Source organism: Armatimonadota bacterium (genome assembly GCA_037138755.1).
GTDB lineage: Bacteria > Armatimonadota > Fimbriimonadia > Fimbriimonadales > Fimbriimonadaceae > Fimbriimonas.
Window position 1 is genome coordinate 1,029,443 of the sequence record JBAXHT010000001.1, and the last position, 57,671, is coordinate 1,087,113.

Annotated in this window: 51 protein-coding genes (2 of these 51 running past the window's edge); 21 read left to right on the forward strand and 30 right to left on the reverse strand. The window is 55.2% G+C overall.

Annotated elements, in window-relative coordinates:
• Positions 1-848, forward strand: partial view of a glycerate kinase gene (locus WCK51_04945; GenBank protein ID MEI7576218.1) — the 3' portion only. The gene continues 199 nt to the left of window position 1, outside the view; 848 of the gene's 1,047 nt are visible here — the last part of the coding sequence; its start codon lies beyond the left edge, outside the window; its stop codon occupies positions 846-848.
• On the opposite strand, the gene WCK51_04950 is transcribed toward WCK51_04945, so the two are convergent.
• From WCK51_04950 to WCK51_04960, 3 genes are all read right to left on the reverse strand, one after another.
• Positions 828-2,048, reverse strand: coding sequence for an MFS transporter (locus tag WCK51_04950; GenBank protein ID MEI7576219.1), 1,221 nt, complete (start codon positions 2,046-2,048; stop codon positions 828-830). The genes WCK51_04945 and WCK51_04950 overlap by 21 nt on opposite strands.
• 15 nt (positions 2,049-2,063) lie before the next feature.
• Complete coding sequence (locus WCK51_04955) at positions 2,064-4,541, reverse strand: hypothetical protein (protein ID MEI7576220.1); 2,478 nt, start codon at positions 4,539-4,541, stop codon at positions 2,064-2,066.
• Between the two features lie 98 nt (positions 4,542-4,639).
• Positions 4,640-6,259: an aldehyde dehydrogenase family protein gene (locus WCK51_04960; GenBank protein MEI7576221.1), complete on the reverse strand. Its 1,620-nt coding sequence runs from the start codon at positions 6,257-6,259 to the stop codon at positions 4,640-4,642.
• A gap of 82 nt (positions 6,260-6,341) precedes the next feature.
• On the opposite strand from WCK51_04960, the gene WCK51_04965 reads away from it, so the two are divergent.
• The 3 genes from WCK51_04965 to WCK51_04975 all read left to right on the forward strand — a co-directional run bounded on the left by WCK51_04965 (position 6,342) and on the right by WCK51_04975 (position 8,624).
• Positions 6,342-7,418, forward strand: a complete 1,077-nt coding sequence (locus tag WCK51_04965; protein MEI7576222.1) for a hypothetical protein — start codon at positions 6,342-6,344, stop codon at positions 7,416-7,418.
• Positions 7,419-7,435: 17 nt separating this feature from the next.
• Entirely contained in the window at positions 7,436-7,999 is a 564-nt protein-coding gene (locus WCK51_04970; protein MEI7576223.1) for a GNAT family N-acetyltransferase, read from the forward strand.
• 166 nt (positions 8,000-8,165) lie between these two features.
• Positions 8,166-8,624: a hypothetical protein gene (locus tag WCK51_04975; protein ID MEI7576224.1), complete on the forward strand. Its 459-nt coding sequence runs from the start codon at positions 8,166-8,168 to the stop codon at positions 8,622-8,624.
• Between the two features lie 350 nt (positions 8,625-8,974).
• On the opposite strand, the gene WCK51_04980 is transcribed toward WCK51_04975, so the two are convergent.
• From WCK51_04980 to WCK51_04990, 3 genes are all read right to left on the reverse strand, one after another.
• Positions 8,975-9,307, reverse strand: coding sequence for a hypothetical protein (locus WCK51_04980; GenBank protein ID MEI7576225.1), 333 nt, complete (start codon positions 9,305-9,307; stop codon positions 8,975-8,977).
• A 137-nt stretch (positions 9,308-9,444) separates the two neighbouring features.
• Positions 9,445-9,942, reverse strand: a complete 498-nt coding sequence (locus tag WCK51_04985; protein ID MEI7576226.1) for a hypothetical protein — start codon at positions 9,940-9,942, stop codon at positions 9,445-9,447.
• Positions 9,939-10,418 (reverse strand): hypothetical protein, encoded by a 480-nt coding sequence (locus WCK51_04990; protein MEI7576227.1) that lies wholly within the window; start codon positions 10,416-10,418, stop codon positions 9,939-9,941. Before WCK51_04990 ends, WCK51_04985 begins: the two co-directional genes overlap by 4 nt.
• Positions 10,419-10,644: 226 nt before the next feature.
• Here WCK51_04990 and rsgA point away from each other — a divergent pair, with 226 nt between their 5' ends.
• Positions 10,645-11,781, forward strand: coding sequence for a ribosome small subunit-dependent GTPase A (rsgA, locus tag WCK51_04995; GenBank protein MEI7576228.1), 1,137 nt, complete (start codon positions 10,645-10,647; stop codon positions 11,779-11,781).
• 45 nt (positions 11,782-11,826) lie between these two features.
• Here rsgA and WCK51_05000 read toward each other — a convergent pair whose 3' ends face one another.
• Complete coding sequence (locus tag WCK51_05000) at positions 11,827-12,192, reverse strand: hypothetical protein (protein ID MEI7576229.1); 366 nt, start codon at positions 12,190-12,192, stop codon at positions 11,827-11,829.
• A 101-nt stretch (positions 12,193-12,293) separates the two neighbouring features.
• On the opposite strand from WCK51_05000, the gene sdhA reads away from it, so the two are divergent.
• Entirely contained in the window at positions 12,294-14,204 is a 1,911-nt protein-coding gene (gene sdhA, locus WCK51_05005; protein MEI7576230.1) for a succinate dehydrogenase flavoprotein subunit, read from the forward strand.
• 68 nt (positions 14,205-14,272) lie between these two features.
• On the opposite strand, the gene WCK51_05010 is transcribed toward sdhA, so the two are convergent.
• Complete coding sequence (locus tag WCK51_05010; protein MEI7576231.1) at positions 14,273-14,935, reverse strand: ThuA domain-containing protein; 663 nt, start codon at positions 14,933-14,935, stop codon at positions 14,273-14,275.
• A gap of 134 nt (positions 14,936-15,069) precedes the next feature.
• Between WCK51_05010 and WCK51_05015 the strand changes: the two genes are divergently transcribed.
• Positions 15,070-18,261 carry a S41 family peptidase gene (locus WCK51_05015; protein MEI7576232.1) on the forward strand — a complete coding sequence of 1,064 codons (3,192 nt, stop codon included), beginning with the start codon at positions 15,070-15,072 and terminating at the stop codon, positions 18,259-18,261.
• Between the two features lie 3 nt (positions 18,262-18,264).
• On the opposite strand, the gene WCK51_05020 is transcribed toward WCK51_05015, so the two are convergent.
• Complete coding sequence (locus tag WCK51_05020; protein MEI7576233.1) at positions 18,265-19,041, reverse strand: HAD-IIA family hydrolase; 777 nt, start codon at positions 19,039-19,041, stop codon at positions 18,265-18,267.
• Between the two features lie 101 nt (positions 19,042-19,142).
• On the opposite strand from WCK51_05020, the gene WCK51_05025 reads away from it, so the two are divergent.
• Positions 19,143-19,868 (forward strand): ubiquinone/menaquinone biosynthesis methyltransferase, encoded by a 726-nt coding sequence (locus WCK51_05025; GenBank protein MEI7576234.1) that lies wholly within the window; start codon positions 19,143-19,145, stop codon positions 19,866-19,868.
• Positions 19,865-20,878 carry a polyprenyl synthetase family protein gene (locus WCK51_05030; protein MEI7576235.1) on the forward strand — a complete coding sequence of 338 codons (1,014 nt, stop codon included), beginning with the start codon at positions 19,865-19,867 and terminating at the stop codon, positions 20,876-20,878. Before WCK51_05025 ends, WCK51_05030 begins: the two co-directional genes overlap by 4 nt.
• Here WCK51_05030 and WCK51_05035 read toward each other — a convergent pair.
• Together WCK51_05035 and WCK51_05040 are read right to left on the reverse strand one after the other, a co-directional pair.
• Positions 20,875-21,633: a GNAT family N-acetyltransferase gene (locus WCK51_05035; protein MEI7576236.1), complete on the reverse strand. Its 759-nt coding sequence runs from the start codon at positions 21,631-21,633 to the stop codon at positions 20,875-20,877. The genes WCK51_05030 and WCK51_05035 overlap by 4 nt on opposite strands.
• Positions 21,615-22,802 (reverse strand): hypothetical protein, encoded by a 1,188-nt coding sequence (locus WCK51_05040; protein ID MEI7576237.1) that lies wholly within the window; start codon positions 22,800-22,802, stop codon positions 21,615-21,617. Before WCK51_05040 ends, WCK51_05035 begins: the two co-directional genes overlap by 19 nt.
• A gap of 91 nt (positions 22,803-22,893) precedes the next feature.
• Between WCK51_05040 and WCK51_05045 the strand changes: the two genes are divergently transcribed.
• Together WCK51_05045 and WCK51_05050 are read left to right on the forward strand one after the other, a co-directional pair.
• Positions 22,894-25,365: an ATP-binding protein gene (locus tag WCK51_05045; protein MEI7576238.1), complete on the forward strand. Its 2,472-nt coding sequence runs from the start codon at positions 22,894-22,896 to the stop codon at positions 25,363-25,365.
• A gap of 2 nt (positions 25,366-25,367) precedes the next feature.
• Positions 25,368-26,426, forward strand: coding sequence for an HD domain-containing phosphohydrolase (locus WCK51_05050; protein MEI7576239.1), 1,059 nt, complete (start codon positions 25,368-25,370; stop codon positions 26,424-26,426).
• Positions 26,427-26,456: 30 nt separating this feature from the next.
• Here the strand turns inward: WCK51_05050 and WCK51_05055 are convergent, their stop codons facing one another.
• From WCK51_05055 to WCK51_05090, 8 genes are all read right to left on the reverse strand, one after another.
• The gene (locus WCK51_05055; protein MEI7576240.1) at positions 26,457-28,775 is read right to left on the reverse strand and encodes an aldehyde dehydrogenase family protein; all 2,319 of its coding nucleotides are present in this window, start codon (positions 28,773-28,775) and stop codon (positions 26,457-26,459) included.
• A 125-nt stretch (positions 28,776-28,900) separates the two neighbouring features.
• Positions 28,901-29,872, reverse strand: coding sequence for a deoxyribose-phosphate aldolase (deoC, locus tag WCK51_05060; protein ID MEI7576241.1), 972 nt, complete (start codon positions 29,870-29,872; stop codon positions 28,901-28,903).
• A gap of 148 nt (positions 29,873-30,020) precedes the next feature.
• Positions 30,021-31,031, reverse strand: coding sequence for a hypothetical protein (locus tag WCK51_05065; protein MEI7576242.1), 1,011 nt, complete (start codon positions 31,029-31,031; stop codon positions 30,021-30,023).
• Positions 31,018-31,560: an RNA polymerase sigma factor gene (locus tag WCK51_05070; protein ID MEI7576243.1), complete on the reverse strand. Its 543-nt coding sequence runs from the start codon at positions 31,558-31,560 to the stop codon at positions 31,018-31,020. The genes WCK51_05065 and WCK51_05070 overlap by 14 nt, the downstream gene beginning before the upstream one ends.
• A gap of 128 nt (positions 31,561-31,688) precedes the next feature.
• The gene (locus WCK51_05075) at positions 31,689-32,210 is read right to left on the reverse strand and encodes a fasciclin domain-containing protein (protein MEI7576244.1); all 522 of its coding nucleotides are present in this window, start codon (positions 32,208-32,210) and stop codon (positions 31,689-31,691) included.
• 271 nt (positions 32,211-32,481) lie between these two features.
• Positions 32,482-35,541 carry an SEC-C metal-binding domain-containing protein gene (locus WCK51_05080; protein ID MEI7576245.1) on the reverse strand — a complete coding sequence of 1,020 codons (3,060 nt, stop codon included), beginning with the start codon at positions 35,539-35,541 and terminating at the stop codon, positions 32,482-32,484.
• A gap of 79 nt (positions 35,542-35,620) precedes the next feature.
• Complete coding sequence (locus WCK51_05085) at positions 35,621-35,905, reverse strand: hypothetical protein (GenBank protein MEI7576246.1); 285 nt, start codon at positions 35,903-35,905, stop codon at positions 35,621-35,623.
• Positions 35,906-36,040: 135 nt separating this feature from the next.
• Positions 36,041-36,379, reverse strand: coding sequence for an HNH endonuclease (locus WCK51_05090; GenBank protein MEI7576247.1), 339 nt, complete (start codon positions 36,377-36,379; stop codon positions 36,041-36,043).
• On the opposite strand from WCK51_05090, the gene WCK51_05095 reads away from it, so the two are divergent.
• Together WCK51_05095 and WCK51_05100 are read left to right on the forward strand one after the other, a co-directional pair.
• Complete coding sequence (locus tag WCK51_05095; GenBank protein ID MEI7576248.1) at positions 36,285-36,518, forward strand: hypothetical protein; 234 nt, start codon at positions 36,285-36,287, stop codon at positions 36,516-36,518. The two genes, WCK51_05090 and WCK51_05095, sit on opposite strands and share 95 nt — an antisense overlap.
• 428 nt (positions 36,519-36,946) lie before the next feature.
• Entirely contained in the window at positions 36,947-37,159 is a 213-nt protein-coding gene (locus tag WCK51_05100) for a hypothetical protein (protein MEI7576249.1), read from the forward strand.
• Positions 37,160-37,512: 353 nt separating this feature from the next.
• On the opposite strand, the gene WCK51_05105 is transcribed toward WCK51_05100, so the two are convergent.
• The 4 genes from WCK51_05105 to WCK51_05120 form a co-directional block, all read right to left on the reverse strand.
• Entirely contained in the window at positions 37,513-39,906 is a 2,394-nt protein-coding gene (locus WCK51_05105) for a dockerin type I domain-containing protein (protein ID MEI7576250.1), read from the reverse strand.
• A complete protein-coding gene (locus WCK51_05110; protein MEI7576251.1) occupies positions 39,903-40,586 on the reverse strand; it encodes a PEP-CTERM sorting domain-containing protein in 684 nt (227 codons plus the stop codon). Before WCK51_05110 ends, WCK51_05105 begins: the two co-directional genes overlap by 4 nt.
• Before the next feature lie 118 nt (positions 40,587-40,704).
• A complete protein-coding gene (locus WCK51_05115) occupies positions 40,705-41,046 on the reverse strand; it encodes a hypothetical protein (GenBank protein ID MEI7576252.1) in 342 nt (113 codons plus the stop codon).
• A gap of 15 nt (positions 41,047-41,061) precedes the next feature.
• Positions 41,062-42,339, reverse strand: coding sequence for an MFS transporter (locus tag WCK51_05120; protein MEI7576253.1), 1,278 nt, complete (start codon positions 42,337-42,339; stop codon positions 41,062-41,064).
• A gap of 102 nt (positions 42,340-42,441) precedes the next feature.
• On the opposite strand from WCK51_05120, the gene WCK51_05125 reads away from it, so the two are divergent.
• On the forward strand, positions 42,442-44,868 hold the full coding sequence (locus WCK51_05125; protein ID MEI7576254.1) for an extracellular solute-binding protein: 2,427 nt from the start codon (positions 42,442-42,444) through the stop codon (positions 44,866-44,868).
• Positions 44,868-46,604 (forward strand): carbohydrate ABC transporter permease, encoded by a 1,737-nt coding sequence (locus WCK51_05130; protein ID MEI7576255.1) that lies wholly within the window; start codon positions 44,868-44,870, stop codon positions 46,602-46,604. Before WCK51_05125 ends, WCK51_05130 begins: the two co-directional genes overlap by 1 nt.
• On the opposite strand, the gene WCK51_05135 is transcribed toward WCK51_05130, so the two are convergent.
• Both WCK51_05135 and WCK51_05140 read right to left on the reverse strand, forming a co-directional pair.
• A complete protein-coding gene (locus WCK51_05135) occupies positions 46,601-47,350 on the reverse strand; it encodes a DUF429 domain-containing protein (GenBank protein ID MEI7576256.1) in 750 nt (249 codons plus the stop codon). The two genes, WCK51_05130 and WCK51_05135, sit on opposite strands and share 4 nt — an antisense overlap.
• Before the next feature lie 39 nt (positions 47,351-47,389).
• Complete coding sequence (locus WCK51_05140; protein ID MEI7576257.1) at positions 47,390-48,499, reverse strand: hypothetical protein; 1,110 nt, start codon at positions 48,497-48,499, stop codon at positions 47,390-47,392.
• A gap of 251 nt (positions 48,500-48,750) precedes the next feature.
• Between WCK51_05140 and WCK51_05145 the strand changes: the two genes are divergently transcribed.
• Both WCK51_05145 and WCK51_05150 read left to right on the forward strand, forming a co-directional pair.
• Entirely contained in the window at positions 48,751-49,431 is a 681-nt protein-coding gene (locus WCK51_05145) for a prepilin-type N-terminal cleavage/methylation domain-containing protein (GenBank protein MEI7576258.1), read from the forward strand.
• Between the two features lie 85 nt (positions 49,432-49,516).
• Positions 49,517-50,140, forward strand: a complete 624-nt coding sequence (locus WCK51_05150) for a hypothetical protein (GenBank protein ID MEI7576259.1) — start codon at positions 49,517-49,519, stop codon at positions 50,138-50,140.
• Here the strand turns inward: WCK51_05150 and WCK51_05155 are convergent.
• Complete coding sequence (locus WCK51_05155) at positions 50,133-51,491, reverse strand: aminoacetone oxidase family FAD-binding enzyme (protein MEI7576260.1); 1,359 nt, start codon at positions 51,489-51,491, stop codon at positions 50,133-50,135. The two genes, WCK51_05150 and WCK51_05155, sit on opposite strands and share 8 nt — an antisense overlap.
• Before the next feature lie 115 nt (positions 51,492-51,606).
• On the opposite strand from WCK51_05155, the gene WCK51_05160 reads away from it, so the two are divergent.
• Both WCK51_05160 and WCK51_05165 read left to right on the forward strand, forming a co-directional pair.
• Positions 51,607-52,011 carry a hypothetical protein gene (locus WCK51_05160; GenBank protein ID MEI7576261.1) on the forward strand — a complete coding sequence of 135 codons (405 nt, stop codon included), beginning with the start codon at positions 51,607-51,609 and terminating at the stop codon, positions 52,009-52,011.
• Positions 52,012-52,059: 48 nt separating this feature from the next.
• Positions 52,060-52,533, forward strand: a complete 474-nt coding sequence (locus WCK51_05165; GenBank protein ID MEI7576262.1) for a hypothetical protein — start codon at positions 52,060-52,062, stop codon at positions 52,531-52,533.
• On the opposite strand, the gene WCK51_05170 is transcribed toward WCK51_05165, so the two are convergent.
• From WCK51_05170 to WCK51_05180, 3 genes are all read right to left on the reverse strand, one after another.
• On the reverse strand, positions 52,530-53,747 hold the full coding sequence (locus WCK51_05170) for an agmatine deiminase family protein (protein ID MEI7576263.1): 1,218 nt from the start codon (positions 53,745-53,747) through the stop codon (positions 52,530-52,532). The two genes, WCK51_05165 and WCK51_05170, sit on opposite strands and share 4 nt — an antisense overlap.
• Before the next feature lie 74 nt (positions 53,748-53,821).
• Entirely contained in the window at positions 53,822-54,751 is a 930-nt protein-coding gene (locus WCK51_05175) for a fused MFS/spermidine synthase (protein ID MEI7576264.1), read from the reverse strand.
• Positions 54,752-54,908: 157 nt separating this feature from the next.
• Complete coding sequence (locus WCK51_05180; protein ID MEI7576265.1) at positions 54,909-55,673, reverse strand: SDR family oxidoreductase; 765 nt, start codon at positions 55,671-55,673, stop codon at positions 54,909-54,911.
• Between the two features lie 47 nt (positions 55,674-55,720).
• On the opposite strand from WCK51_05180, the gene WCK51_05185 reads away from it, so the two are divergent.
• Together WCK51_05185 and WCK51_05190 are read left to right on the forward strand one after the other, a co-directional pair.
• Complete coding sequence (locus WCK51_05185; protein ID MEI7576266.1) at positions 55,721-56,803, forward strand: aromatic ring-hydroxylating dioxygenase subunit alpha; 1,083 nt, start codon at positions 55,721-55,723, stop codon at positions 56,801-56,803.
• Positions 56,804-56,832: 29 nt separating this feature from the next.
• On the forward strand, positions 56,833-57,327 hold the full coding sequence (locus tag WCK51_05190; GenBank protein ID MEI7576267.1) for a GNAT family N-acetyltransferase: 495 nt from the start codon (positions 56,833-56,835) through the stop codon (positions 57,325-57,327).
• 115 nt (positions 57,328-57,442) lie between these two features.
• Here WCK51_05190 and WCK51_05195 read toward each other — a convergent pair whose 3' ends face one another.
• A protein-coding gene (locus WCK51_05195) for a hypothetical protein (GenBank protein MEI7576268.1) crosses the window boundary here: on the reverse strand, positions 57,443-57,671 show its 3' portion. Its footprint extends 167 nt past the window's final position; only the last 229 of its 396 coding nucleotides appear in the window; its start codon lies beyond the right edge, outside the window; it ends in the stop codon at positions 57,443-57,445.

The window sequence follows — 57,671 nt, forward strand, 5'->3', positions numbered from 1 at the left end:
ACCCCGAACAGCGCGTCAACGCCGACTGGCTCTGGGACGCCAGCAACAACATCGCCTACATCGAAGTCGCCCAAGCCTGCGGCCTCACCCGCGCCACCCAGCCGCTCAGGCCACTCGAAGCAACGAGCTACGGTGTCGGCGAGCTAATCCTCGCCGCCCAAAGTGCTGGAGCCGTAGACATCTACCTCGGTCTCGGCGGAACCGCCTCAACCGACGCCGGCACCGGAGCCCTCCGCGCCCTCGGCTGGAACTTCGTCAACGAAGCTGGCCATGACATCGGCCATGACCTGACCAGCCTCAACCGAATGATCGTAGGCGGATCAAAGCCGCCCGAGCTAAACCTAATGACCGACGTCACCAACCCGCTCCTCGGCGATCAGGGCGCGGCCATCATCTTTGCTCCTCAAAAAGGAGCGAACCCGCAGGAGGTCCAACGACTGGAAGCCCGCCTCGCCGCCTTCTGGCTCATCGCGCGAGACCAGTTCAACATGAACCTCTCCTTCCCCGGCAGCGGTGCAGCGGGCGGACTCGCCGCTGGACTTTCGCTCACCGGCCAAGCCCACCTCGGCTCCGGCTTCGACCTCATCGCCGACCTCGGTGATTTGGAAGCCAAGATGCGCTGGGCGGACTTGGTCGTCACTGGTGAAGGTGCCTTCGACTCGCAGTCAATGATGGGAAAAGCTACCGGCCGAGTCATCTCTCTGGCTCAGAGCCAGAGAAAGAGAACAGCAGTCATCGCCGGAAGCATCGCGCCCGGCTCGCTTCCGCTGGTCGACTTTTCCGTCAGCCTCACGGGCCAATCAATTCGCGATGGCGCAGTCGAGCTGTCAAGCCAACTCGGACTCTGACGGTGTTCGCTTCGCTTTCGCTAGGAAAGGAAGCGTTGGCAACAGAAGCAAGGCCGCGACGAAAATCGCGTCCTTCGCCGTTCGCAGCTTGCCGATCGTACCGACCATCGGTCCCCCAGCGATCTCGCCGAGGCTGTGGGCCTGGCCTCCGAAGCTGAGCAAAGTCGCCCGATTCTCGCTAGGGGCATTGAGGTTGATCCAGGTTTTGATAAGCGGTTCGATACCTCGACGCAGTGCGCGGCTGACGACGAAGAGAGCTGCGCCGATCCAGATGGACTGAGACAGGGCGAAGCCGGCGATGGTGCAAATCAGGACGACAGTCATGGCCGTCAGTGCGCTTGCAATTGACGAGGAGTTGTCCGTTTTGACGCGAAGTTGAACTTGCTTGTTGACGAACATGCCTCCCAAAATCGCTGCGGTCGAGAACACCGGCCACCAGAAGTCGGTACCAAACGAGCCGACTGCTGGCAGTTGATTGAGGTCCATGATCGCCTTGTTCCAGAGGCGGTCAAACCCTTCGGATGCCAGGCCATAGAAGACCGAAACCGCAAGAATCAGAAGCAGAATCTTGGACTTCTGAACCAACTTGTACCCTTCTCGGAATGTCGCCCAAAAGTGCCTCTGCTCGTCCGATTTGTGAAAGCCTTTCTCGCTCATCGTGGCAAAAGCGACGAATGCAAAGCACATGAAACCGAGTCCGCTCGCCATCATCACGGCGGGTAGAGAGACGAGAGTGAACAGGACGGCGATCCAGGCTCCGATGATTCTTCCGATAAATGAAGACTGCTGGCCCTTCAGGAAAGCGGTTCCCGAATCGACCCCTGGATCAGAATGGGGTAGCTCGTCCGCTACCCAGGCGTCATGCGCCCCTGACACAAACGTCTCGCCGAACCCAAGAAGAAGTTGGGCGCAGATCACGACCCAAGCAACCGGGAAGAGCCCTTCGACAAAGAAGCCCAGCCCAAGAATGAACCAACCAACCGAGGCACTCAGCCGTCGGCTCACCAGGTCGGCGACCACACCTGTTGGCACCTCGAAGCACATGATCGAGACCTCATAGAGCGTGCCCATAAACACGACCATAAAGTTGTCGAATCCTACCGTTTTGATATGAAAAACCACATGCATCGTCCAGGCCATGCTGAATAGCAGGCCTTCGACGAAGCAATTACGTTGATAGGTGTTAAGCGCGGATCGGATTTGGCTAGGCTACCTCTACTCCAGCGGCGACCGCGTCATCTGCGTTCCATGCTGCCCAGCGAGCGACCTTGCCTCGAAGTAGGCGATTGGTCCGCCGACTCGGAAGTAATAGACCCCTGGTTCGGTGATCGTTACGAAGTTATCGTCGAATACCCCGGTGTCTCCATCGACCGAAAGCATGAGATCGACCACCGGATGGTCGATACGGATCGCGAAGTAGGTTCCCTCGCCAACTTCGTCTTTGGCGATGTTGTTCGAGCCGACGATCGTTTGTGGATTCGCCAAACGTGCCTCTTTCGGCTCCGACAGCAGGTGCCAGGTGGGAGCCGCGAAGTTGCCTTCGAGCCAGAGAATGGTCTCTGGAACCGAGCATCCCGTCAGGTCGATTTCTCCTGCGACGCCACGCTGGCCAGGTTCGGAGTCAAACTCGATTTCTCCACTTCGAACAATGTCACCAGTAAGCAAATTGATCAGTCGATACTCGACGAAGAACGGCGGTAGCTCGTCGTAGTCGTCTTCGTTTCGGTCGTCAACAAAGTGAACCTTGACTGTCTCCTTGACTCGTTCGACAGAAAACAGAGTCTCCCCGTAAAGCCGGCGCAGTTCTTGGGCCGCGGCCTTGTAGCGTCCACTCGAATCAATAACTGCCCAGCTCTGGACGGGCCAAATGTCGTTCAACTGCCAGATCAATGATCCTCGACAGAACGCGTTCCGGCGGAAGTGCTCCACGCCCATGCGGAGTGCATCGCGCTGGTTGAGCTGAGAGTAGTAGGTCCAGTCTTCTAGCGATTGGCTCTTTGGATAGTGAAGCTCGACGTAGCCGACGAAGGTCGAATACCCCTTACGAGTCTTGTCATGCCATCGCACGGCTGGACTCTGGTAGTCCCAATCCTCGTCGCTAATCGTGTCTTCCCACAGAGCGAGCGAGCAAGATGAAGCGAATCCGTATTCCGAGCTAAAACGGGCCTCGGAATCCAGGTAGTATTTCCAATCTCCGCGGCCGTGCCAAGCGTCCCAGTAGTGCGAGTCGCCGATTTTTCCGCCGTTGGCGTCGGGTTCGGAGTCGCCACACGGTGAGGTATGGATATAACTCGTTTCCGGGTTCAGGGCGGACACGACGGAAGGGAACAGCTTATCGTAAAGGTTTTCGCCGTAGAATCGCGGCGGGTGTTGACCGCCCTTCCAGGTCCACTTCTGCTGCCACATCTGTAGGTTCTCGTTGTTCCCGCACCAAAGCGCGAGCGAGGCGTGGTGTCGGAGGCGCTTGACGTTGAATTCGGCTTCTGGACGAATCTGTTCTTGCCACTCCTGAGTGTCTGGGTAATAGGCACAGGCCTGCGGGAAGTCCTGCCAGACCATGATTCCGAGCTCGTCGCAGATCTCGTAAAACTCGTCCATCTCATACATTCCGCCGCCCCAAATGCGGAGCATGTTGGAACCGAGATCGAGTGCTTGGTAGAGCCGCTCCTCGTACCTCTCGCGCGTGATTGCGGATGGGAAGGAATAGTCCGGAATCCAGTTGAAGCCCTTGGCGTAAATCTTTCGACCGTTGACTTCGAACTCGAACGACTCGCCAATCTCATCCTTCTGCCGAAGCAACTTGATGTTCCGGAATCCGACCTTGATCGTCTTGATGTCCAAATAGACATTCTCGTTGTCCCCTTCGGGCACGCCTGCGCTGAGTTCGAATAGCGGCTGCTCGCCTGCTCCGATCGGCCACCAAAGCTCGGGCTGTTCGATTCGGAAAATGCCGTCCGCAGATTCGTACGTCACATCGTCGATCTCGAGCCAATAATGGATCGTCGCCGGACCTTCGGTCTCGCCGTGCGCTGTCAAGGTGACCGAGCCGTCCTCGTGCCACTCTTGTGTGGCACTCAAATGACTCACACGCGAGGCAAACTCGACAAGGCGAATCGGCCGCCAGACGCCGCAACTGACGAGTCTCGGACCCCAATCCCAGCCGTACATGCACTGAATCTTGCGAACGAATGAGCGCTCCTCAAACCTCTCGACGTACTCGGGAAGCCCTTCCTTTTTGAAGAACTCAGCTTGGCGCTCCAGCCCGACTCGGATTGCCGAAGCGAAATCGATTCGCAACTCATTATCGCCTTCGATCAGATGGTCGGTGACGTCTACCTCAAGAGCGACAAACATATTGTCATGTGAGGCGATCTCTTTGCCGTTAAGAGAAACTTTGCAGATGGTGTCTAGGCCTTCGAAGACCAGCTTTCGCGAAGGCGATCCTTCTTTAGGCTCCCAGTAGAACGTTGTTCTGTAGCTCCAATCAGTCTCGTCAACCCACTGAACGCCGTACTCGTTCATGCGCTCGTGAGGGTGAGGAATGATGCCGTGCTGCATCAAATCGAGGTGAACATGCCCCGGAACGACCGCTTCGAGCCACTCAGGATTGCTGTATCCCAGCGTCGAACCAGGTACATCGTGCTTGGTTTCAATAAATTCCCAGCCTTCGTGGAGATAAGTCTCAAAGAGCATTGAATAGAAGTGTACCGAGTGATGTAAGGGTATATTGGTTCACCTAAACAAAAAGAATCCCGCTTTCAGTTAACTTGCCTGGAAGCGGGATTTGTTGGTCAGAACAAGAAGTCGGTCGTCAAGAAGTTGCTGCTTCTTGCGGCGAGAATCTCGTTGATGAGGGCCCGATTGGCCTCGGAGTAATCGGTTGCCACTAGCGTGCGAATCGAGAATCGCTTCAGCGCGTCGGCAACCGACAGGGTTCCTTCGGCTGAGGCCTTTCGCCCGGTGAACGGGAAGGTATCTGGCCCCCGTTGGCACTGAACGTTGATGTTCACCCTTGAAACCTGGTTCACCATCGCATCGATAAGCGGCCCAAGCACCTTGGGATCGTTCCCGAAGAGCGAAACTTGCTGACCGAACTGCGTTTCGACCGCGTACTGCATGACTTCGGAGATGTCCTCATAAGCTCGAATCGGGATGATTGGACCGAATTGCTCGACTTCGTGCAGTCGCATCTCTGGAGTAACCGGATACACAATTGCGGGCTTCATGAAGTTCTCGATGACCTCACCGCCGCCGTCGTTGACGATTTTCGCGCCCATCGAAATGGCCTCATCGAGAAGTCCGCGTAACCAGGTGGTCGCATTGATGTCGGCAAGCGGCGTCAGCATTGCACCGGGCTTCCAGGGATGCCCTGCAGGCATTGCGTTGACGGCGGTCGAAAGCTCCGAGATCACTTCATCGACTCGCGATTTGTGAACGAAGAGGATCTTCAAAGCGGTACATCTTTGGCCGTTAAAGCCAAGCGTCCCGGCAACGAGTTGCGGGATTGTCACCTTCATGTCCGCATCGGGCAGAACGACGGCGAGGTTCTTTGCGTCCAAGGAAAGGATCGACTTCAGCCGGTGGGGCTTAGGATGATAGGTTTTGAGTTGGTCGGCCGTCTTGCTACTGCCGATGAACGCCAATAGCTCGACGCCACCATCCTGAAGAAGCGGTGGAATGATCTCGTTGCCCTTTCCGTTGATGATGTTCACGACACCTGCTGGGAAGGAGTCTCGGAATGCCTCGAGAAGAGGTGTATTCAAAAGCTGTCCGTAACGCGGCAGCTTCGAGATCACGGGGTTGCCCATGATGATCGCCGGAATTAGCGTAGTAAACGTCTCGTTAAGCGGATAGTTGTACGGACCCATGCAAAGCGTCGGACCAAAAGGTGAGCGACGAATTTGTGCCAAGAAGCCTTTCTCGACGCTGAATCCACTGTTCTTGCGATCCAACTCTTTGAGTGATTCGATCGTATCCTCGATGTACTGGACGGTTCGATCGAACTCCTTCGCGGCGTCCGGAAGGGTCTTGCCGATTTCCCACATGATCAACTCGACCACGGTCTCACGAACGGCTTTCATCCGAACCACGAAATCCTGCACCGCCGAGATTCGCTCAGAGACGGTCATGGTCGGCCATTCGCCCTGCCCATTGTCCCAAGCCGATTGGGCGGCTTTCAGCGCGTCGAGGGCTTCGTTGGCATCCAGCACCGGTGCTGCGCCGAGGGTCGGGCGGACAATGCCGCTGTTCCAATTGAAGAAAAGGCAGGACTGAACTTCGTTGGTCTGCCCTGACCACTCGCGGATTTCGCCATTGATGAGGTAGCGGTTGCCACCCTTCACCTCAGGCACCGGTCGGCCATCGGACTGCCAGTTCTGAGGATCAACGGACGAAACGTGTTGGGTCGTCATCTTCTACAGTTTGACCGATATTTCTATGAGGGATTCTTAATACTTACCGCTCAGAATCATATTTAACGATAGAATTCGATTTGTGGCAGTCGTCGTTCATTTTGAACCTGAGTTCTCAGTTTATCGAGATAAGGTTCGCCTGCCCGACCTTCCTACCGCAAAATCTCGCGAACTGCTAACTTTTTTGGTTCACCATCGGGGCCAAAGGTTTGAGCGGAGAATCCTAGAAGAACGCTTCTGGCCCGGGGCCGAGCGGCAGCGCGCGCAATCTTCCCTCAGACAAGCTGTGTTCTCTATTCGCCAGATCCTTGGCGAGGATGGGCCAATCACCGCAAATCGTCGCCACGTCTTCTGCCGCGCAAGTCAGGTCTCGGTCACCCAAAGAACCACGATTCGGCCGGAAGGCGGGGTACCCGAGGAGTACGAAGCCCAGCTTCTTGCTTCTTTCCGCACTTTACCGCTTGACCAAACGGTTATCAAAATACAAACCGAACTCGAGCAGCCAGGTTGGTCGAGCGAAATCCGGTGCCGACTCAGATTTCTGCTCGCCTTCGCCTATCATGAACTTGGGCGATCCCAGTTGGGTCTGGAAATGGTTCGAGAGCTAGTTCGTGACGCACGAACTGATGGGGAAATGATGATCGCTAAGCATGCTCTTGGGGGCCTCCTTTGGCACAAAGGGAATTTCAAGGAGGGGATCGAAACGCTCTGGGAAGCCGCCTCTCTAGCTGAGGATCGGCCTATGGAGCAAGTTCACATTCTCTCGAACATCGCCATCGGAGCGTATGAGGCCAAGAGCGGTGAGGAACTTCGATACTCAGAATCGCTTGCAAGTCAAAACCTCCGGTTGATTGCCGAGTCCGCGCATCAGATTGTCCTCGACTACGTCCGCGGGCTCGCACTCATGAGTGAGTATCGCTACTCCGAAGCGTCTCTACTCTTCGAAGCGACACTGATCCAAAGTGCTGCGACTTCCCACCGAATCAGCGTCTATCTGCTAGAAGCCAATGCTCACGCAAAGCAAAAGCTCGGGCTGGACGACGAAGCGAAGGGACTTCTGGATCAAGCGAAAGCGATGCGGAAGGCGTTCAAGATGCATCCGTCAACTGTAGAACTGCGCAGACTCCAGAAGCTTCGCGCCACCTTGCGCGAATCTTAGCGTGAGTAAAATCGAGCATGGCTCCGACTCTCGAAACTCATCGCCTGATCTTGCGCCCTGTGCAGATGTCGGATGCGGAGCGCATCCAAGCGCTCTTTGCCTGTTTTGATGTGATCGAGTATTTGGACGGGAGCGTCATTCCCTGGCCCTATCCTGAGAGCGGCGCGGTAGAGTTTTTGAAATTCATCATTCCCAAAATGGAAGCTGGCGAAACCATAGTTTGGGCTCTGGAGCCGAAGGGTTCTGACGAGATGATCGGGATTCTGCACCTCAACCAGTTCTCAGAAACAGACCATCGGGGTTTCTGGTTGGGGCGAGATTACTGGGGTCAAGGTTATATGAGTGAGGCGGTGGCAGCTTCGCAGGACTACTGCTTCGAAGTGCTAGGGATGTCCCGCTTGTTGCTTTCCAACGCCGAACCTAACACGGGCTCGGCCCGCATCAAAGAGAAGTCAGGTGCAAGGTTGCTCGGATACGAGGAGGCGAAATATTACGCTGGCGGTGGAACTTATCGAACGATGAGATGGGAGCTTTCGGCGGAGGCATGGCGAGAGAATCGATCGAAGTTTGGCGAGATCTGAAGTTTGAGATGAAGCACACTTTGCCCTTTCATTGAGCAAAGTTAGGGCTACTGTCTCTTGCGGGCCAATTCCAGCGGATCGAGGTGATATCGCGAACGGGACCAAACGGAAAGGCGCAGCCATCCATTAAAAAGGTTGATATAATTGCAATAGAGGGCGTCCGAAAGTGAATGTATCGAGAGTATCTTGGAGCCTGGTCGATGAATGGCAACGTTCCAGCGACGCTCGCCGTGCCGCGATTTTGCGACTTGGCTACACCCTCCTGTTCTTCGCGACGCTTCCGTACTGGGTAGGAGCTTTTCCTGAGTTGCGCCCGATCATTCGCCAATTCTTCACTCCAGTGGGGCTGGTGCTCTTCCAATCGAGCGTTGTTCCGCTCATTGCAAACAATTTGTCCGCGCAAGCCCAACCCTCCAAAGAAAGTGGATCCCCTAATGGCCGTTACATCAGAACGTTCTTAACGAGTATCTACAGGTGGAAGGATGACCAGAACTGGAAACGACCTTTCTATCGATTCTGCATTTACTTTATCGTCGCCGTTGGTTGGATTTTCGGCACCTTTCTGGCCGTCTTCTTCGCACCGCTACTCGCATTGGAGTGCATCATCTGGATTCGTGAGCAGTGAACGGGGATGACTGCCATCACCTTCGTCCCTATAGGTAGGTTGCGACCGTTACGGTTGTCAGCATTCTTACTGGTCTGCCTGAATCGGAAATCATTGGGATGGCGTACAGCACTTGTTTCGGTTGCACACCCGTTCACGCTCCAGCTGAAGACCGGATATCGCGGTAAAGTAGCCAATAGGCTTGCCTAATACAGCTACCGAGTTGATCGCTCTATCGGAAACGGAATTGGTCGGTCGGCACTTGACGCAGGAGGGCTACAGTTGGGATTATTCGCCATCACCAGCATGCAAACCAAGATTCCCACAAAAATCGAAACCACAATCCTCCCAATTCGATGTGCGGGCTCATCTCAATGCCACGAGAATTCAGATCGACCAGCGTCGCCTCGGGCGCCCAATTCTAAAAGTCGCTTCTGTTCGTTCCAGCTGAGGTCGGGAACATAGTCACCCGCACCAGAGTCACTAAGCAACTTGTTGAAATCGATGGGCCTGAATTCCTCGGGAACGTAGTTTACTGGGGGAACGTTTTGACCGATTCTAGGGGGTGATTCGCCCCGCCGTACCTCCAATTCCCTTAGCCGAGCTTCGAATCCATCCATCCGACCCTTTAGCTCCGCGACCTCGTCCGGACCTCGCATCTGGCTCAGAATCCGTCCGATCAACAATGGCGACGCGTCCGTCACCTCCGCAACATCTCGAATCGTCGGGACCGGCTCTGCGAACAGCGCATCCTTCGTCGCGAGCCTTTACAAAAGCTCCTGCAACTCATCTGCTTGATCTTGCTCGTTAAGCCGCTCCGACTGATCGAGTCGAGAGTGCATCATCTTTGCCCACTCAAAAACCCTAAGATGATCGTTGCAAGGAGTATGACGCCAATCGCACTGATGATCACTCGCTGCCCGAACAGCCATAGATTTTCCTCCTGAGTAGGTTGCTGGGAGGCTTCTAAGGCTAAGTAGCGGCGATAGCTCCCCTCATAATCGAAAGCCCCTATCTGGTCATAACGGCGCACAATTTCAAACCGCGTATTGCTGCCTTGTTGTGCGACCTTTTGTTCCAAACTCGAAAGTCGAGCACGGAAATCGTCGATCTCGCGGATGAGACGAGCCGCATCGACATCTTTTCTCAACTCTGAAAGAATCCGCCCGATCAACAACGGCGAGGCGTCCGTTGCCTCAGCTACATCTCGAATCGTCGGAACTGGCTCCGCAAACAGCGTGTCCGTCGCCGCCAACCGAGCCAAAAGCTCCTGCAACTCATCCGGATGAACCTGCTCGTTGAGCAAGTCAGCCTGATCGAGGCGAGAGCCGGAGTTCAAGGGCGTCCGGTCATCCCCAGAAGCGACATCACCCACCCAGCAAGCGGAACCAGGACGAGGAGCGCCGTCGGAAGCAGGATCAGAATTGGGAAGTAGGGCATCAGTTTGTGGTTTTCGTCCACGTACCACATGTCTCCGGGGCGGTACACCCCGAGCGGGTCGTTGTTTCGCCAAAACTTATCCATCAACCGGCGATCGCCGGAGACGACCTCGGCGGACAGTCGTGCCGACCCCAACTTTTTAATCAAGAAATCGTTCCGCTTGATCGCAGCCGTGAGTTCTCTGTCCGACTCACCTCTTAAATCTGAGATTGCGCGCGCGACCATCAGAGGCTTTAACCCTAGCTCCGAAGCTAACGAACCAATCGTCACCACTTCTCTCGGCGTAAACGCGGCCAAGAAGCGCGTTGCAACCGTCCCTGCCTCGGCATGCGAGACCGGCGCCGAGAGAATTTCGTCACTCACCAACGAATCCATGATCTCCCTATTGTACGAAAATTCGACAAAACGGGATGCTTGTGATACAATTAACCGACGCCCGAAAGGCGAAATTTCAGGAGGCCGAATATCAGATGACTGTCAACACCACGATCCACCACGCCTCCCGAGCCGCATAAACGGCATCTTTCTATTCGGTTCGAGGGGCCCCGTTTCCCCCAAGCGCACCCACTGTGCGCCCGACCGAACTTAGGAAAAACCAGAATTGGATCAAAAACAGAAAGACTTTGTCAATCGCACCATGGCGGCGATGGACGCAAACGAGCGAAAGAAGGTGCGAGACCGCGCCATCAAGGCTCGAAAACTCGCCTTGTCTCGAATGACCTCTCGTCCCGTATTGGACGTGGAGGAGGACGAAGACGACGACACGCCGATTCCCATCCGCAAGCCGACTCTTCCGTTGGAAGAGTTCATTCTTCGTATCCTGACCGAAGAGGTTGTGGTACCGCAAAAGCCCGTCGAAACCCAAGTCGGAACCGTTATCGCTCTGCATCGAAAACGGTGCGAAGTAGTCCTCCCAACTCAGAGGATCGATTGCAATCTCACGCCTGATCAGGCCAAGTGGCAGCAATCCCAGTTCGCAGTTGGCGATTTGGTGAATGTCTACCGCGAGGAAGAAATTTGGCGCATCAGGGATGTCCAGCCAAGAAAGACCAAACTCTCCCGACCCGACCCCGGCTCTGCCGAGCGCGAACGGGTGATTGTCGCCAATATCGACGTCATCGTCGTGGTCGTCAGCGTCAAAGCACCTCCTCTTCATCCCAGAGTGATTGACCGCTACCTCATCGCCATCCAACGCGGTGGGGCCGAGGCGGTGATCGCGGTGAACAAATCGGACCTTCTCGCTCCAGACGACGATGAGTTCAATCTCCTCGACCCCTACCGCTGCCTCGCTCCGATCATCCGTGTCTCGGCTGCCGCCAAAAATGGCCTCGATGAACTCAAAACTCATTTGGCAGGGAAGCGATCCGCATTCGTTGGTCATAGTGGAGTTGGCAAAAGCTCCCTGCTCAACGCGCTGAAGCCTGATCTTGAGCTTGATACTGGAGCGGTCAGCGAAGGCTATGGCCGAGGAACTCACACCACTACCAGTAGCCACCTATGGGATCTCGGCGACGGCACCGAGATCATCGACACTCCAGGGGTTCGGGCGTTTGGCCTCTTCAAGCTAGACAGGGATGAACTCATTGATTACTTCCCAGAATTCGAGGGGTTATCCTGTCGCTTTCGAGATTGCTCGCACACTGTCGAGCCAGGTTGCGGAATTCGAGCCGCCGCCGAAGAAGGGCTGATCAATTCGGCGAGGTTTGATACTTATCAGAGAATTCTGGCCTCGCTTTAGCCACACGGGGGGAGTGACTTCCCCCAAGAGCTCCTGGCTCCGAACTTATTTAGACGTTCTCCCGAGTGATCCATGCCGTTTTGCAAAGATCTTGATAACGATCGTTAACCCAAATACGCCGATGGCGGCTATCCATGTGAATACTCGAACTAGAAGCGCATAAAGTGCGTACTCTCTCGGGATCATTTCTACTCCCCAATGCATTCCCACACTCAGCTTGTCATCTATCTGCCTGTATCGCCTTCTCGATTCTTCGTCCTTAAACTTTGCGTTTTCGGCGATCTCATCGAACCCTCGGGCTACCTCACCCATAACCTGGTGCCCCCTCTTTCCTCTTTCGATAAGTCCCCGGGCTGTTACTTCGCCACCAACGATCAAGATCACCCCAACGGCAAGCGCCCAGATCTTCACGCAATCAATGATATGCTAAAAACGGTCTGCCCGATTAACCGCAGACCCGCGATTAACCCAAGACTCTTGCTATCCAAACTGCGTAGAATAGAGTCACAGCAATGGCAGCACAGCGTACAGTGATCGTCGTCGGCGGAGGGCTCGCCGGACTTATGGCAGCAATGAAGCTGGCCGAGGCCGGGAACAAGGTCAAAATCTTCAGCGTCGTCCCCGTCAAACGGTCGCACTCGGTGTGCGCCCAGGGCGGCATCAACGGTGCGGTTAACCTTCGCGGAGAAGGAGATTCGCCGTATCTTCACTTCGAAGACACGATCACCGGCGGAGACTTCCTGAACCACCAGCCCCCCGTCATGCGGATGGCCGAGCGTGCTCCTGCGATCATTTACCTTTTGGACCGAATGGGTGTTCCGTTCAACCGAACTTCCGAAGGCCTACTTTCCTTCCGCCGCTTCGGAGGCACTCTGAAGCACCGAACCGCTTACGCTGGAGCAACCACTGGCCAGCAGCTCCTTTACGCCCTTGATGAACAAGTCAGAAGGTGGGAAACCATGAACCTCGTCGAGAAGTATGAGGGCTACGAGTTCATCAGCATCATCAAGGACTCCGAGGGTCGCTGCCGAGGCATCACCAGCCAGAACCTTCGAACAATGGAGATCGAGGCATTCGCCGCCGATGCCGTCGTCATGGCGACCGGCGGAAACGGACTCATCTTCGGAAAGTCCACCAACTCGATCATCAATACCGGTTCCGCAGTTTCGGTTTGCTACCAACAGGGCGCCAAGTACGGCAACCCGGAGATGGTCCAGATTCACCCGACCGCAATCCCCGGTGAGGACAAGTGCCGACTCATCTCCGAATCCGTTCGCGGTGAAGGCGGCCGAATCTGGGTTCCGAGCAACCCAGATGACCAGCGAAAAGGCGTCGATATTCCCGAAGGCGAACGACGCTACATCTGCGAAGAACTTGACAGCAAATACGGCAACCTCCTCAGCCGAGACATCGTCAGCTTCATCATCTACTGCACCTGCCGAATGGGCAACGGGGTCAAGGGTCGCCAGCAGGTCTACCTCGACATCACCCAGCTCCATGATAAGCGGGGCGGACCTTGGAGCCGACAGACGATTAACGACAAGCTCGAAGGTGTTCTCGAAATCTACGAGAAGTTCATGCGCGAGGATCCGATCGAGAATCCGATGCGGATTTATCCAGCCGTTCACTACACCATGGGCGGGCTCTGGGTGGACTACGAAACCAACGGCGACAACACCTGGGATGTGGAAAGCCCACGTAACCAAATGACCAACGTCCCCGGATTGTATGCCGCTGGCGAGTGTGAGTTCCAATACCACGGCGCAAACCGCCTTGGCGCAAACGCTCTGCTGGCCTGTTTGGTTGGTGGAGAAATCGCCGCCGAAGGCATCATGGCTTACCTTCAGAAGGGCGACGTTGCCGCGGATTCGCTTCCGTCTTCTGCTCTGGACGACGCTCGAAATGAGCAACAGTCGATCTACAACACCCTGGCAGGCTCAAACGGCACCGAGAACCCTTACGCACTCCACGCCGAGCTGGCAGACGTCATGTGGAACAACTGCGGAATCTGGCGCGTTCAGGCCGATCTGGTTAAGGCGCGCGGGTCGCTCGATGATCTGGCGGCTCGGGCTCGACAGTGTGGACTGACAGATGCTTCTGGCTGGACCAATCAAGCCGTCCCGTTCACCCGTGCGCTGATCAACATGATCGAGCAATCGAAGGCGATTGTCGATGGTGCGATAGTCCGCGACGAAAGCCGTGGTGCCCACTTCAAGATGGACACTCCGGAGCGTTCGGACACCGACTGGCTCAAGACCACCTTGGCGAGCTACGACAACGGCAGGACCAAGTTTGAATTCGAGCCCATCGACTGCCGCTTCATCGCTCCAAGAGCGCGAAAGTATGCCGTCAACCAGATCGGAATCGTCAAAAAGATCATGGGCGAAAACTTCCTCGAAGGCTTCGCCGGCGCGGCGAAGTAGCCGGAAGCTACTTCGGATACTCAAACGGGGTTGCCAGTTGGCAACCCCGTTTTCATCACACGGTCAGACTACTTGGCTGCCCAGAGGAATCCGCGTCTCATTAGCTCCTTGGGAACTTCAGCTTCTAGGACATCGGCATGATGCCCAAGAGCATTGTAAAACACCCGCCCGGCGCCGTACATCTTTGTGTAAACCTGGGGCATCTTGCATGGATTCCCGACGTGCGGACCGTCCACTCCGGGCAGAGGAAAATCGCACGTAGCCAGAACGTTCACACCTGGATCGACGTGCAAGTAGTACTGCTCCGAAACCACTTCAAAGTCGGGTAGTCCCGCAGTAATCTCATGCGAATTTGGACCCATGTTCACCATATAACGAACTCCGTCGTTCCCCGGATGAGCGACCCATTGTGACCCGGTCATGAACTGCCATTCGGTGTTCGTCCGGAAAGCATCGCACATTCCACCGTGGCACCCTGCGATACCGATTCCTTTCTCAGCAACTGCAATGCGGACGGGCTCAAACTGCTCCGGCTTGATTTCGCTCATCGTGTAGACCGGCACTAACAAGTTGTGCGAATACACAAACTCGGCGTCGGCAAAGGAATCGAGGGTATTCGAAACGGTGACCGAAAAGCCCTCGGCAACCAACAAGTCCCGGAAGAAGTAGGCAACTTTCTCCGGTTCGTGTCCATCCCATCCACCCCAAACAATCAGCGCACTCTTTGACATCGAGTCCAGCTTACCAACTGAGCACTAGCTCACAAATTGTAACAATTCGAAACCAAAACGTACACCCTCCCGGTATAGACTCCCGTAAGAACTTACAGGGCGTGCTTTCGCATCCCGATTTTCTGGAATTCACTATGGGATCAGTTACCATCATCGCCCTCGCCACTGCCATGCTAGGCAAACAAGGCGCAACCATCGAACCGCGCCTTCTTCGGCAACCCGACATCCACGGCAACAATGTTGTGTTCTGCTATGCCGGAGACCTTTGGGTTTCAACCACCGAGAATGGCAACATTGCACGCCGACTCACAAGCGGTAGCGGAGCTGAATCTCGCCCACACTTTTCTCCCGACGGAAAGACCATCGCCTTTACCGCGACTTACGATGGTTCCGGAAACGTTTTCACAATCCCGCTTGAGGGTGGCGAGCCAAAGCGACTGACCTACGGAAATAACGACCAATGCCTCGGTTGGACCCCCGACGGAAAGATCATGTTTGCGACTCCAGAGGGCCAGCCCTATGGTGGTCGTCAGCCTCAACTGCTACTGGTTAATGCGAAAGGAGGGCTCCCACAGACCACTCCGATCAAAGAAATTGCGACCGGAATGATGACTGAAGATGGCAAGAAGCTGGTTTACAACCGAGTAAATAGCTTCAACTTTAACTGGAGACGCTACCGCGGCGGAACCCAAGGCAAGGTTTCTATTTATGACCTTGCAACAAATGAATATTCGGAGCTTCCGGCGAAGCGAGATCAGAATTTCCACCCGCTCGTCGTAGGGAATTCGATCTATTTCATCTCCGACCGAGCCAACGGAACGCTCAATCTCTTTAAGAACGAGAAGGGTAAGGACACTCAGCTCACCAACGATAGCCAAAGCGATATCAAGTGGCCAGAGACCGACGGTAAGACGATCATCTACGAGCGCGACGGCTTCCTTGTCCACTTCGACCCGGCTACTGGCAAAGAGAAGAAACTCTCCCCAAAGATTCTTAGCGAAAACCTTGGTTCTCGACCAACACTGAAGAATTTGCAGCCATATCTTAGCGATTTCTCGATTTCGCCAAGCGGAAATCGCGTCGCAGTAAACGCGAGAGGAGAGCTCTTCTCAGTCCCGGCTAGAACCGGAGAGACTCGGAATATGAGCCGGACCAGCGGTGTTCGCGAAGAGGCCCCGCGCTGGTCGCCGGACGGGAAAAGCATTGCCTACATTTCGGACGCATCTGGAGAAAGAGAGATCTACCTCCAGCCCCAAGGTGGCGGATCTCCGGTTCAACTGACGAACAAGACGGGCTTCCGGATTGAGGGCCTTGTCTGGAGTCCTGACAGTAAGTTCCTGGTTATCAACAGCCCAATCGCAGCCTACAAGCTAGACCCTTCAACTAAGCAAATCATCGAGATCGCTGACTTCCCCTACGGCGGAGGATCAATCGACGTCTCGCCAGATGGAAAGTGGCTGGCTTACACTCAAGCTGGCACAAATGCTAACAGCGCACTCTGGCTTTACGAAGTCGAAAGTGGCAAACGAACGAAGCTCACTGAAGGCTTTTTCAATGACGGATCTGCCGTGTTCGACCGTGAGCGTCCGTACTTGTACTTCTCATCAGATCGCACATTCGAACCAACCTTCGGTCGTTTTGAGTTCAGCCTTAAAGTTGAAGATACGACCCGCATGTATGCAGTAGCGCTCACAAAGGACGCTCCGAACCCGTTCCTGGATCGCAACGACGAGGAGCCAGAGCAAGGAGCCAAGCCTCCCGAAAAGCCAGCCGCAGCCGCCGCAGGAGAGCCAAAGCCGAGCATTGAGCTCGACGGTATTGCAAGTCGCATCATGGTTCTGCCGCTCCCTCCAGGGAGCTACAATGCTTTGACTGGCCTCGGCAACGGGTTTGCCTATATATCTGGTGGAGTTCTGTTCCAGTACAGCCTCGGCTCGAAGGCTCCGACCCCTCTGTACGAAGGCACGGGGTCAGTTGATTTCACTCCAGATCGCAAGAAAATGGCGGTGTTGGGTCGGGGAGGATTGCAGATCCTGCCTGTGGCACCCGGCGGTCAGCCCGGACCGGGCCGCGTTGATCTTAGCAACGTGGAAGCGGTGATTGATGCTAAAGCCGAGTACAAGCAAATTTTCTGGGACGTTTGGCGCTACGAGCGAGACCATTTCTACGACGCTTCGATGGGCGGCCAAGACTGGCTCGCAATCGGCAAAAAGTATGAGGGATACCTCCAGTATGTTAATCACCGTGGTGATCTTAACTACATTCTGGGCCTACTGATCGGCGAACTCGGAACCGGGCACGCCTACATTCAGGGTCAGGGTGATCTCGGCCAGGGTTCCCCTCGGATTCCCGTCGGAAACCTCTGTGCCGATCTTGAAGTCTTCGGGGATGGCGTTCGATTCGCAAAGATTCTTCGAGGATTCAACGACGAAGAGCCATACCAAACCCCGCTGGGACTCCCAGGGATCGATGTTAAAGATGGGGAATACCTCGTGGCAATCGACGGAAACGCCATCACCGCTGAAACGAATCCCTCGGAGTTCCTCGTGGGGAAAGTTGGAAAGACGGTCACGCTGATGGTCAACTCCAAGCCAGGAATGGAGGGCGCGAGGAAAGTTCGCGTGAAACCCATTGCGACCGACATCCAGGCTCGCTACTGGGATTTCGTTGAAGGTAACCGGAAAAAGGTCGCCGAACTCTCAGGAGGTCGGATCGGTTACATGCACATCTCCAACACCGCTGCCGAAGGTTCGCACGATCTCGTCCGAGGGTTCTACAACCAAACCGACAAAGATGCCGTCCTCGTTGACGAGCGCTGGAACGGAGGTGGTTACATCCAACCGTGGTTCGTCGATACCCTTGCTCGAAAGAAGAAGGCGATGATCCAGCCTCGCTACGGAGCCGATCAGCCTGAGGCCCCCGTCATCGAAGGGCCCATGTGCCTTCTTATCAACGGTTATGCGGGATCAGGCGGAGACTTCTTCCCCTACATGTTCCGCCAAGCGGGACGTGGTCCGCTCATTGGAAAACGAACTTGGGGCGGATTGGTTGGAATCAGTGGTGGGATCAACTTGATCGATGGCGGAAACGTCACTAGTCCCAACTTTGCCATCTACAATCCGGAAACTGGTGAAATCATTGCCGAGAATCAAGGAATTGATCCTGATATCGACATTGATTCTCGCCCTGATCTGATTGCGAAAGGTCAAGATCCACAGCTTGAAGCAGGAGTCAAATACTTGCTCGAACAGCTCTCAAAGCTGCCTCCGAAAAAGGTTCGCACTAAGGTTCCTCAGGTCGGCAAGAACGGCAAAATCAATCCCTAACGGCTAGAGGAGTTCGAGGAGGCCCCCGATGGAAGCAGTTCCGACGGGGGCTTCTTTGTCGACGCCGGTCGTCACTAAAACCCCGGTGCATCCTGCAGCTTTGGCGAACATCAGGTCGGTATCGATTCGATCGCCCACAACAAGAGTTTCTGACGCGGCTATCTTTTCCGCCTGAAGAACGTGGAAAAGCATGTACGGATTTGGCTTTCCTATCACGGTGGGTTTGAGTTCCGTACAAGCTGAAAGCGCTCCTAAAATTGCACCAGCACCGGGAGCAAACCGACCACCCGCGAGCGGATATGTGGCATCGTTATTTGTTCCGATCAGTCGTGCTCCCCCGAGTACACACTGCAACGCTGAATCCAGCAATTCATAGCTCAAAGCTTCGCGACAGATGCCCGCGACGACAGCATCCACCGAACCAGACACCGGATGCACCCGCAAGCTATTAAAGTTCACGACCCCAATGCCTTCATCGATCAAGGTTTCAACCAAACCAGGCTCTCCGACCACGAACACTCGCCGGATGCCGACGGCGGCGCAGTACCGGGCTGCAGCGCGACCACTGGTGAGAATCTCCGCGGGTCGGGCCTGGATTCCCATTCTCGCGAGCTTAGCTACGTACGCCGTTTCGGTTTGGCTGGAGTTGTTTGTGGCGAAGAAAATACGTGCGTCAGTCTTTCGTAACTCTCGAAGTGCTTCTGCTGCGCCCGCGATCACCTGATCACCCCGGTAGATCGTTCCGTCAAGATCAAAAACGTAGCACGAGTAACGTCGCACGGCTCATTCTATTCCACAGTTCATCTCAAAATGATTGTTTCATAAAATTCTGAAACTTCAATCATTTGCCGTCGTAGAACGGTATAACTCTAGTGAGCAACATGACTCCGCAAACTCCCACCCGGCCCATCTGGGAAGCACAAGGCGACGAAAAGCGTCGCGAAGTGCAGGGAATGTTCAGTGCAATTGCGCCGAGCTATGATCGCGCCAATGCGTTGATGAGCTTCAATTTGCACCAGCAGTGGCGAAAATTCGCTGCTTCGAAACTCATGCTCCGAGAGGGTGACACCGTTCTTGATCTCTGCACCGGCACTGGCGACTTCCTTCCGATCCACCGCTCTCTAGTCGGAGGCGCGGGAATTCTCCTCGGCATCGACTTTTGCCCTCCGATGCTGGTTCGGGCCGCGAACAAGGACGCGGAGGCAACCCTTTCGGTAGGAGACGCATGTTCAATTCCCCTGGCAAACCGTTCAGTAGAAGGCGTCTCGGTCGGCTGGGGAATTCGCAATGTGCCAGACATCGACCAAGCGCACAGCGAAATCTATAGGGTTCTGAAGCCAGGGAAACGATTTGTCAGCATCGACTGTGCCGAGCCACAATCAGCCCTGATTCGGGTTGCAACGAGCATCTTGCGAACTCCGATGCTCGGATTTTTGGGGAAGCTCCTTGGTAGCCAAGAAGCATACAAGTACCTGAGCGAGAGCACAGCAAGATTTAAGACCAGAGAAGAACTAGCCGCCTCAATGCAGAGCGCTGGCTTCATCGACGTCCACTACAAAAACCTCATGCTGGGCAATATTTGCGTGCATTGGGGGACAAAACCATGAGCCAATCCGCAATCCATATCCTCTCCAACCCTGAGCTCCGAGCCGAACTGCTTGGTCGGGTTTCCGATGAAGTCGCCGAGATCGAGCGCGAAATACGCCTCGCAGTTGACTCGAAAGTTGAGATCATCCGGCAAGTTGCCGATCACACGCTGAGCGCTGGCGGCAAGCGACTCCGCCCCGCATTTGTGATTCTCGCCGGAAAAGCGGTCAACCCTGACGTGGACGAGGACCGCTTGCGTCGCTTAGGAGCTTGCATGGAGATCATCCATATGGCAACGCTCGTTCACGATGATGTTCTCGACAATTCGCCTACTCGTCGCGGAAAGCCTACAGCGAGCGCGACGTTTGGGAACATCGCGGCGATCATGTCGGGCGATGTGTTTCTTGCCAAGGCGATGCTGTTGTTAGCAAACGACGGCGATCTGGATGTCATCCGCACCGTCAGTGCTGCGGTGACAGAGATCGCGGAAGGCGAAGTGCTCGAGATCGAGGCGAGGGGCGATTTTGACCTGGACGAAACTGCACATCTTAACATCCTCAAGATGAAAACGGCGGCGTTCATTCGCTGCTGCTGCGAAATCGGGGCGCTTGCGGCAGGAGGCACCAAGGCCCAGGTCGCCGCTCTGGGCAGCTACGGCGAAAAGGCAGGAATCGCCTTCCAGATCGCCGATGACCTTCTCGATTACCGAGGCGACAAGGCGAAGACAGGCAAGCCGGTCGCCACTGACTTTCGAGAAGGGCAGGCAACCTTGCCGCTGATCTATCTTCGCGAAAAGCTGAGCGATGCTGAACTCCAAATCGCGCGAAGGCGATTTGGCGGAACTGTGAACGAAGATGAGATTCGGATGATCTGCGACTGGATGGCAAGCAGAGGGGCTTTCACTCGGTCTGAAGAAATCGCTCAAAGATACATTGATCAAGCTCAAGCTGACCTGGACACCCTGGAACCAAGCATGGCTAGAGAGATGTTATCCGCGATTTCAGAGTACGTGTTGGCTCGACAGGCTTAAGCCTGAATCATCACGACTGATCCGTAGCGCCGGAAACCGATCCGCTCATACCACTCAACCAGGGCATCGCCGCATTGCAGAACTGCATAACAGTTTCTAGCTCCTGCCAGGCCAATGAGGTGGCTAAGAACAGTGCCGCCAACGCCCCGATGGCGGCGGTCTGGAGCAACCGCGATGTTATAGAACCCGAGCGTATCCCGAACCTGAGACACCATCGCACCCGCTTCGACATTGGGTCCTCGTCGGAAGCGAATCAGCTCACATCTGGCGGTTTTCGCCGTCAACCCAGCGATCATCGTGCTGAACTCGTCGTCCATTTCAAAGAAAAATTGGCGGGCAAGAAAATAGGTCAGATCGAATCGATCGGAGGACTCTCTCAAAAACTCCAGTTCGGGCTCGGATTTCTGAGGGCGCGGCTTGAGGTACATCAAGTTGAGTCGATTGCCAACTGAAAACCCTGCGCGAGTTGCCATTTCTAGCACCGCTGAGTCGTCATTTGTGGGGAGCACATAGCTTGTGAAAGGACCGTGAATGTCCTTCTGACGGCGAAGTTCAAGCAGAGATTTTGGAGTTGCACGTGCAATCACAGCGACGTTGGTTGCAGGATGATCAAGTTCAGAAAACCATCCCATCACTCCGTCGTCAAAGTATCTCGTTGCTCCAACCGCGCTTTGCGCGATGCTAAAGTACGTCTCCGTCATGTTGAGACAGCAACGCTCAATGATCTCTTGGTCGGTTAAAGGACGGTGCTCCACAAAAGTCCAAATCCAACGCGTCGATTTGAGACCGAAACTCCGAGATTCAGCCCATTTCCTACGTTTGTTCCGAACCATACTACCGGAGTTCGGGGCGTTAACAGGAAGCTTGCGAAACTCTTTCCAGCTTGGTCGAATTTCAAGATATCGATTCCCGCGACAACATCAAAGCCGCCCGGGGTTGCTGCCATGGCTCCCAATCGAATGGTTGGTGCAATGAACTTCTTGGGCAAAACGAACTCCTTTCCGTCCCGCACGGACTCAAAAAAGTCCGCGGCGGCTCTCAATAGTCGACCTTGGACAAAGACTCCTCCATAATGGCCGGTGTCGATTTCAAGAACTTGGGAGCCAGGTAGAGCCGCGACAAGTTGGTCGGTGCTTTCTGAAGGAATCACAGTGTCGAAACTTGCCCGGATCACAAGAGTTCGGCCCGGCTCGCGACGAGGTAGATAAGTGCCAGGTTCGACCTTTCGAAGCTCCTCTCGCAAGGAACTCTCGGAATATCCCTTACGACGCAGCTCTTCTTTGATCGGCACAACTCGAGATGACTCCCAAAGAACCTTGGCGAGGTCGATTCCGCCGAGAAGAAAGACCGCACTCTTCAAACGCGGGTCGTTGGCATACGACAAGCTGGAAACGATAGCCCCAAGGCTCGTGCCGTAAATCCCCAGAAGGTTGCCGCACTCCTTTCGTTGCTGAAGAAAGTCCAGCGACCTCCGGACGTCCATCACCGCCTGAGTCATCGTGGCTTCTAGCTTCTTCGGGTCCGGCTGAATTGCAAGCTGTCCGCTACTAAACCCGGTTGGAGTTCGGCCCAAGTGATAAGGCAAGCTCAATATCGCTGCGCCGATTCCGCGCTGATTGAGGTCGAGGGCGAGCGCTCTCTCAATTCGCAGGTTTGACGCACCCCAGTAGTGGAGCACGAGGACCATGGCAGAGGGACGATCTGCGTCTTCGGGCAGCAGCACCCGGAGTTGGACTGCATCGTTAACTTTATTCCCTGAATCGAAAGCACTTGGAAAGCTGGCAAGGAACTCTAACTGACCAGAAGGTGAACTCTGCTGAGCCCAGTTGGCGAAGCCGACCTTTGCAACCTCAAAGGGACGCTGACCGGAGCATAATTGCACCAAAATTGCGATCAGGATCACAAAACCCGTTCGACAATTCATTAAAAAGAGTGTACTAGCAACTTCTTACTCACTAGTAGGCTGAGTTCCGAGGTTCCAGCTTCCAATAAGGTTAAAGTAGGTTGCTCGGTTGATGAAGCATAGCGAAAAAGCGATTAAGGTGGCAAAGGGATTTGTTTCGTCAGTTACGGCGTTCGCCACGGGCGCGGTGATCATCGGTCTGATTGTCTCCTTTTCGTTGTACAACCGCTATCAAGGTGAAATTCAGAGCATCTTTCGGGTTTACCGACTCGAAGAGTCTGACCGAGTCAATCTAGAGAAATTCAAAGTTGAGTCAGCGTTCCAGTCATTGAAAGGCAGCCTGATTGCCGCCTCGCACTCGCCGGAACTTCAGCATGCGATCTCGGATCCAGGGTCGAATGATGTCAAGTTAGCCTCAGAGATCCTGCCCACATTCGCGTCGCAGGAGGCAAGGGGGCTGTTTGTTGTTGTACCGTCCAAAAATTCGCCGCGAATCATTGCTGTTGGTGAGGGATCTCGTAACATCGAAACTCTGCGGTCAGGATTGAAGAACCTGCTGGAGCAGTACAGCCAGAGTTATCCTGACATGTCTCGGATATGGCTCCAAGACTATCCGGCTTCCGTGACGAACCTTGTTGCAACTCCAGATCCAAAGTCGCTTGTATCTAGGGTAGAAAAGTCGTTCGTCTACGGAATTCCGCTCTTCGACCAAGGTGGGCGATTTTCTGGCGTCCTGGCAGTCAGCCTCGACGCATCGTTTCTTGAGCGGAAGTTGTCGAGCTCAGATCGAGCGATCGTTGAAAAGAACAAGAGGTTTGTAGCCTATCCCGCTGGTTTCGGGACTGTCGAATCTTTCTGGCCTGCAGTGCAGAGGGGACAGGCAACAAACTCGACGATTTATGGTCAGGCTCTTGGCTTGGATATGGCGGATACCAACGGCAAATGGGTTCTTTGGAGCGCCCGCTTTGATACCGATTTTTGGTCGCGATCTGACGTTGCCGTTCTCAAACAGAATCTTGTCAGCTCCTGCCTCATGACCTGGACTCTGCTCGGATTTGGGATTTTCCTCGTCGCAAAAATTCGTCGGAAGCAAGAAGATCGGTTCCAAGGTTTGCTCCGCAATTCAACCGAAATCATCTTGCTCTGTGATGAAGTTGGCGAGATTAATCAGGTTGGAGGCAACACACGTCAGCTAATTGGGTGGAAGTCGGAAGAACTATCTGGAGTTAATCTATCGCTCTTCCTCTCTGCCGAGACAAGAAGAGACCTTTCAGACCTGCTTGATATCGTTACCCGGACTCCTCACGCCACTCAGTCAATTCAAGTCCAGATTGAGAAGCCTGACAAAACTCTTCGATGGCATGAACTTGTCGCAACGAACTTGCGACATGATCCCGAAGTCGACGGCATAGTCATCACCTTACGAAACATCGAAGCTCAAAAAGCAGGTGAAATGATGTTGATTCAAGCCAAAGACTCAGCTGAGAGGGCAAATGTCGCCAAGAGCGAGTTTCTAAGCCGAATGAGTCACGAACTGCGGACACCGCTCAACGCTATTCTCGGCTTTAGCCAGCTTCTGCAGATGAGCGATCTTCAGGAGCACGATCGGGAAAGCGTGGATCAGGTCCTGAAGAGCGGTCGCCACCTTCTGGGACTCATCAATGACATTCTTGATATCAGCCGGATCGAGACCAACAACATCTCTGTCTCGAAAGAACCCGTGCTGGTATCGGAAGTCGTACAGGATTGCGTGAGCAATGTTCAATTGCTAGCCAAGAGTAGGGGCATCGAGATCGAACTCAAAGTACCTGACGATGTCTATTTCCGGGCAGATCGTCAGCGCATTGCTCAAGTTGTCATTAACCTTCTTTCAAACGCGGTGAAGTACAACCGGGAAGAAGGAAAGGTTCTTCTCGAGGTGACGAAGACCCAATCTGACGTATACCTCTCGGTCACCGATACCGGAAATGGCATCGCCGATGAGTTGCTTCCTCGGCTTTTCACTCCATTCGATCGCCTTGGGGCGGATCGAAGCCGGGTTGAAGGAACCGGTCTCGGACTATCACTCAGCAAAACCTTGATTGAAGCGATGGACGGACGAATCAACGTGCTTTCCAAAGTGGGAGAAGGAACCACGTTCGTCATTGCCCTACCGGCGGCTCAAGCAAAATCGGGAGTAACGCTAAAGTTGGTTAATGGCTTTGACGAAAACGAGATCCGCATTCTTTACATCGAAGACAACGAAGTCAACATCGACTTGATGCAACGAGTGTTCGCAGACTACAGAAACATCAAGCTCCTCGAGGCCCGCGAAGGCTGGCTTGGCGTTGCGGTGGCTCGAGAACAGGTCCCCGACCTTATTCTTCTTGACAACAACTTGCCAGATATTGACGCGGTCCGTGTGATTGAGGAACTGCGCTCAAACCCAGTAACTCGGAACATAGATATTTTCGTCATAAGTGCCGACATTACATCAGAGCGCATCTCAGCTTGTCTCGAAGCCGGTGCCAAGCAGTTCATTCAAAAGCCGATCGATGTCAACAACTTTCTATCTGCCTTAGAGCAAAATCTGAAGGCCGCCTAACAATGGATACCACCACGCTCTTCAACCTGAACATTGTCGTTGTCGACGATGAACCAGCGAACGTCTTGCTATTAAGGCGAGTACTTGAACAGATTGGATTTACCCATGTGACTGGCTTTACAAATCCGGTTGACGGCTGGAGCTATGTGGATCAGAACGGAGCAGATCTACTGCTACTTGATCTTCAGATGCCGATCATGGATGGTTTTGAGATCCTCGAAAAGCTGCAAGCAAGAGGTATGAATCACAGTTTCATTCCCGTGATGGTCCTCACCGCGGATGCAACTCCAAACGCGAAGCGCCAGGCCCTGTCATTAGGCGCGAATGATTTTCTTACTAAACCGTTTGAGGCATTTGAAGTCGGACTTCGGGTCAAGAATCTGCTGCGAATGAGGTCGCTCTATACAAACCTGAGCGATGAAAAGTCGACTCTTGAAGAAAAGGTTGAAGAACGAACGGAAGCGATCAAGAAGACTCAGCTGGAGATTGTGGAGCGCCTAGGACTTGCGACCGAGTTTCGAGACGACGATACCAAAGAACACGTCACCCGCGTTGGTGAGCTCGCGGGCAAAATCGCCGCGATGCTCGGACTTTCAGCCGAGTTCATTTCGACGATACGCTATTCAGCTCTGCTTCATGACGTCGGCAAAATCGGCATCTCCGATACGATTCTGCTCAAGCCCGGGAAGCTGACTGAAGAAGAGTACGAGATGATGAAGCAGCACACAAAAATCGGTGCTCAAATTCTTGGCGGCAGCAAGAGCGAAATCCTCTCGATGGCAGAGGAAATCGCCATCACCCACCACGAACGATGGGACGGCCGTGGTTATCCCAATCGCATCGTCGGGCCAGATATTCCACTTTCAGGTCGCATAGTGGCAGTTGTTGACGTCTTCGATGCGCTCACCAACGAGCGATCGTACAAGAAGGCGTGGCCCGTCCAGGATGCGCTGGCCGAAATCGAGCGCAATTCGGGCAGCCAGTTTGACCCCATGGTCGTAGATGCCCTTCTCCAGCTCTTCCCTTGGTATCAGCGTCAAGACGAACAAAAGGCCGCTTAGTCGCTGTCCGCTAGTTCAGGCGAAAAGCGTTCAAGCCCCGTACGGAACCCAGATGTTCTTCACTTGGGTTGCACGTCGCAAGAATTCCTTAGATGGCTGGCCGTGCCAGTCCACGGAGCCTTCCGGCATCGCCCAAGTCTGCTTGAGGTTCCCGGCCGAGAGCTTTTGGATGCGTTGACCGCCTTCGACCGAGCCGAAGTGCCAGACCGCATTCAATCCCAAATGGTCCCCAAACGTTGGCTCTAGCTCTGCGTGGACACCGGTTAAAACGTTCCAAACCCCCGAGGGAATGTCGCTAGCTTCGATCACGCGAACGAGCTCCATCGCTGCCAACGGCGCCTTCTCAGAGGCGACGGCGACGACCGGAGATCCCATTGCAATCAAAGGCAGACAAGCCCCCAAGAATCCTGCTAGTACCGGGGCGGACGGCGCAAACACACCGGAAGCCCCAAGTGGCTCGTTTCGGGTGTAAACCAAGCCCCGAAGCGGTGCTTGATGCACTTGCCCATCGTATTTATCCGCCCACGCAGCGTAGTGAAGGATTATTGCAATCGACGCTTCAAATTCCTTCTCAGCATCAGCCGAACCGCCTAGTTTGAGCGCCGCGACCATCGCGTCTCGTCCTGCCGTCAGGTTCTCAGCAAGATAGTAAAGGATCTGGCTCCGCAAAAATCCGGTTGATCCAGCCCAAGCAGAAGCCGCGCCCTCGGCAGCCTCAACTGCGTTCCGGACGTCCTTCCGATTAGCTCGAGCATACTCCCCACCGATCACCTCGAACGAGAAGCCGCCATCAGGACGAACCTGCTTTCCGCCGATGTAGAGCTTATGGGTGCGATCAAGCAAAATCGGTGCCTCACTTACTGAAGACTGAAGACTGAACACTGAAGACTGCGAATCGAACTTAACATACTCGTACAACCCCTCCTTGCCGCCCTCGCGCCCATAGCCACTCTCCCGATATCCGCCAAAGCCTGCGCTCGCGTCGAACTGGTTAGTGCAATTCACCCATACCGTCCCCGCCTTGATCTGCGCGGCAACGTCGTGCGCCACATCGAGGTTCTGAGTCCAAACGCTGCTGGCCAGGCCGTAAGGCGTATTGTTCGCCAACGCAACCGCTTCAGCCGGAGTTCGGAAAGTCATCGCCACTAACACTGGCCCAAAGATCTCGACCTGAGCAACTGTTGAAGCGGGTTCAACATCCGTCAACAGAGTTGGGGGATAGAACCACCCTTGGCTCGGCAGAGTGCAAGCGGGCTGAAACTTGGTCGCGCCTTCCTTCACTCCGACTTCGACTAATTCCTTGATCCTCTCGAGTTGGCTGAGGTCAACGATTGCGCCGATGTCAACAACCTTATCGAGCGGGTTTCCGACCCGAAGCTTGGACATTCGGGTCCGAATCTTGGCGTACGCTTTTTCGGCAATCGACTCTTGAACCAACAGCCGAGAGCCTGCACAGCACACTTGACCCTGGTTGAACCAAATTGCGTCCACTAGTCCCTCGACCGCCGAATCGAGATCGGCATCGTCGAACACGATATACGGCGATTTTCCGCCTAGTTCGAGAGAAAGCTTCTTATCGGTATTCGAGGTGACTTGCCGCAGAATGCGGCCCACTTCCGTCGAACCGGTGAAAGCCAACTTTTGAATTCCCGGATGAGCCACAACTGCCTTCCCAGTCTCTCCATCGCCGGTGACGATGTTCACAACCCCCGCCGGAACCCCGACTTGATCGCAGATTTCGGCGAACAGCAACGCCGTCAAAGAAGTGAACTCGGCGGGTTTGAGGATGATCGTGTTTCCCATCGCTAAGGCCGGAGCAATCTTCCAGGCAAGCATCAAAAGGGGGAAGTTCCAAGGGATGATTTGGCCGCAGACGCCCACCGGTTTGTATCCAGGAAGTTCTCCTGCCATTAGCGGTGCCCAACCGGCGTGGTAGTAGAAATGTCGCGAAACAAGGGGGATGTCTAGGTCGCGGGTCTCACGGATCGGTTTGCCGTTATCGAGGGTTTCCAGAACCGCGAAGAGACGCGAATGCTTCTGAATTTGCCGAGCAATCGCGTAGAGCTTTTGCTGGCGAAGAGCTGGGTTCGCGGCCCATTCTTGTTGGGCTGCGGTTGCGGCGGCAACTGCGGCATCGACAGTAGCATCCGAAGCTTGAGTGATCTGGGCGATCTCCTCTCCGGTAGCAGGATTGACCGAGGCAAAGTGTGTCGAACCATCCATCCATGCTCCGCCGACATAGACTCCGAACTTCCGACCATGAGCATCCAACCACTCATTGACCAGCTTCGCATCCTCCGGCGCGGGGCCGTATTCCATTGTCTCCAAAATCTCAGTTACCTTGCTCATCTTTCCCCTTTGGAGTGCGCGATGCAAGTCACGCTTTGTTTTGCATCGACATCAGCCTTCCGGTTTCCACTCCAGTTTGTCAAACTCATTCCATCCGTGTGCGGGTGAGGGCACCCGCGCTCCAATTAACCCATCGCGTGGCGATTAAACGCCGAATACCGTCCCGTCAAGAAGTGTTCGAGCTGCCGCTCAATATCGGCAAGTAGGGTACTAGCACCCAACCGAAACAGCGACGGCGAAAGCCAAGCATCGCCAAGCTCTTCCTTCATCAGCATCAAAAAGTCGAGCGATTGTTTCGCTGTCCGGATCCCGCCGGCGGGTTTGTAGCCCACCTTCACCCGAGCCATCTCTTCGTACTCTCGGATCGCTCGAACCATCACTAGCGAAACCGGCAGGGTTGCGTTTACCGGTTCCTTGCCTGTCGAAGTCTTGATGAAATCCGCTCCGGCCATCATGCAGACCGCGCTGGCCTTCGCAACATTTGACAGCGTTCCAAGTTCGCCGGTTGCCAAAATCGCTTTCACGTGAGCCTCCCCGCAAGCCTCTCGGAACTGTCGCATCTCCTCATAAAGCGCCTCCCAATCCCCCCGCAGAACGTGTCCACGCGTGATGACAATATCAATCTCGTCCGCCCCAGCTGCCACGCTCGCCTTGATTTCATGGATCCGCTCACGGAACGGCGAGAGACCATGCGGGAATCCGGTCGAAACGGCGGCGACGGGGATTCCAGTGCCCTTTAGGTTCTTAACGCACTCCTCAACGTACTGGTGATAAACGCAAACTGCGCCGGTGTGCAGGCTCTCCAACCCGAGCTGTTCCAGCATCTCGGCGGAAAGCGGTTGTTTCGCCTTGGCGCAGAGCCGGTGGACGTTTCCGGCCGTATCGTCACCGCTCAGTGTGGTGAGGTCCATGCACTGGATCGCACGGATCAGCCAAGCCGCCTGCCATTCTTTCTTCACCGTCCGCCGCCCGCCTAGGGTGGTAGCACGTCGCTCGATGGCGCTTCGATTAGCGGTAAGTGACTCGACCCACTCCAAATCAAGAGGCATTCCGGGATTGCGTTTGTGCGTCGTCGCACCTGCGCCGGAGGTTATCATGGCTACAGTTTACAGCGTTAGCGGTCTGGAGTGCGGACGCTCGCTTCCGCTTTTCATTCGAGCGACTTGTCGCGGCCAATAGCCGAAAAGGAAATGGGGGCGACAAGTCGCCCCCATCCAAAGCGCTAACAAGTTCGCGCACTCCACATCAGGGCCGAGCGCCGTAGGTGTAAACATCTTCGATCTTCACACCCATTCCGTCCATTCCTTTGAAAACAAGGTACTTCGGTAAAGCCGAGGAGGGGTCGACGTAGAGCTCGACGGGAGTGAAGTCGCCACGAACCTTGAGACCGAACTTGTCGAGCTTTTCTCCCTTGTAGGAGACTCCTCGTGAGATGTTCCAGCGGTTCTCTTCCTGAAGAAGGTCCATTAGGTACTCAGAAGGAGTCTGGCCCGACTGAAGGATCATCGGCTTCCCGTTCTTGGTGCCGAGCGAAGCGACGACCATGGCTTGGTTGGATCGGGTGACCTTCGCGTCCTTTGGTCGCTCGCCATTTACGGAAACGCCGCTCACCCCACCTTTGCCCATCGTCAAGTTGAGCTTGTCCTTGAGGTCTTGTGGAAGGTCCTTAACTTCCTTGCCGTTCACCTTGATCGACTTAATCTCGCGGCCGTTAACTTTGGAAAGATTGATTTCGACCTTGCCGCCGACCAGCTTTCCGTCCTTTGGTGCTGGCCCATCGATGAGCCCACCGCCCATTGCGCCCTCCGGCATGTTGCCCGACCCAATGACCTGAAAGACTCCGTTCTTATCCTTGGGATATCCGGCATTGACCTTCATAAAGACGTCTCGGTCGACCAAGTTCCCCTTGGAGTCAACGAACTTCGTGGTCTTCTTGTCGCCTTCAACGGTCGTCACCGACTGCATCCGTCGCTCCGATCCCTCGCCGACAAACGACTGGATCGTGTAATTCATCGCCTGGCGAAGGGCAGCAGCGACGCGTGAAGGCGTCGCGGCAACCGCCTTCGGCTGCATCAGCATCACGCCACCAACCAGGGCGACTGCAGTAACAAGTGTAGGGAGAGTAGCTTTGCGCAGAGTGTTCATTTTTTGACCTTTTTGATTTCTCAAGGAATAGATCAACTCGCCCTTGGCACCCTCTCGCGGCATCTCGGCGCGCAAGTGTTCGACTTCGTTTTGAATGTTATTTGGGTTCATAGCTCACCTCTAGAAACGTCCCGCCCAACTGGACTCGTAACCTCTCTCTTGCATGATGCAAACGAGATTTCACTGTCCCCACCGGGCTGTCCGTCACCTCAGCAATCTCCTCGATCGACATTTGCTGCACCTCAAAGAGCAGAAACGCCTCACGATAGGCCGACGGCAGTTGATGGAGGGCCGCCAACAAAACCTCGCCCGCTTCCACCGCCGCAAACCTTGGGTCCTCTTTGGGAGCCAAAAATTCGAGCGGTAGCAACAAGCGCCGTTTGCGACGCCAAGCAATGTACTCACGAAATGCGATCCTGTGAAGCCAGGTCTTCTGGCTCGACTCTCCCCGAAACTTGGGAAGTGCCTGGATGGCGTTTACGAAGGTCTGCTGCGCAAGATCCTCGGCGGCCTCAACCTGCCGAGTCAGATGGCGCAAAAAGCGATAGATGCCGTCGTAATGCTCCGACACCCAAACGTGTAGCGCCTCAGAATCCCCCTGCTTTAACCTATCCAAGTCGGATATCACCCGTGATTCCATTGTTCTCCAAATAACACAGAGAGACTACGTCTCGGAAAGGTTGAGTAGTTTCCGAGTCATTATGCAAAAAAAAATTCCCCAGAGCCTGTACACGGGGGAGAGTGCCAGGATGGGGAAGAGCTAAGTTTTTACTTGGGCATCAATACGTGATCAATTACATGGATCACACCGTTGCTCTGCATGACGTCATAGGTGCTGATCGCTGAAACGTTGCCCATTTCGTCCTTCAGAACGATGTTTCGAGGGCCGTTCCACATCGCCCAGAGCCAGCCGCCGTTGAGAGTCTTGAGTTTCGCTGAACCACTGCCCGCTTTGATCGCCTTTGCAATCGTGTCGTAATCCATCTTTCCAGTCACCACGTGGTAGGTCAGCACACCCTTCAACGCCTTCATATTTTCAGGCATCAACAGGTTCTCAACCGCACCCTTTGGCAGCATGGAAAAAGCTGCGTTGGTTGGTGCGAACACCGTAAACGGCCCCTTGCCGCTCAGCGCATCGACAAGGCCAGCCGCCTTCACCGCAGCAACCAATGTGGTATGGTCGGCCGACTCAATTGCATTCTGAACAATGTTCTTGCTCGCCATCATCGGCATTCCGCCGACCATTGGGTTTGCCTTCATCGACATCATCGCGCTCTGCGCGCCTGCCATCACAACTCCGGCAAGCAATAGCCCGCTCATCAAATTACGTGTTAGATTCATTCGTTTCTCCAGGAGCTCAGTACGAACTCTTGAGAGAAGTAAACAGTCCGGCTATGAATGCCAACTGAGGTTCACCTGAACGATTCCTGAAGACTCTTGAGATAATTGTTTAGTGATTTAACACAGTACCAATCCGATCCACGAGGCAACAACCTGAAGAGGTTGGAATTTGCCTTCCGTTCCCACTACTTCGAGCGAGCAACGGAAGGCAGGGTGTGACCTATTTGACTACCGAGTAGTGGCAGCTCTTGAACTTTAGCCCGCTTCCGCAAGGGCACGCATCGTTGCGTCCGACCTTTTTCGGGTCAGTTCCTTCGGGCCAGGGGAGCGTGCCGGGGTCGGCGGTTGTTTGTCCTTCAGCCGGGAGTTCTTGCATCATCATGGCGGCTGCGGATTCAGCGTCAAGACCCATCATCATTTCTGACGTCACTTCGGGTTGGATTCTGATGTGGAAGATCATCTTGGAGGCTTGCTCTCGGATGCGCTTCAGGGTGCCTTGGAAGGTGTCGTAGGTTTCGCGCTTGTAGGCCACGAGCGGGTCGACTTGGCCGTAGCCACGAAGGCCGATGCCTTCTCGGATGTATTCGATCATCTGGAGGTGTTCCATCCAGAGGTCGTTGACTGACCTTAGCATGACGTACTTCTCGGCTTCGATCATCGCTTCGCCGGCTTCGGCGATCTTGGCTTCGTAGGCGGCTTGGGCGATGCGCTGGACTTCTTCGACGACCGGCTGACCTGGCTCGAACTTCTCGAGGTCGCCGACCGTGGCGTAATCGACCAGCGGAAAGATCTCGTTGACGTCTTCGAAGAGGACGGAGTGGTCGAAGACTCGCTCGCCGGTCTCTTCGATCATCCAGGCGTTGTCGCAGATGTCGGCGATGACTTCGTCGAGATAGGTGCGGAGCTCGGTTCGGATGTCCTTCCCAAGCAGAATTTCGCGCCTTAGGCCATAGATGTGCTCACGCTGGGCGTTGAGGACGTCGTCGTACTCAAGAACGTTCTTTCGGGCTTCGAAGAAGTGGTTCTCGATCCGCTCCTGGGTCTTGGCGATCATCTTGCTGAGGAAGCCAGCCGTGACTTCTTCCATGGGGGGCCATGCCTTGAGCATGGGGTTGTCCATCATGTTCGGGTTGAAGATCTTCCATAGGTGGTCTTCGAGCGAGACGAAGTACTTGGATTCACCGGGGTCGCCTTGGCGTCCGGCGCGGCCTCGGAGCTGGTTATCGATTCGGCGCGACTCGTGTCGCTCGGTTCCGAGGATGAACAGACCGCCGAGGGCGCGGACTTCTTCGGCTTGGGTTCGTCTTTCTTGGTCGCTCAGTGGCAATGGAGGCGCAGCGCGCTCGTGCCCACCACGTCGGTAGGACTTATAGGTGTCGCCGTACTCGTCGATGCCGTCTTGAGCGGTTTTGACTTGGTCTCGCGCCATGCGGACGAGGTCGTCTTCGACGCGTCCGCCGAGGAGGATGTCGACGCCACGACCGGCCATGTTGGTGGCGATCGTAATGGCGCCCTTTCGTCCGGCTTCGGCGATGATGAGTGCTTCTTGCTCGTGGAATTTGGCGTTGAGGACGTTATGGGGGATGCCGTGTTGAAGGGCTTCGTTGAGGAACTCGAGATTGGTTTGCTCAACTTCCCACTCCTTGAGGCACCAGTCGGTCCACTCCTTGTTGGTGGCGTCGCTGGGCAGGTTGATCTTGCCGAGGAGCATGGCGACTTCGCTCATGTTGAGCTCGCCGAGGTCGGTTTCGAAGAATCGGCGGGCGTCTTTGGCGTTGTCTCCTTTGATCTCTTTGCTGACTTCGACCATGGTCTGCAATCGCCGGGTGACGATGAGCTTCTGGAGGAAGTCGGGTTGGAGACGGGTCGAGACGAGCTCGGACATTTCGATGGATCGGGTTCCGACCAATGCGGGCTGCTGCTTGGTGTAGAGCCGCAGGATTTCCCAGGCGATCATTCGGAACTTGGCTTCGTGCGACTTGTAGATGACGTCGGGCTGGTCTAGTCGAAGGCTTGGGCGGTGAGTGGGAACGGTGACGACGTCGAGGCCGTAGATTTTGCGGAACTCGTCTTCTTCGGTCTTCGCGGTTCCGGTCATTCCGCCGAGCTTTTCATAGAGTCGGAAGAGGTTTTGGAAGGTGATGGTGGCGATCGTCTGGCTTTCGTTTTGGACCTTGACTCGCTCTTTTGCTTCGAGGGCTTGGTGCAGGCCGTCGCTGAATCGGCGACCGAACATCATTCGACCAGTGTTTTCGTCAACGATGACGACCTCGCCGTTTCGGACGACGTAGTCGATGTCCCGCGTGAAGAGGCCGTGAGCCTTGACGCTGGCGTTAACGTAGTGGAAGATTTTGGGGTCGCTAGCGATGTTGTCGATGCCCATCAGCTCCTCGACGCGATCCATACCGGCCTCGGTAAGGCTGGCGCTGTGGTTCTTCTTGTCGGCGGTCCAGTGGGTCTCGGGTTCGAGTTGGACCACGACCTCGTTGATCGAGGCGTAGACGCTGACGTCTTCCATGGAAGGGCCGCTGATGATGTGCGGGGTTCGGGCTTCGTCGATAAGGATTGAGTCAACTTCGTCGACGATGGCGAAGTGGAGCTCGGACATGCTGAGATCCTCTTCGCTGAACGCCATGTTGTCGCGGAGGTAGTCGAAGCCGAATTCGTGGTTGGTTCCGTAGGTGATGTCGCAGGAGTAAGCTTCGCGGCGGGTACAGGCGCGAAGGTTGAGGTAGCGAGGGTCGCCGAGTTCGTCGCAACCGGGTTCGTATTTGTAGCTTCCGCCGAGTTCGTCGGAGTCTTCGCCTTGACCCTGGATGATTCCAACGCTGAGGCCAAAGAAGTGGTAGATCGGGCCCATCCAGACCGCGTCGCGGCGGGCGAGGTAGTCGTTGACGGTGACGAGGTGGGCGCCTTTTCCGGTGAGGGCGTTGAGGACCAGCGGAGCGGCGGCGACAAGAGTCTTTCCTTCACCGGTTTTCATTTCGGCGATTCGGCCTTGGTGGAGGACGAGTCCGCCAATGAGCTGGACATCAAAGTGGCGCATGCCGAGGGTTCGCTTACTCACTTCACGGACACAGGCGAAGGTCTCGACAGCAAGAGCTTCGAGCTTTTCGCCGCCGTTTGCGCGGTGGCGCAGGGAGTGGCAGCGATCTTTAAGTTGCTCTTCGGTCAGCGGTTCAATCTCTTTTTCGAGGGCATTAATTTGCTCGACGAGCGGCATGACGAGCTCGACATCCTTCTTGGAGGTGTCGAAAAGTTGGCGGAGGAATTTGATCATTTGGGTTTTCTTTTGGCGGCTTCGGTTGGCGGCGGTGTGCGCCGGAATTCAACCGTGTGGACGAGCTGGTGGGTTTTGGTTAGCTCGTGGGACCGTCTCGGGAGCGCAGAGAGGTTGCGAAGCCGGACTGTTTAAGTTTTGTGCACTCGCGGAAGCTGGCGGGCTGAGTTTCGGCGACCCTGGGGTTTGCGGATTCTTCCTGGGGAGCTTGCTGCTCTTGTTGCTCGCGCTCTTGCTTGATGACCGACGCGTAAAAGCGGTTCTGAAGGCGCAACTGGGCTTCGAGGCTTTGGGTGTTCGCACCGCTGTGCGAGCCCAGCCCCTGAAGAATCATCAGGATGAGGAGCGGTAGTGCCTGGAACATGGTTCCGATTGCTTGACTTAGATTATGACGTATGGCGGGCAGAGATCATTCCGGCAGAGAGGTCGTCTCGCGAATTCAGCCTTCGGAATCTGCGAGTTTATTCAGCTGACTCGCGACGACCTCAGTTGTCAGAACTCAAAGTGAGTCGCTCTTTGCGATATTGCAGGCTCTACAAAGTAATTGCAGATTGGCTTCGCTTGTCGCACCGCCAAGGCTGAAAGGGATGACATGGTCAAACTCCAAGTACTGCGACGAGCCACACTGGACACATACCCCGCGGTCTCTCTGCCAAACCGCAGCCTTAACATGTTGAGGAATGGCACGAGAATCCGCTTGCGTCAAAACCACCTGTCGATTGTGCCGCTGAAGCACGGCGTGTATGATTCTCCCACTAATTGGAGCATCCGCTAAAAAATATCGACCGGAGCCAGCTCGTTTGGTTAGCGACAAGATCAATGTGGTACCACTTTCCACTTGGACGGTGGCAACTTTCGACAGCGAGGATTCGAACGGACGTGTGGTGTCAATTAGTGCGATGCGCCTATTGGTGACGACCAAGTTCCCTGCGACCCCACCTCGTTCCGTCTCGAACAAAACCGGCTCCGAGATGTGAGCAAACTCGCCTGGCGACAACATCATGTGTGTCTGAATAGTTGGAATCCTGCCTTCTGAGAGTTCCCGGCTAACGTGATAGTAACTCCATTGTTGAGCAAATCGCTCAAACAGTGTTTTATCAATATCGATGAAATCCAAGAGAGCAAAGAACTTTTCTTCCTCAGCCTCGGATAGATAATGGTCTGAAACCGAACAGGTCCATAATTGACCGGCGAGACTCAAAAGTGTTGTCTCGGATCCTCTAAGCAGGGTTGGCAAGTCAACCCCCAATAGTCGAGACTGTTCCGTACAAAAATCGAAGAAGACTGGCAGTTCAGAAACACCTAAAGCAAAGCGTCTCGATAGTTCCTTCGAAAATCTTTCACACTTCGGAAAAAGATCCGATTCGCACTTTCTACACAAGCCACGCATTCTCGCTGACTTTGCATGTTGACCAATCAGGACGAACTGGGAGGTGCACCGGTAGCAATGCAGACCGTTCGGCTGCAAAATCCGGGGCGGGACACTCGATTGAACAACATCGGAGCTGAAGTGCAGTGTCGTGTTGCCGACCCGGATGACCGACTTTGCACATGCTGGCTGACTCTGACCCTTTGGGATCGCTTTGCCATTACGTTGGGTCCCATTCGTGGAGTTTAAGTCAGTGACAACGATTCCGCCCTTTTTGGAAATCTGCAGGTGCCACCCTGAAACCAACGGATCCCGAGCAAGCGCTAGGCTATTGCCAGCATTTCGCCCAATGGTAATCGGCAAGGACGCTAGTTTTAGAGCCTGGCCGGCACAGGGCCCGTCAACTGCGTAAACAGAAAAAGTTTCTCCATTCTTGACTATTGCCACTTAACTCCTCGGCCTCTTTTAGCCGTACTTGTCTGATTCTATTCCAGGAAAGTGTTGTTATAGGTAGCAAAACTCAGCCAAATGCACAGGAGCGGCGACTAAACACAAGAATCCCTCCTCAGTACACTGAGAAGGGATTCTTGTGGGCGAGTGGATTACTGTCCGCTTTGGCCCAGGTTCGCTCTTAGGATGGCGAAGTCAAGGTTTCCGACGGTTCCGTCGCCGTTGAGGTCGGCGCCGTCATTGGCACCGTTACCCAGTGAGCCCCAGACGGAGCGCATGAGGGTGTAGTCGGTGTTGTTGACGGTGTTGTTTCCGTCCACGTCACCGTTGGTCAGAGTGTAGCTGAGTCCGCTGGCACCACTGAGGCTGAGAGTGACGTTATTCACGACGCCCAGGAACCGCTTTGCGGCTTTGACTCGGAGCTTGTAGCTGCCCGAGAGTTGGGTTGTGGTGAAGGTGAACGTGTTTCCTGCGCCGAGACCGGTCAGGTTGACGGTTTGGATCACGGCGTTCGTGCTTGCGTTCAGCAGTTCAATGGTGAACGGAATGCTTGCGCTGCTGCCAATGTAGTTGGAGAGCGTGAGCGATCCGCTGACATTCTTGACCAGTTGGGTAATGGTCAGGCCGTTGGTGAGGCTAGCGGATTGTCCGTCGGGGTTCGTGGCCGTCACAGTTCTGACGCCAACGGTGGCTGTTTCAGCGACCGTAACGTTGACCGTAGCCTGGGTCGCGGAGTTCCAAGTGACCGAGTTGACGGTTACCCCTGCGCCCAAAGAAGCTGCGAACCGATCTGGGAACGTTGCGCCTGGATCGAACAGTCTGGTGCCAGTGATGACGATGTTGCCCGTGAACCCTTGAGATACCGATGCCGGAGAGATAGAAGCGACGGTCGGCGCAGGAGCGAGAACTTTGAGTACTCGAACAGCCCATACGTTTGTCGCGGCAACATATTCTTGGAACGTCCAGAAGCTTTGTCCATCTCTTGGGTCAATTGTAGTGACCGAGTAGTCACCCCACCGTTCTGTACCCGAGATCAAGTTAAAGTTCCCACTTCCAGCGGTGTAAGTGACAGGCGCCGTCATGAGGCCGAGTGTGTCGGTTGCCAGTCGCTCAGTTCCACCAACACCTGGAGAGGTGGCGGAATTAGCGATTGATCCGGCCAGGAAGGCGTGCCCCTGCCGATTCATCGCGATGGCTGGGATCCATAGCGAAAGGCTCCCGGTTGAGTCGACCGAAGTTCCAGACTGTGTCAGTGTAATCGTCCCCGAGAACGGGTTTGCGATGTGGTACCACCGGCTACCATTCACTGGACCAGTCGTGCTGGCGATCCCTGCCGCCGTTGTTCGGATGTTGTGCGAAGTAAGGACAACTTGGTTCCCGCTTGCATCCCGGAAGATTCTTGCATTAAACAAGCGATCATCAAGCGCATCGGCGACTTCGCCGCCAAGGATCGGCACGGTGCGAGGGAAGGTGGTTGTCGGGAGAGTCAGGGAGAGATCTGCCGACGAAGTGAATGTCGTTGGTGCCGTGAATGTGATTCTTCGCGCTTTCATCAAGCTGAAGGCGGCATTATCGACCCCAAGAACAAATGCAGATGTTGCACTCGGATCGTCATTCGTGCAAGGCTGCGGCGTCCACATTCCCGCTCCACCTGTACAAGTCGTAAAGATTGTTACCGGTGCTGATCCTCCCGAGATCAAACTGGCCTTGGGTAGTGCGCACACTAACGTGCCAGGTGCGCCTGTCGTTGGGAAAAGGTTGATGCCAATGTAGATCCCGTTGTTGTCCACTCCGAGAGTGTCGTAATCAGAAAATCCTGTTGTGCTTGGCGTAAAGGAAACCATCGTCCAAGTCGTCGTCGCGCTGTTAACATCCTCTCTGGAACTGAACGCAACAACGACCTTGTTACCAGGATCTGCATTTGTTGTAATGGCCGTAATGAACCAGCGGTTTGTCAATCGATCAAAGACGACTTTAGGATCCGATATTCCGAGTGAGGCCCCGAGAGGCGAGAAAAACACGTCGGCATCGAAGTTCATCGAGTTCGCCGTCGTGGTGCCGGTGCGGGTGTAAGACCGGATACGTCCGTTCGCCGCGGCGATGACGGAGGTGAGTCCTGCATCGCCAGTTGAGTCAGGCGGTGTATACGGAGATTCATTAGAATTTGGCCCAGCCCACGACGCGCCGACAGCGAACAACGGTTGGCGATCCAAGTAGCCCTTCTCGTCACTTGATCCACCAATGATTGGCCTGTTTGCCTTCAGTGGTTGCTCAGGAGGGGTAATCCTGTTCGCGAAGGGAGGCCAGCTTGCGACCGCTGGCGCGAGGGGATTGTCCGCTTTGATTTCCCGCTCTCGTTCCGTTTCCTCATTCTTGATGACTCGTTTCTTAGTCGGAATGAGAGGATTTGGAATTAGCAAAAGCTGAGCGTTTGTCGTAACGACAGGCCCCTGACTGAGTTTGACAACTGCGGTTTGAGCGTAACTGGCCGTTAGCGCAAGTGCTAGGCCTAGCGAAGCGATCAGTCGAGTTGGTTTGAGTTTCATGCTGAGTTCCTCTTTCGTCGGGCGAGGGCGGCGAGACCGAGGCCGAGGGCGGCAACGGAAGCGGGCTCGGGGACGACTTCGATGTTGAAGTTGTAGTTGCTGGATCCAGCAGCTGTGAATGATTCGTTAAGAGCTGATGAGCTCCAGTTATCAGCGGGGTTCGCGCCATTGAGTGCAGAGAAGATCGTCAGAGTGCGAACAGTTCCGTTCGCGAGGGCGCCGATATTGAGAACGATATCAAAGGCTTTGCTGCCAGCGCCATCGATGGATCCGAAGTTGCCGGTGATCAAGGTAGAGCTCGCATAGGTGCCATAAGGTCGAGTTCCCGAAGCTCCGAAGCCTCCGCCTTGCTGAACGCTAGTGCTGCCAGAAGAGAAAGGCGCGCTCCAGGTCAGGGAGTTAAAGGTCAGTCCGCTGCCAGCGGGAGTTGCACTTGCCCCGACCGTCGAGGTCTGGTCGTAACCGAACATTGTGTCCAGTCCGATCAGGTTGCCCATGCCAGTCGTCTTGGCGTACAAAGCCAACGAGACCGTGGTGTTGGGAAGGACGTAGATGGTCGAAGGAGTGAGAGCCGACGCGTCGCCGGTTTTGTTCACCCAAAAGCTCAATGTTTGTGCCTGGGAGAGGGTCGCCGCTCCAAGAATGCACGCTCCAATCAGGAATCGATTTGCCGTAATCATCTCTAAATACCAATCCACTCGAAATAGAATTCGAATTGTTACGAATTCTAACACACTGTGTGAGGTTTCGGAGTGGTTATTCCCGAACTGTGGAAAAGCTGGCAAACAGTGTTAGGTATTAGTGCCGTCCACGGCTCTTGGAGTACAGATAAATTCCGCGGTTCGCGACCATGGAGCCGGAGCCGGCCATGAAGAGAAGGAAGACGATTTTGACGATGATGTCGGCGAGGGCGTTGACGGTGGTGGCAACGTCTAGGGGCTTGCCCGGTTCGATTTTTAGGGCGACTTTGGGAGGGACTTTGTACATGTCGTAGGCCAGTTGGAAGACGAGCAGAATGAGGGCGATCCCGCCTAGGAAGACGGCGAGGCCGACGAGCGAGCCCAGCCAGTCGCGCCGGCGTGGTTGAAAGGACGCCTGGGCAGGGCCGGTGCTTTCCTCTTCCCGTACCTCGTCGCTCATGACATTCATATTAACCTAGTGCGCCATACCGACGGTGGGTTCATTGTCGTTGGCTGGGTCGGACGGCTTGAGCACGAACCAGGCCAGCACAGCGGGGATGGTGGCAAGGGCAGCTCCATAGAGGTACGGATAGCTCGGGTTGTGCTGGAAGAGCCAGTTGGCGAATAGGGGTCCGATGATTCGGGCAAGCGATCCGAGGGACTGGGTGAGGCCCATGATGCTGCCTTGCATCTCGCGCGGCGCGCGGCGCGAGACCAACGAGTTCATGCTCGGCATGGCCAGACCGTTGGTGAGGCCGAGAGCGATGGTGCCAAAGATGCCTGGGAAGTACATCGGGATGAACGGTACGGAGGCGAACACCGGGATGAATGCGGTGTAAAAGATTCGGACCGTCTTGAGTTCGCCGAGCTTGGGGATGATGACACGGGAGAGGCCCCCTTGAGTGATGGCTCCGGTGATTCCCACGACGAGCAGAATTACCGAGCCGAACGTTTTGACGTGCTCTTGCGCAACTTTGAAGATCCAGGTTGGCTCGGCGAGAAGGCGGAAGTAGGTCGTCTCCAAGTTGGTGAACGTGAGATTCATCATGAAAAACATCCCTAACAGGATCGCCAAGCCCGGGACGTTGAGTGCCTCCTTGAGAGTTGTAATGAACGACTTCTTTCCGGCGTCCTGGCGCGTGGTGTTCGACTCTTTAACGAGCAGGTAGACGAGGACAAAGTTGATTGCAGATAGAATCGCGGCGGTGTAGCCAAGCAAAAGCGGGCTATCTTTACCTAAGGTGAGAAGTCCGGCTCCAAGGGCGGGCCCGATAATGAATCCGACTCCAAAGGCGGCGCCTAGGAGGCCGAGTTTGGGGCCGCGTTCTTCGGGGGTGGTGACATCGGCAACGTAGGCGAAGGCGACGCCTAGGTTGGCAGCAGCGACTCCGCTCAGGGCACGGGAGAGCCAGAGAAGCCAAATGTTGTCGGCGTGGGCGTAGAGGGCGTAGGCGACGACACTGAGCGCGCTGGAACCCAGAAGCACAATTCGGCGACCACGAATGTCGCTGAGACGACCGAGCCAAGTGCCCGTCAGCAGCTGAGCAATGGAGTAGACGGATTGTCCGAAACCAACCATCAAACCGACCTGAACAGCGGTCTTCGGCATCCCCAGAAACTGAGTAGCCAACCCTTCGCCGCGTAGTTGCAAGTCCGGAATGAACATGGCGAAGCCAAGCAAATCGAGGAAGACCGTGAAGATCAGAGGCAACAACGATGGGGCAGATTTTTTCGCTGTTGCAGAGTCTTGCATACGAGAACCGAGAATACCTTTCGGGTCACGATCTTGAGAAAACGAACTTGTGAATTCGTATTCACAAAATTGCAAAGTAGTGTAATAATGGTTCTGAGTTCGATGAAGAGCCGCTTTCTTTCCGTCGTTGGTTGCCTGATGGGGCTGTTTGTGGGTGTGGTTGCCCAGCCTGCCCGCCGAGAGGTTGTTTTCTGGGGGCTTTCCATGGGTCCAGACTCGAAGGGTCAGGATGCGGTTCTGCGAGAGTTTGAGAGGCGCAACCCGGACATCAAGATCAAACTGCTCAGCATGGGTGCCGGCAAGATGGACCCTCAGAAGCTGATGACTTCGATTGTTGGAAACGTCGCTCCCGATGTTATCAACCAGGATCGTTTCACGATTTCGGATTGGGCTTCGCGGGGAGCATTCCTTTCGCTCAACAACTACATTGCCAAGGACAAAGGGAAAGACCCACTGTGTCCGACTCCTGAACAGTATTATCCAGCGACTTGGGCGGAAGCTCAGTATGAGGGGCAAACGTATGCGATTCCAACCGGGGCCGACAACCGTGTTTTGTATTGGAACCGCAAAATTTTCAAGGAGAGTGAGGCGGAGCTTGTACGAAATGGGTGTGATCCAAACCGTGCGCCCCGCACATGGTCCGAACTGTTGAAGTACAGCAAAGCGATCACCAAACTAGACAAGAATGGTCGGTTGGTCCGTGCCGGGTTCATGCCAAATTTCGGCAACTCCTGGCTGTACATGTTCGCGTTCATGAACAATGCCCAGTTCCTGAGTAAGGACGGCAAGACTTCGACAATGGACACGCCGGAGGCTCGAGAAGCCCTGGACTTCATGGTCGAAGGCTACAAGATCGTCGGCGGTTACGAGAACTCGGAGAAGTTTAAGAGCGGATTCCAGGGTAAGGAGAACGATCCGTTCATTCTTGGTCAGGTCGCAATGAAGATCGACGGAGAGTGGATTCTTAATGACCTAGCTCGGTACTCGCCCTCGCTTGATTTCCAGTGTGCGCCGCCGCCTGTGCCGGATGATCGATACAACAAAGTCGGGCGGTTCAAAGACGAGAAGGATCAGTTCATCACCTGGGTTGGTGGATTCTCGCTTGCGATTCCGAAGGGTGCACGGAATCCAGAGGATGCTTGGAAATTCATCAAGTTCATGACCTCCAAAGAGGGTCGGATGATCGAGTACCGGGCTCAGGCGGCCTGGGAAAAGCAGAGAGACCGAACCTTTATGCCCCGCCAGATGGCGCACAAGGAAGGCAACGAGGAAGCGGCGACGGTGTTTGCGCCAAAGTTTGGCAACTACGGCCAGGCCCTGGCAATGCACACCCAGATGGCGAATTTTAGCCGGATTCGCCCGGCGACGTTTGTCGGTCAGCTCATTTGGCAAGAGCACGTCCGGGCGATGGAGGCGGCCTGTTTTGGCAAGGAAACAAGCCAGAAGGCTCTGGCCTCGGCGCAGGCAAACGTTCAGCGGGATCTTGATGCGTTTTTTAACAAGAGTCAGTACCCTGTCATCGACCTGCGCCTTCCTGGAGTGGTCGGAGTAGTAGGGCTGGCGGGGTTCGTCGGCTTCTTCATCTGGCAGTTCAAAAAGGAGCGTATTGGCAAGCTTGAACGGCAAGAAGCAAAGTGGGCTTATCTATTCATTTCGCCCTGGGTGCTTGGCTTTATGTTGCTTACCATTGGGCCAATGATGGCTTCGCTGTTCTTCACCTTCACTCAGTGGGACGTTCTCAACGAGGCCCGATGGGTCGGCATGAAGAACTACCAGGACATGTTTGGAAGCGATTGGAAGATGGTGAGCAAAGCTCTCGGCAATGCTGCCTACCTGGCTGGAGTTGGCGTTCCGTTAGGGCTGACAACTGGATTGCTCATTGCACTCCTTTTGAATGCTTCTGCCCGAGGTATTAGGGTTTACCGCACAGTGTTTTATCTTCCTGCGATTGTTCCAGGCATTGCGAGTGCGGTGCTTTGGTCTTGGGTTCTCAACCCAGAGCCGGTCAAAGGGTTGATCAATGCTTATTGGAATGTAACACTGACGCCTTGGCTCGGGGTTCAACCACCGGGATGGATACAGTCCGCTGAGTGGGCAAAACCGGCTTTGATCTTGATGGGCCTTTGGGGAGCTGGCAGCGGAATGGTTTTGTGGCTTGCCGGCCTCAAGGGAGTTTCGAGTAGTTTGTACGAGGCGGCCTCCTTGGATGGCGCGAATGCGAAGCAGACGTTCTGGTCGATCACCTTCCCACAGCTCACACCACTGGTGTTCTTTAATACGGTTATGGGATTCATTGGGTCGCTCCAGGAGTTCGACCGTGTGTACGTTATGCGACCTTCTTTGGATGGCCCGGTTGGGCCGGATGACTCGATGATGACTCCTGTTTATATGCTGTTCAACAACGGTTTCGGCTTGTTCAAAATGGGATACGCGTCAGCCTTGGCGTGGTTAGTTTTTGTCATCGTTGTGATGATCACGTTCCTGCAGTTTAAGCTGAAGGATCGCTGGGTCCATGAGGAGGTGAAGTGATGCCGAGCGGAACACTTTTTGCAATTGGTGTACTGGCTTCGTGGGCAGCGATCATCTTTGGGCTCAAGATGGTTAGCCAGCTGTTCTTCATCGGAACGCGGCAGCTAGACTCGGACCCTCGCCGAACCCGGTCTGAGCTGACAACCAACTCCATTTTGACGGCAGTTTGCGCCATGATCGGAGCAGCTTTTACCAGGCCGTTCGCTTCTGGCTCGTTCAAGCTTCCACTTGTTTGGTTCGTGATGCCTTGGACGGCGTGGCTTGGACTTGGATGCGCTGCGCTGATTGTCGCTCGGTTGATCCAGTCGACGACGGCAATTTCGGCTCAAGAACGGGTTGAAAAGCTGAAGGCGGTGGTCGGACTTGGTCTTGCGGTGTTGGTGTTTGCTGGACTTTACTGGTACGACCCAGCGAACAAGATTACGATCTTGCAGGGCGGGATTCCGTTCTCGCTCATGACTGCGGTTGGAGTCGTATTCATGGCCGTTGCTGCGGTGGGAACAATGGTCGTGACCGCTCACTCGGCGAATGCCCGTGGTCTAGGGAAGACCATTATCACCCAGCTAGCCCTTCTCGCTGGCTCGGTGGTCTTCGGAGTGCCGTTCCTCTTCTTGCTCGTCACCTCGTTCAAAGAAGACAAAGATATGAGCTCGCCGAACGGGATTGTCTGGATCCCCAAGGTGACGGAGACGGTCCCATATTTGAGTCCCGACAAGGCGAAGAAGCACTACGAAACCACTTTTGAAGGGAAGACTGTCGAGGGCTTAGAAATTGGTGAGGAAAACGGGAAGGTGAAGATTGACATCTTCAAGCCGATCTCGATTCGAGGAACGACCTTTCTCGCCGACCGAACAGCTCTGAAGGAAGTGCCGGTGCAGGCAAAGGTCTACACGGCGAAAGTTGGGAACGAGACCGTGACTGGATTTGAGTCGGACAGCTTGGCAGACGGCTCACGAGTTTTGCAGATCATGGAGCCGCTTGCAAAGAAAGGCACGTCGGTAACGGTGACACCGGATAAGACCGAGGCGGTTCGCCATGTGGGTCTTCGCACGGAGAACTATTCCGAGGCCTTGAGTTACCTTCCGGTCGAGACTCTTAACGGTTTGGTTTATGTCAAGAACACCCTGATCCTGGTGGTCATGAACGTTTTCGGGACGATTCTGGGTTCGAGTATCGTCGCGTATGCGTTCTCACGAATGAAGTTTCCGGGCAAGGAGAAGATGTTCTCGATCCTGCTCGCGACAATGATGCTCCCTGGGGCGATTACACTTTTGCCCCAGTTCCTCATCTTCCGAACGCTGGGTTGGATCGATACGCTCTATCCGCTGTGGGTTCCGGCGTTTTTTGGGTCTGCGTTCAACATCTTCTTATTGCGTCAGTTCTTCTCCCAGATTCCGATGGAACTTGAGGATGCGGCAAAGATCGACGGGTGTTCGTACCTGAAGACGTTCTGGTCAATCATGATTCCACAGATCAAGCCGGCGCTTGCCGTAATCGCGATCTGGACGTTCATGGGGGCCTGGAACAACTTCATGGGCCCGCTGATCTACATTAACTCGCCAGAGAACATGCCCCTGAGCTACTCGCTTGCGCTGTTCAAGGGCGACCGAAGCGGCGAACCAGGTCTCTTGATGGCGTTCTCGACATTGACGGTAATTCCGGTTATCGCGCTGTTTGCATTTGCTCAGCGGTACTTCATTGAGGGTGTGACCCTGTCGGGGTTAGGTGGTCGTTAGATAATCCAGCCTTCGAGCTTTGTGATTGGAAGGGTTGGCATTTGGCACCCGTTTGAGTACCATGCTCGAATCTGATCGACCGCGATGAGGGCATCAAGAACGTCGCCCTCAGAATCCCGGATCGCGGCTTCTCTGACATCTGGCGAAGCCTTCAAACCAAGCCTTTCGAAAATAGTTTGGCGAATTTCTTCGTTCCCTTTCTCGGCCTTGTAGCTCTCTCGTCCTATTGCGTCTCGGACCAGCTTTCCGGGAAAGACCTCGACGACGGTCGTTTGGGAATCTTTTGGCCGGACCGGAAGGATCGAGTGTGCTGAACGTTCGAGGATCGGCAGGAGCCTGGCCGCCATTCTTCCGACCGGTGGGCGGCCGAACTTCATGGAGCTGAATGCGTTCGAGTGCTGATCAGTGAGGCGTTTCGGCTCTTTGGTGCCGAGAGGTCTGACTTCACGAAACGCGGTCACCCGTTCTTCGAGAACCCGCAACGACTGATCTGGCGCGATTCTCCCCAACTCTTTCGCGATTCCGTTCCAGTCCATCTCCGGAAACAAAGTTCCGCAGAACTCCACGGGGTATCCGAAGGGAGAGTCGATTCCGACGATCCCTTCGGCGGTCTTTAACCAAGTTTCGAACTCGGTTAGCGAGTGGATTTTCGTAACACAATCGGCAACTGGTCCATTTGCCGAGACAATCACGATCGGCTTCATAGAGCTTGGGGCAGAGCTAAAGTCGACGCCGTGGAACACCATGGACATTACTTTAGCAGTTCTATGAATCGGACGGACCAGTTACTTCAGAAGAATCCGAAACACCGCCTTGCCGCTCAGTCCACCCGGGAGCCTCGTCGCCGAAACGGCACGGGATTCCATGTCGATGGCTTCAATAATCTGCTTTACGGGCTGAGCGGCCTCTTCGAAGTCTTTCAGAAGCTCCTCTTTCTTATCGCGCAGTTTTTTCAGCCGAGCATTGAATAGGCCAGAGATTGAGCCTTGGAACGCACCGGCATTTCCGTTGTTCGTTGCGTCCACGGAAGCTCCCCCTAGGCCCTCGATTGCTTTCTGCACTTTGTCGGCCGCGCTAACTGGAACGATAATCAAAACGCCCTGGGCTTCGACCGAACCTTCTTCGGTCATATGCGTAAAGCTTCTTCCGGTACCGCCGTTTGCGGATGCGATTCCCAAAATCCTGCTCTGACCGCTCGAAGGTTCGGGGCCGCTCAGAGACATAGCTACGTACTTCTCGGACGCGAACTTTGATCCGGGATTATCTCCGGCGGAAGGCTTCTTGCCGTTGGGATCAGGCAAGCCTTGGTTTGGATCCACTCCTGGAGTGATTCCAGTTCCATTGGCGTCCGGGAGACCAGGACCAGGCTTGAGCGGCGCTCCCGGGTCGAACGGAATCATACCGCCGACGTTCCCGCGCATCGGGGAAGGCAAATTGTAATCTTCGGGGTTGAAGCCGCCGCTGGGACGCTCTAGAAGCTTGCCCTGAGTTTGGGGAGGAGGAATTGGGAAACCACCATTGAGAGGCATCCAAGGGTCAAACTCTGCTGTGGAAGCGAGCTTGCGAAATGGGTTCGACACGGCAAGCAACGGAACTTCAGGCTTAGCCATGGCCGCGGCAGGGACGATCTTCTCGACCACCTTAGTAATCGTCTGAGGTTCCATTGTAAAACGACCCAAAGCGAGTCCTCCCATCAGGAACAGGGCCGCGATGAGCGGTCGGCTCTTGTAAACCGGCTCCTGGACCGGAACGTAAACAGGTCCCTGGTCCGCCTCGACCCGGGCTAGAACTTGCTCGAAGGCGTCGGGAACGATAGCCCGTTCAGGTGCAACTGGCTCGGCTTCGGTTGACGCAAGATTAAGCCCCTCGACGATGTCGAGTTGGGGTTGATCCACGTTACTCCCTTCGGGAGCTTGCCAGCCAGAATCGTTCAAATCTCTCAGACCACGTAATTGTATCGGGAATATCAAAACCAAACCTCAATTGATGCTAAAAGCAAAGCAATGAGGTGATGATCTCAGATAATCGAACTCATTCGACCTAGCAAACGTTCCGAGTTTTTGGGTTTACAGTAGTTTGGCGGGGTTGGTTGGCACGGGAGTCTTATGCCATGGCCATCTGTGGGTTGGTGTGGCAAAATGGTTGGGTGCGCCGTGCTTTTACCTTGATTGAGCTGCTTGTGGTGATTGCGATCATCGCGATTCTTGCCGCGATTCTGTTTCCAGTGTTTGCTCAGGCGAAGCAGGCGGCTAAAGCGGCTTCTTGTATGTCGAATCTTCGGCAGTTGGACATATCGTTCGTGATGTACCAAAGCGACAACGACGACCAATTTCCGCTGGGCGCTTACGGCGACGCGACTTCGACGGTGATCTGGCACGACATGATCAACCCTTACGTGAAGAACAAGCAGGTCTGGCTGTGCCCTTGTTCTTCGGTCAGCAAGTTTGACCAGAGCGGGGCGGAGACGTCGCACTTTGGCTACAACGTCCGGTACTTGACTAACCTGGAACTGGACTTTTCAAATCTGGATACGCAACGGGCAGTGACCTCGACTTCACTGGGTGATCCGGCAGGGACGGTGGCTTTGTCGACAGGACGGGCCTCGGTGGTGGGTTCTTGGTGTGGGGATGATGGGAAGTTCTTGCTTCGTCCGTCGGATTATTTGAATATCAGTGGCTCGGCGGGCTTCGACTGCTGGGGCATTCCGGATCCGAACGCGATGGAGAACGCGATCATTGCGTGGGCGGATGGCCATGCTTCGAAGAAGAAGATGTCGGCGTTCTATCTCGGTCAGACTCCGACTGATCGGTACTTTGATTTGGAGTGATTGGAGTTACACAGTTGCATGGTTGCGTAGGAGCTGGCTTGCGACCTGGGACCGCAAGTTCTTGTTATCGTGTTAGAATTGGGGGGTGGAGCCGACACCTGCGACGCATGCCTCGAAGTTCACACTGATGCAAGGTGTGATTACGGGTGTCGTGATCGTCGTGATTCTGGCGATACTGTGGCCTACGTACACCGGAGATCATCGAATCGCGGGGAAGTCGCGTTGCCTGTCGAACCTCAAGCAGCTCACCACGGCCCAACAGATTTACGCGTCTGACTGGGACGACGCGATCTCGCACAGCTATACGTTTGACGGACCGGCGGCACAAGCAGAGTTCTACGAACAGAACCTCCCGTATCTGAAGAATCCCAAGATTTTTCTGTGCGGAGAGTCGGCGAACTATCTGTCGGATCGGAACAATTCCGGGAAGCATGTTGACTTCCAGCACTTTCCTCTGATTCTGAAGCAGGTGGGCCAGGACAGGCTCATTCATCTTGACAAAATCGACGCTCCCGATAAAGTCGCCTGGATGCACGACCCGATTCTGAAGATCGCCAAAGTGCCGGGAGGCGAGGAAGTGGAGACGAACCACAAGAAGAACCCAAATGGGTTCGTTGTTTCGTTTTTTGATGGTCACGCCAAGTGGACTCCGACTCTGAAAGGCGGCCCCACTGGGGCGATGAGCACCGACGGGGTGTGGCTCAAGTAGCTGAGGCATCACTCGCGGCAGACTCTCCCGCGACGTAGCCCGTCGCAAACGCAGCCTGCAGGTTGTAGCCCCCCACAGGCCCCGCGACATCGAGGACTTCGCCGCAGAGAAACAGGCCAGGGACTAGGCGGGACGCCATGGTTTGGTGGTCGACTTCGGCGAGGTTGACTCCGCCGGCGACGACTTCGCCTTTTTCGAGGGGCACGGTTCGGACGGCGCCGAGGGGGAGGGATTTGATGGTTTCGACGAGCCGGACGCGAGGCTTCTTTTCGAGTTTGGCGAAGAACGTGTACTCGTCGATTCCGCATTGGCGGAGGATATAGGGGGCAAGACGCTGGGGGACGGAGTCGGCGATGAAGCTGCTGACGGGTCTCCGTCCATCCTGGCGCAGGATTGCCTCGGTGATCTGTGGGTGGTCGATTCCGGGGGCGAGGTCGGCTTCGAGTTTGATCTCGCCTTCGGCGAAGTTCTCGGCGATGAGGCGGCTGATGCCGAGGACGGTTGGACCGGAGACCCCTTGGTGGGTGAAGAGCAGGTCACCTTGCCAGCGGGCGATTTCTTTTCCGTTCCTTTTTGCTTTTAGGGTGATGTCGTCAAGAGAGACGCCGCTGAGTTCGGGGTCGAAGGGGTCGAGCTCGAGATAGACCGGGGCGAGGGCAGCGGTGAGTTTTTCGACGGTGTGGCCGAGGTCGCGGGCCCATTTCCAGCCGTCGCCGGTGGTACCGCTATTGGGGTAGCTCGATCCTCCGGCGGCGAGGATGATCTTGTCGCACTGAATGATTTGATCATTCAGTCCGGCGCTTGTGGTGCCGGTTTGGAGCACATCACTGAGGAGGGCTTTGGCACCGAAGCGGGGTTTGTCGTCTTTTTGGGCGTACCCTTTCGCTTTCTCGAACGGGGCACCGGTTCGGACTCCGGTGACTCTTCCGTTCTTGATTAGGATTTCCTCCACAGGGGTGTTAAGGCTGACTTCGACCCCTGCTTCGTCGAGGTAGTCCTGAAGGATCTTCACAACGTCTTTGGCGGTTTGGTGGACCGGGAAGATTCGTCCGTCGGGGCGGGTGTAGACCTCAAGACCCCTCTCCGTAAACATTGGGACGATCTTTCGATTCGGAAATCGGTTGACGGCGGAGCGGATGAAGTCGGCTTCGTTTTTACGGAAGGCGCGGATGACGTCGCCGATGGGGCCATCGTGGGCGATGTTGCACTTGCCTCCTCCCGAGATGAGGATCTTGGTGCCGATCCGGCTCGTCTTTTCGAGGACCAGCACTTTCTTTCCAAGAGACGCCGCTCGCCAGGCTGCGAAGATGCCCGCCGCTCCGGCTCCGATGACGACCACGTCGGGTTTCACTAGATGATTATGGAAGGTTGTCCGGTCGAGATCGCGCCCTTGGGCGGGTGGGGGCGTCCGCGCTCCAAGAGATTCGGTCAACCTTTTCAACTCTTTCACCCTCAGAGACTCTGTTATGCACAAACTCGCGCTCTCTTTCATCATCCTCGCTATCGCGATTGCCGCCCATGCCGACATCGTTGGGAAGTGGAACGGTTCCGTCGATCAGTCTGGAATTAAGATCAGCGGTGGGACGATGCAAATGCCTACGATCCTGATGGAAATCAAGAAGGACGGCACTTACGTGAACACCTACAAGCAACCCACAGGCGAGCGAAAGGTCACCGGGAAGTGGGTGCGCAAAGGGAACGACCTTCTGCTCACGCCGGACAAGATGACCGGCAACAAGCCACCTGCCCTGACCATCTCGAAAGATGAGAAGATGATTACGATGAAGGTTCAGGCAAAGATGGGTTCGGCCAATGACGCCGCGAAGAACGGGACTCCGCTAGAGCTGAAGATCGTTTTTAAGCGAGCGTAAGCGAAAAACTATCAACCAAATGGCTCTCGGCGATCTCAAAACACTTGAATGAGAAAACTTGTGATTGCTTATGCCGTCCTCGCCGCCGCAGTCGCCGCCAACGCCGACGTTTCGGGCATCTGGCGTGGCAAACTCACGCCACCAAAAGATAAACCTGCAGACTTCAACACATTCGCTCCCGACATCGTTCTGGAACTCTTAGCAAACGGGAAGTGCAAAATAACGTTCGACAACTCGGAAATGGCTAAGCAATCCGGACACGAGTTCCCAAACCGAGTTTTCGATGGGGTGTGGACCCAGGACAAGAATGTGATCAAGATCACCGCCCTTATCAATGGCGTCAAACGGCCACTTTCCGCTTTACAGGAACTGATCGTGGCTACCGATGAGAAGCAGTTGACATCTAAGGGCTCCGCCAGAACGGGAACACCCGACGGGCGAGGAGGAATCTCGGATACGAACGAAACCAAACCGTTGAGCTATGTGTTTACTCGACCGAAATCCGAGAAAAAGCCAGGCTAGCGCGGCTCGTTCGCGGTAATGCAGTGAATACCACCGCCGCCCAGGTTCACGGAGCGTGTTTCGATTGCTACGACCCGGTGTTTGGGAAATAGCTTTTTGAGCTGCGCTACGGTCTCACGGTCCTTACGCTTTAGGGCAATCGGGGCGCCGGGGCGGTAGAGCTTGGAAGTGAGAACCACGCCGTTGGTGATGAGGAAGTTGAGATAACTGGCGGCGTGGGCGACCTTGATGGGCTTGCCTTTGGGGAACTGGTGGGCAGGGCGGTAGTTGAGGCTCGCCATAAAGTCATAAACCGGGTCGCCGGGTCGAAGCGTTTCGATGTGAAGGTCGGCGGCGGCCATTCGGTGAATCTTGAAGGGCTTACCATGGATGTCCCTCGCGGCCTTTAGAACCTGGTAGTTGGCCTCCATGCGCTCGCGGTTTCGGCGGGCAAGGTCAGACTTCTTGGCTTCGGCCTCAGTAACCTCGGCGCAGACGATGGTGTGAGCATCGACAAACCGGGCAATGTTGTCCATGTGCCCGCCGGTGGTGACGGGCATGTAGATTTCACCCTCTGGCAGGTGGAGCGGGCCGCTGAAGAAGAGGCCGTCTTCGATGATTCCGCTATCGAGCCAGATGATCTTTTCGACGCCCATCGCGGCTTTTAGGCGGGCATCAATTTCTTCGAACGTGAGGTCCGGGTTTCGCTGGGTTTCGACCTCTTTGACGAACATGGCGACGCCGTCGCCGTTGGCTTCGCGGTCGCCGCCTTCGCCGATGGTCTCACTTTTGCGCGTCGGGACTTTGAGCTGACCGGCGAGGAAACGGTCAATCTTTTCATGCTGGACGGAGGTCGGATCGGTCGTTTTTTCGTAGCCCCAGTAGTTGAACCCGAAGTCGAGGATGGTTTTCTGCTTGCCGTTGGTGATGAAAAATGGCCCGAAGTCGCGCATCCAGATTTCGGAGTAGTCCGCGACGCGGAGATTGAGGCGTTTTTGTGGAAGCTGTTTCCTGACCTGCTTGCGGATAGCCTCACTGGGGACGAGCATTTCGACGGTGACATTCTTCGTTAGCTCGCGAACGATTTCTTTGGTCGTTGCCGCAATGCTCAGCCCCTTCTTATGATCGTAAGTCGGCCACGCCATCCAGACGGCACGCTGCGGAGCGAATTCGGCGGCGGCTTGTTGGGGAGCATCGACGCAAAGCACGGCGGCGGCGAGCAATGTCGTTATCACGTTCGGAGTTTACACCCCAGAGAATTCCTCACCCCCTCATTCCTCCTCTTCACAAGTGGAGAGGGGGACTTTCCTTACGCTGTCCAGACGAATGGCTCGGCATCGGTGAGGATGCGAGCGGAGTTCTTTTGGGCTTCGATCAGATACTCGGGAAGGGTGAAGCAGGCGTTGTGGAATCGGCCGGTGTAGTAGCGGTTCTTGACTCCTCTTTGGGCGAATCTGGCTTCGATTTCTTCTGAAGTCAGAGCCATTGGGTCGTGCTTTTTGGAGGCAAGAACGAAGCCCCAAGGCTGGAAGAAGGTGGTGACGATTCCGTAGTAACCGTAGACGTAGGGGAAGACTTCCTTCATCGATTCGAGCGTTTCGATGCAGGAGACCATGCACTCGGGGTAGTTCTCGTTGGCGGAACCGGCTTGCATGGCGAAGACTCCGTCTTCGCTCATGGCGTCGGCGGCGATTTGGAAGTATTCCTTAGTGAAGAGGAACTGGCCGGGGCCGTCTTCGTGGGGGTTCGGGAGGTCACTGAGGATGACGTCGAAGTTTGCACCCTTGTGGTCGACGAGCCATTGCCGGGCGTCAGTGTGAAGGAGTTCGGTGCGAGGATCTTCGAACGCGCCTTGGTGCCACTCGGGCATGTGAACCTTAACCATATCGACGAGTTCTTCGTCGATGTCAACCATGACGGCTTTCTCAACAGTGTTGTGCTTTAGGGCTTCTCGGAGCGTTGCGCCTTCGCCACCGCCGCAGACGACCACCGACTTCGGATTCGGGTGGAGGGTCATCGCAGGTTGGCTCATGCACTCGTGGAAAACATACTCATCCATGATCGAGGTCTGGATGTTGTAATCCAGGAAGAGCGATTTTCCGAACCGGGGGATGTCGCAGATCTGGTACGTCTGGTACTCGGTCTTGCCTTCAAGGATCATCCTCTCGACTCGGTACTGCCAGATTGCCGCACTGGTGTGCGTTTCGTTGATAAAGATTCCGGTTGCGTCGCTGCTCATTTGCCCAGGCTATTGTGACATATCCTGATTTGGAGTGCGGAAACTTGTTACCGCTTTTGAATAGCACGAGCTATGCTCGGCGTGTAGATAGACACCACCTTCCGGTCGCGACAAGCCGCTGGCAAGTCGAAGCGGGAACAAGTTTCCGCACTCCAAATTAAACGGCCATGACGTTGTAGCCGCTGTCAACGAAGATAATCTGGGCGGAGACGCCTTTGCTGAGATCGCTGATCAGATACAGAGCGGCTCCGGCGGCTTCTTCTTGGCCGTATTCGCGTTTGAGCGGGGCGGTGTTTTGGACGGATTTGATGAAGTCGCTGAGTCCGCTCACGCCTCGGCCCGAGATGGTGTTGACGGGGCCGGGGGAGACGGTGTTGACGCGGATTCCGCGGTCGCCAAGTTCGGTGGCGAGGTAGCGGACGCTGCTCTCCAAGGCGGCTTTGCAGAGGCCCATCACCTTGTAGTTGTTCATCACCCGGGTGCTACCGATGTAGCTGAGGGTGACGATGCTACTGTCTTCCTTCATCAGCGGCTCGAGGGTTTGGCAGGTCTTGATCATCGAGTAGACGCTGGCGTTCATCGCCGTATTGAAGTCTTCGAGGGTGGTGTCGAGAAAGCGACCAGTGAGGGCTTCTTTGGGCGCAAAGCCGACGCTGTGGACCAGGAAGTCGAGCTGGCCCAGCTTGGCTTTGACCTGGTCATGAAGAGCTTCGTATTGCTCGGCGAACATGAAGTCGACGGTAACCGTCTCGAATCGCTCTCGTCCGTCCAGGAGCTTGTTGACGCCTTCGAGAAGTCGCTCGTTTTGTGCGCCGACGCCAACGATTGCGCCCTCTTGGTTCGCTCGATCGGCGATCGCCCAGCCGATGGAGTTTTTGTTCGTGACGTTGAGGACGAGACCGGTTTTCCCTTCGAGAAGCATGATTTGGATTATGACCGGTTTTGCTGCACCGCGGCTAAACTACAACCATGAGCTACCACGTTGACCCGGAGATCAAGAAAGCTGAAACCTTGCCTTCGAGTTACTATATTGATCCCTCCGTGTGGTCCGCCGGAAAAGATCGGTACTTCGCGCCTAGTTGGCAGTTCATCGGCGACGACTCGATGGTCAAAGTTCCGGGGCAGGTTTATCCGTTTGAGCTTTTGCCGGGGTATTTGGATGAGCCGTTGGTGTTGACTCGGGACTCGCAGGATGCTATTCGGTGTTTGAGTAATGTCTGCACCCACCGAGGGATGCGCCTGTGCGAAGGCGCGGGGAACGAGCGGTTCCTGCGATGCCGGTACCACGGTCGGCGGTTTGGGCTGGACGGGCAGATGCAGCACATGCCGGAGTTTGAAGGTGTTGAGGGGTTTCCTCGGGCGGAGGATCATCTAACTTCGGTGCCGCTGCATCGGTGGGGGCCGTTACTGTTCACCTCTTTGAATCCGGCTCGGTCCTTTGAGGAGGAGTTCAAGCCGATGCTTGACCGAATTGGGTGGTTGCCTCTCCACGAGTTTCGACATGATCCGGCGAATTCTCGGGACTACGTGGTGAAGTGCCACTGGGCGTTGTATTGCGATAACTATCTTGAAGGCTTCCACATCCCGTTCATACACGCCTCACTGAACGAGGTCTTGGAGTACGAGAACTACAACACGTATTATTACGATTCGTTCAATCTCCAGCTAGCTGAAGCAAAGGGAACCGAGGGCTGCTTTGATCTACCAGCTTCGTCGCCGGATTTTGGGAAGAACATCTCGGCCTACTACTATTGGCTGTTCCCAAACCAGATGCTCAACTTCTATCCTTGGGGGCTAAGCGTTAATGTTGTGCGTCCGATCTCGCCGGAGCTCACGCGGGTGTCGTTCATTCGGTACGTCTGGGATGAATCAAAGATCGGTGTCGGTGCGGGTGCGGAGCTTGATCGAGTGGAACGGGAGGACGAGCAGGTTGTAGAGCTTGTTCAGCGCGGGATGAAGTCGCGGTTCTATTCGACAGGAAGGTTCTCACCGAAGCGGGAGATTGGGACGCATCACTTCCATCGGCTGTTGGCGGAGCGTCTGAGCGAGTGAGCGTGGAACGGCTTGAGCTTGTGTTAGGGGTGTTTGATGAGAGGGATCGCACCGCTCTTGTGCGCTTATGGACGGACCCTCAAGTGCGAGAGTTTCTCGGCGGGCCGGCTTCGGCGGAGCGGGTAGAAGCAATGCTCTCCAAGTTCTTGACGCCTTCGGTAGGAAACCCGGATCGCGTCGATTATGCTCTGAGAGATGCAGAGTGTCTGGCGGGCGTCATCACGTTTTCGCCCCACACGGACGGCGGCGACATCGAAGTATCTTATCTACTCCTGCCCGAATGGTGGGGTCGAGGAGTCATGCGGTTGGGATTACTCGATGCCTTGCGCGTGTATGCAGAAGAACGTCAGGTGGAGCGTGTGATCGCAGAAACTCAGGCCGCGAACGAACGCTCATGTCGCCTATTGACTAGGCTCAAGTTTCGTCTAGATCGTGAATTGGTGCGATTTGGAGCCGAGCAGCACATTTACTCCCTTGCGATGCCTCCGAACGAGCTGCCCCGCTACTTATCTCAGGCCTGGTGAGCTTACGACCCGTCGCGTGCCCAAGGCCAATCCCCACCCGAGAAGAGTCCGATCCCGCCGCATTCGCTCTTGGATCAGCCTCTCCTCGGGACCCGTGCCCTACGCGGCGGAGCCGCTAGATTTTGCCGTGCGGGAGTTTTATGGGGTCCGCTGACTTGGTCTGCTCCGCGTAATCCGCTCGTTCCATTCGGTAGAACCCTAGCGAGAAGAGGAGCCACTGGGCGAGGAAACCGGAGATCGTTGAGCCGAGTTTGTCTTTGATGATGGCTCCGATAAACAAAAAGACAAGCCCTTCGATAAAGAGTTGGAACGAGGCTTTGCTGCGAAAAACTGACCAAGGGAGG

Excerpts from the sequence above, each read along its gene's own strand:
- WCK51_04955 (MEI7576220.1), bottom strand. The coding sequence starts at position 4,541 with ATGCTCTTTGAGACTTATCTCCACGAAGGCTGGGAATTTATTGAAACC.
- WCK51_04960 (MEI7576221.1), bottom strand. The coding sequence starts at position 6,259 with ATGACGACCCAACACGTTTCGTCCGTTGATCCTCAGAACTGGCAGTCC.
- WCK51_04970 (MEI7576223.1), top strand. The coding sequence starts at position 7,436 with ATGGCTCCGACTCTCGAAACTCATCGCCTGATCTTGCGCCCTGTGCAG.
- WCK51_04990 (MEI7576227.1), bottom strand. The coding sequence starts at position 10,418 with ATGGATTCGTTGGTGAGTGACGAAATTCTCTCGGCGCCGGTCTCGCAT.
- sdhA (MEI7576230.1), top strand. The coding sequence starts at position 12,294 with ATGGCAGCACAGCGTACAGTGATCGTCGTCGGCGGAGGGCTCGCCGGA.
- WCK51_05010 (MEI7576231.1), bottom strand. The coding sequence starts at position 14,935 with ATGTCAAAGAGTGCGCTGATTGTTTGGGGTGGATGGGATGGACACGAA.
- WCK51_05015 (MEI7576232.1), top strand. The coding sequence starts at position 15,070 with ATGGGATCAGTTACCATCATCGCCCTCGCCACTGCCATGCTAGGCAAA.
- WCK51_05025 (MEI7576234.1), top strand. The coding sequence starts at position 19,143 with ATGACTCCGCAAACTCCCACCCGGCCCATCTGGGAAGCACAAGGCGAC.
- WCK51_05030 (MEI7576235.1), top strand. The coding sequence starts at position 19,865 with ATGAGCCAATCCGCAATCCATATCCTCTCCAACCCTGAGCTCCGAGCC.
- WCK51_05040 (MEI7576237.1), bottom strand. The coding sequence starts at position 22,802 with ATGAATTGTCGAACGGGTTTTGTGATCCTGATCGCAATTTTGGTGCAA.
- WCK51_05045 (MEI7576238.1), top strand. The coding sequence starts at position 22,894 with ATGAAGCATAGCGAAAAAGCGATTAAGGTGGCAAAGGGATTTGTTTCG.
- WCK51_05050 (MEI7576239.1), top strand. The coding sequence starts at position 25,368 with ATGGATACCACCACGCTCTTCAACCTGAACATTGTCGTTGTCGACGAT.
- WCK51_05055 (MEI7576240.1), bottom strand. The coding sequence starts at position 28,775 with ATGAGCAAGGTAACTGAGATTTTGGAGACAATGGAATACGGCCCCGCG.
- deoC (MEI7576241.1), bottom strand. The coding sequence starts at position 29,872 with ATGATAACCTCCGGCGCAGGTGCGACGACGCACAAACGCAATCCCGGA.
- WCK51_05065 (MEI7576242.1), bottom strand. The coding sequence starts at position 31,031 with ATGAACCCAAATAACATTCAAAACGAAGTCGAACACTTGCGCGCCGAG.
- WCK51_05070 (MEI7576243.1), bottom strand. The coding sequence starts at position 31,560 with ATGGAATCACGGGTGATATCCGACTTGGATAGGTTAAAGCAGGGGGAT.
- WCK51_05075 (MEI7576244.1), bottom strand. The coding sequence starts at position 32,210 with ATGGCAGGCGCGCAGAGCGCGATGATGTCGATGAAGGCAAACCCAATG.
- WCK51_05080 (MEI7576245.1), bottom strand. The coding sequence starts at position 35,541 with ATGATCAAATTCCTCCGCCAACTTTTCGACACCTCCAAGAAGGATGTC.
- WCK51_05085 (MEI7576246.1), bottom strand. The coding sequence starts at position 35,905 with ATGTTCCAGGCACTACCGCTCCTCATCCTGATGATTCTTCAGGGGCTG.
- WCK51_05095 (MEI7576248.1), top strand. The coding sequence starts at position 36,285 with ATGATTCTCCCACTAATTGGAGCATCCGCTAAAAAATATCGACCGGAG.
- WCK51_05100 (MEI7576249.1), top strand. The coding sequence starts at position 36,947 with ATGTTGACCAATCAGGACGAACTGGGAGGTGCACCGGTAGCAATGCAG.
- WCK51_05105 (MEI7576250.1), bottom strand. The coding sequence starts at position 39,906 with ATGAAACTCAAACCAACTCGACTGATCGCTTCGCTAGGCCTAGCACTT.
- WCK51_05110 (MEI7576251.1), bottom strand. The coding sequence starts at position 40,586 with ATGATTACGGCAAATCGATTCCTGATTGGAGCGTGCATTCTTGGAGCG.
- WCK51_05115 (MEI7576252.1), bottom strand. The coding sequence starts at position 41,046 with ATGAGCGACGAGGTACGGGAAGAGGAAAGCACCGGCCCTGCCCAGGCG.
- WCK51_05120 (MEI7576253.1), bottom strand. The coding sequence starts at position 42,339 with ATGCAAGACTCTGCAACAGCGAAAAAATCTGCCCCATCGTTGTTGCCT.
- WCK51_05125 (MEI7576254.1), top strand. The coding sequence starts at position 42,442 with ATGAAGAGCCGCTTTCTTTCCGTCGTTGGTTGCCTGATGGGGCTGTTT.
- WCK51_05130 (MEI7576255.1), top strand. The coding sequence starts at position 44,868 with ATGCCGAGCGGAACACTTTTTGCAATTGGTGTACTGGCTTCGTGGGCA.
- WCK51_05135 (MEI7576256.1), bottom strand. The coding sequence starts at position 47,350 with ATGGTGTTCCACGGCGTCGACTTTAGCTCTGCCCCAAGCTCTATGAAG.
- WCK51_05160 (MEI7576261.1), top strand. The coding sequence starts at position 51,607 with ATGCACAAACTCGCGCTCTCTTTCATCATCCTCGCTATCGCGATTGCC.
- WCK51_05165 (MEI7576262.1), top strand. The coding sequence starts at position 52,060 with ATGAGAAAACTTGTGATTGCTTATGCCGTCCTCGCCGCCGCAGTCGCC.
- WCK51_05175 (MEI7576264.1), bottom strand. The coding sequence starts at position 54,751 with ATGAGCAGCGACGCAACCGGAATCTTTATCAACGAAACGCACACCAGT.
- WCK51_05180 (MEI7576265.1), bottom strand. The coding sequence starts at position 55,673 with ATGCTTCTCGAAGGGAAAACCGGTCTCGTCCTCAACGTCACGAACAAA.
- WCK51_05185 (MEI7576266.1), top strand. The coding sequence starts at position 55,721 with ATGAGCTACCACGTTGACCCGGAGATCAAGAAAGCTGAAACCTTGCCT.